Genomic DNA, 57,671 nt, shown 5'->3' with positions numbered 1-57,671 from the left:
GCCCGCTACGGCCTCGTTGAAGACGCGGGCCATATAGTGAAGCGCCTTGTATCTTCCGTAATAATCCATGCTGGACCAGGAAGCCACAGGCCAGTTGTCGTTGAACTGCCAGTAAATGCTTCCCATACATCTGCCGCGGTTTCTTCTCCAGTGCTCGGTAGCGACCTTCATCGCGTAACCCTGAAGGATCTGACTTAAGAAAGTCAGGCCGGAGAGGTCTCTCGGGTAACGGAAGGTCTCGGAGAGATAATAGAGAATCTTTCCGTTGGCTGCCGGGTTCTTCTGATGGCTCTCCATGACTTTGGAGAAGAGGTTCCGGTCTTTTTCCTCGGTGAAGGTCTCAATCGTCTTGATGGAAGGCAGAGACTGGAAACCGAACTCAGAGCAGAAACGGAAATAGTGGTTCAGATACTCGCTGAAGGGCAGCTGGCCGTGCCATACGTCCCAGTAGTGAGCATCTCCGCGGTTGTCGTCGTTGGGCTTGTCAAAGCTTCCGCCTGAGGACGGGGAAGAGGGCCAGTAGAAGGCATCCGGCGCGGTCTCTTTCACCACGTTGGCGAGAAGGTACTCGAACTGAATGAGGTAATCTCTCTTGAGAGAAGGCGCATGGCATTTCATGGCTGTCCAGTCGGTCCAGGCGGATTCCAGCTCGTTGTTTCCGCAGATCAGGCCCAGGCTGGCATGGTTCCGGAAACGAAGGATGTTGTCCCTTGCCTCCTCCACGATATTCTCCTTGAAGGACTCGGTGAGGTCGTAAATGTTGCAGGCATACATGAGATCCTGCCAGAGCAGAATACCGTACTCATCGCAGAGATCGTAGAACTCATCGGCGGGATAATAGCCGCCACCCCAGATCCGGAGGCAGTTGAAATTGGCAAATACTGCTGCCTGCACATCTCGCAGAAACACCTCTCGGGTCAGTCTGGAATAATAACAGTCGTCGGGGATATAGTCAGCTCCTCTTGCGAAGATCTTCTTTCCGTTGACGGTGATGGCAAATTCCTGGCCCCACTCGTCATCCTCTCTGGAAACCGTCACCGTACGAAGACCGATGCGGTAAAGCTTCTCCTGGGCCTCCTCGCCCTCGCTCTCCATGAGTACGCGGACCGTATAAAGGGGCTGCTCTCCGCTTCCGTGAGGCCACCAGAGTCTCGGCTCCTCGATTTTCACGCTGGAATCCTCTCCCAGATAGAGAAGTTTTCCGTCAGGATCCATAACCTCATAGGTAAGCTTCACCTTTGCGTCCGCATCCTTTTCCACATCGGTGGTCATCGTCAGCGTTACCTGACCTTCCTCGTGTTTCTGGCGAATCAGGGTGTCCATCAGGCGGGCTTTCTCGTAGGTCACAAGCTCGATCTCACGGAAAATGCCGGCATCCGGAAGCTGGGGACCCCAGTCCCAGCCAAACATGCAGTGGGGTTTTCTGATATACTGGTTGCCCGGCATCGTGCCGGTGTTGCACATATGGATCTCGCGGCCTTTTGCGGGTTTGTAAGACTCGATAAAGTTCAGCGGGGAAGCAAGGTGGATTTCCAGGAGGTTGTCTCCCTCTTTCGCATATTTTTTGATGTCAAAAGTAAAGCGGCGGTGCATGTTTTCTGTGTGGCCCAGTTTGTGACCGTTGAGATAAAGGTCAGCCACGGTGTCGATGCCGTTGAAGACCAGAAGCATATGACCGGCTTTAAACTCCTCCGGGCTTACGGTAAAATGACCCCGGATGTCAAAATCGTTGCGGAAAAATTCCCGCACCTGATACTCGTTCTCTCCATAGTAGGGATCGGGCAGAACGCCTGCCTTCACAAGGGTGTCCATGGCGGAACCCGGAACGGTCATGGAATACCAGTCCTCGGTTCCGGCTACCCGTATTTCAAAAGACTCTTTCAGCTCTCTTTTCATCTTTTATGTCCTTTCAAAGTTGCAGTCTGTGGGCTTTTTTTCACAGCCCGGGAAACGGTTTCATTATAGCAGATACTTGCCTACTTTGCATCTCTTTCTTCATATTTAAACCAGGCCACATCCGCATAATTTTTCCGGTCTTTCATGTCCTGGACGGCCACGCCGACGAAGGCTCCGGTGAAACCATCCGCGAAATCGTCGGAGAGAATATAGGAATGAAGGGTCGGTCCCAGCTTCCGCTTTTCGCTCGTCTCATCCAGCCAGAAGAACTGGACAGCATCCTCCTCCACGGAGACGGAGAGCTCGTAGGCCGGGAGTTCTCCGCCCGCCAGGCCCTTCACCGGCTCGGAAGCCAGAAGCTCCGTCTTTCCGGCGATCACGCTCAGCAGGTTCAGTTCTACTCCTTTGTCTCCCAGGGTCACATAAGCGTAATACTGGTTTCGCTCGTCGTAGCGGTAACTTAAGCCCGCTCCGTGCTGGAAAGAGGTCGGTGCAAACTCAAAGCGGACGGCCGCCTCAAAGGAGAGCTCCATCTGGCGTCTCGCAAGGAGGGCCTGTTCATAGCGGGAGAAAATGGAGTCCCGGCCGTAGATCCTTAGATACCCTTCTCTCTCGTGGATCGTCATCCCGAGATCCCGGTAGAAAACCCGGAGCGTCTGGAAATCTTCCAGAAAGCTCTCATCCTGAAAATGATATCCTTTTTTCAGTGGCTCTCTCTTCTCTTCCGCATCCGAATCTCCGATGGCCCGGAAGGAGTCTTTTGGAGCACTGCCGCCGTCCTTCAGTTTCAGCCAGCCTTTTTCCCAGACCACTTCCTGGATCGCAGTCTCCCGTCCCAGGGGGCAGTAGAGCATTCCCGGAAGATTTCTGCCGCAGAGATGAGCCAGGAACCAGCGATTGTCAGGCCCTTCCACAAGGCTCGCGTGACCGGCTTTCTTGAGGAAACTGGTTCCTAAGTCTTTTTTCGCCAGCGCTTTTTCTATCTCTTTCGGATCACGGCTGCCCTCCCAGGAGGTCAGAACCGGATTGTGCGGGCAAATTTCATAGGGGCCGGTAAGTTCCCTGCTCCGGGCCAGCGTCACAGCATGGAACCAACCCGTTCCGCCTTCGGCGCACATGAGGTAGTAATAGCCGTTGTGGCGGTAGAGGTGTGGCCCCTCCGTGCCGCCGATGGGAGAACCGGTGAAGATCTTTTTCGCCTCGCCCACCAGCGCTTTTTTCTCAGGATCGTACTCCTGGAGAAGAATGCCCGTGAAGGGATTTTCCCCGGAAAGGATTTTCCGATAGTCCCACTCCATGTTGACCAGCCATTTTCTGCCGTCCTCGTCATGAAAGAGGGAGGGGTCGAAACCGCTGGAATTTAAGTAGACCGGATCGGACCAGGAACCGGTGAGCTTCTTCGCGCGAATCAGGTAGTTGGGCGTATCCATAACGGGAAATTCCCGGGCGTCGCGGACCACTGTATAAATAAGGTAGAAATACTCTCCGTCCCAGCTTAAGCAGGGAGCCCAGATGCCGTCGGAAGCCTTGAGGCCCCGAAGGTCCATCCTGGAGTAATCGTCCAGGGGAGAGGTGACATAGTCCCAGTGTTTCAGGTCCGTCGAGTGATAGATCCGGACGCCGGGGGCCCACTCAAAGGTGGATGTCGCCAGATAATAATCGTCGCCCACCCGGAGCAGGCTGGGATCCGGATGAAAACCGCGTAAAATCGGATTCTGTACCATAAGATACCTCCTTATAAAGCAAGGGAGCCATTGCTGGCCCCCTCAGGAAATGTGAGATTCCGTATAAGAAACTCCAATCGTTTTGTAATTATACAGGATTTTGTAACCGGAATCCAGGGAAATCTTCTCTCCGATTCCGGGATTTTTCAAGATTGTCTCTGCCGCCTGGCGGTAGTCCTCGATGATGGAGGCATCCATGGGACACTCGTGATGGCCCGGCCAGATCTCTTTATACTGATCTTTCAGCGCCAGAAGTTTTTCATCGGATTCCATGACGTCCTTCACGGTGCCGGAGTGATCAAAGTAAACCAGAATCTCACGGTTGCAGCCCGTATCTCCGGCAAAGAGATACTGATTCTCTCTGTCGAGGAAGCAGATGCAGCCTCTCGTATGGCCCGGAGTCTCAATAACCTCCAGCGTCCTTCCGCCCAGCTCCAGTCGGTCGCCCCCGGAAAGGAAGGAAAGCTTTTCCGGCTTTTTCACATCGATGAGATATCTCTCTTCTTCTTTGGAAAGCGGTACGTCAAAAAGCTCCGCAAACCGTTTTACCTGATGTTCCCTTGCTTTTCTGTCAAATCCTTCTTCCAGAACAGAAACATCCTCTCTGTGAATGGAACAACTTTCAAAAAGTCCGGCACAGCCGGTATGGTCGAAATGGCCATGAGTCAGAACCACGCTCACAGGCTTGTCAGTGAGGGAAGCGATCACTTCCTTCAAACCGCTGAAACCATTTCCCGCATCGATGAGGACAGCCCTCTCCGTACCTTCTATTAAATAGAGGTAGGTACGGAAAGGATCCTCCAGCTGCCAGGTATGGGCGTCGATTTTCCGAATCCTGTAGTTTTCCATCAGCCCTTCACGCTTCCTGCCACGATACCCTCAATGATGTAACGCTGACCGAAGAGATAAAGGATCATAACCGGCAGCATGGTCAGAACCAGACCAGCCATCATGGGAGCATAATCCGCGGACTTGGTAGTCAGGAATGCGTAAGTCATCAGCGGCAGGGTTTTTACCTCTTTCAGAGAAAGCAGGGTACTTGCCAGGATGTAGTCATTCCAGATGGAAAGAGCAACGAATACAATGTTTGTCATGGTAATCGGTTTCAGCAGCGGGAAAATGATGCTGAAGAAAGTTCTCTCAGGAGAAGCGCCATCGATCAGGGCAGCCTCATCCAGTTCTACCGGAACACCGGTGATAAAGCCGCTGTAAAGGAAGGTCGGGGACGGAATGTTCAGTCCGATATGGATGAACGTTACCAGCCAGATGTTGTTGGTCAGTCCCAGTCCTGAACCGTAGAGTTTTACCAGCGGGATCATGATTACCTGGAAAGGAACAACCATAGCCGCGATGAGGATCATGTAGAAGGCTTTGGTGATTTTCCATTTTTTACGGGTAAGGACGTAAGCGTTCATGGAGCTTAATACAACGCTGACGCCGGTTGCGATCACACAGATGATGATGGAATTCTTGAAGGAATTCAGGAAGTTCATCGTGTTGAAGGCGGTCTCATAGTTTTCCGTGTGAAGCTTTGTCGGAAGACTGAAGGGGTTTGCAACGAAATCCGGTGAAGTCTTAAAGCTGTTCAGGATAACCAGGAAAAACGGGATGATAAAGAATACAGCCAGTAACAGCACGACGATGAAAACGATGACAGTATTTGATTTCTTTTTTGCTTCCATTATGCCTGCACCTCCCCTTTCTTGGATACGGATACCTGAACCAGAGAAATAATAGCAACGATAACGAAGAGTACCAGTGCCTCTGCCTGGCCTTTACCATAATCGAAGTTACTGAATGCAGTCTGGTAAATTTTCAGTGCTAAGAGCTCGGTGGACTTGAAGGGGCCGCCGGCTGTCAGAGTCAGGTTCACGTCGAAGGACATGAATGCTCTGGAAATTGCCATGAATACACAGATTGTGATAGAAGAACGGATCATCGGAATCTTGATGAAACGGAGAAGCTGTCTGGAGTTTGCTCCGTCGATCTTTGCTGCTTCCAGCATATCTTTGGAAACGTTGGTCAGACCTGCTACATAGATAACCATCAGATATCCGCTCAGCTGCCATACGGCAACAACGATCAGGGCTACCAGTGCGGTTCCCGGGCTGGTCAGCCAGGATTTCTGTAAAAGTCCCCAGCCGGTAACAGCGCCGACCTTGGTCAGTGCGAAGGAGAAGATGTAGTTCCAGATGTAACCCATTACGACACCGCCGATCATATTTGCGGCGAAGAAGCAGGTACGGAAGAGTCCCTGCAGCTTGATACCGTAGGTCAGAAGCAGAGCCAAGGCCAGTCCGAGTACATTACTGAACACAACAACAAAAAATACATACACAAAGGTCTTCCACAGAGAAGACAGGAAGGTTTTATCTGTAAAGATTGCGGCGTAGTTGGAAAAACCTACCAGATCATAATTGGGTGACAGACCGTTCCAGTTGGTGAAGGTCAGATAAATACCGTAGATCAGCGGAATCACTACGATAGAAGCCCAAATCAGCATCGGCGGGATTACAAATTCGCAGAATAATTTAATCTCATTTTTCTTCTTTTTCATTGAACTTTTACCTCGAAGTTGTAATAGTTGACGGGAATCATCTGATACCGAAAACCTCCCCTGTGCAAGGGAACATCAGGCGAAAACGCGGGATTTACACAGGGCATGCCTTCGGTACCTTCTTATTTTTAGTTAAGAATGGAGATGACGAAGCGCCATCTCCATTCAGAATCATCAAAAGGACTTCGTTGTCTTTTTTATACGTTTATGCAACCGAAGTACCGCACTGCTTCGCAGCTCTGTACTTAGTTCTGTGCCTGCCAGTAAGCCTGGATAGCGTCAGCAGCTGTATCTCTGTCCATCTGGCCTACCAGATACTGCTGCATAACTGCACCATTCTCACTCCAGAAATCGGACGGAAGCAGTGCGCTGAATGCGTAGGTGCTCTGTACTTTACCGTCAGCAACATAAGCCTGAGTAGCGTTTGCCAGCGGGCTTGCTACGGTTACGTCTACGTTCTTGAACGGAAGAGCGATGCTCAGAGCGTCGGACATATCCTGTGCTCTCTCGATGGTCAGGTACTCAACCAGTTTCTTACCAGCTGCCTGCTGTGCTTCGTCGTTCTGGCTGCCGTCTACGCAATAACCTTTTGCCGGGAATACGCCGAGCTCCTGGTTGACTGCATCATCCTCAGAACCGGTCAGCGGGCAGGGCATGATGCCGTACTCGTCATCTGCATTTGCAACTGCCTCAAGGTAGGACCATCCCCAGTCACCCATGAACCACATAGCTACATCACCTTTTGCCATAGCCTGGCCGTCCAGCTCGGTGTTTCCTACCAGCGGATCGTTGGAGTTGTAGTTGTATTTAGCGATGATATCGAAGGTGTCCATAACACCGTTCCATGCATCGTTGGTCTTCAGATCGATGGAACCGTCTTTGATGCCCTCAACAAAAGCTTTCTGAGCTTCCTCATCACCCTGGATTCCGTTGAATACCTGGCTCAGGAAGTGAGATCCGAGAGACCAGTCAACGCCGGTGAACATGATCGGGGAAACGCCGCCGTCCTGAATCTTCTGGCACAGAGCATCCAGATCTGCATTGCTCTTGATGGTGGAAGGATCGAACTCTTCGCCGGTTGCTTTCTCAATGGTGGTCTTGTTGTAGATGATACCCATGGACTGTACGGAGTTCGGTACGCCGTAAACGCTGCCGTTGTCATCCTTGAAGATAGCCAGGTTGCTGTCGTCTACCTGATCTTTGATCCAGGAATCGTCGCCCTCCAGATCGTAAGCTGCCATGTTCTCGATGTTCTCACGGATATCAACAGCGTCCATCAGGGAAACGGTGGGAGCCTCACCACTTGCGTACAGAGTCATCCATTTCTGTTTCTCACTGCTGTCGTAAGCGATGTAGTTTACAGTGATGTCCGGATTTGCTTCCATGAAATCTGCACAGAATTTCTCGAAGTCTTCATCATGGCCTGGTACGGTGGTGTACAGAGAGATGGTAACCTGATCATCAGCTTTTGCGTTGATAGCGCTCATGCCCGGAACAGATGCAACCATGGCAACTGCCAGTGCGCCAGTTAAAATTTTAGAAGCTACTACATGTTTTTTCATTGCTTCATCCTCCTTAAAATTCTCCCGGTTCCCTATACCGGGGGTATGAATGATTCCTGCGAATTGCTACGCTGCAACGCAGCTCCCGCAATTCTGCAAATATTCGGAATTCGCTGATTTACTGCGTAAATCGCTGCTTCCTCATATTTGACGGGTTCCAAGTTCAAATGCCTTATCCTGCAAGCAGGAACGGCATTTTGACCTTTTCACCCTGGTATCATATATTTATGTCGCGTAATTGCAACATTAAATATCTTTGTAAAAGGTTAAAACTTTCAAGAAATCGTTTTCCTCATCAGGAAAACTTAATGGCAGTTCTCACTGCCAAAGTTTTCTGGTAGAATTTCTTCTCACCAGCTGATAAGGGAAGTGGATGATCTTTTTCTCATCCGCATGCTCTCCGAAAAGTGCTTCGTAGAACATCTCTCCCTGCTGAAACATCCTCACGGTGGAAAGAGGCGGGTCAAAAATATCGGACACCGAATCATCTACGCCGAACACGGAAATATCCTCGGGCACCCGGATATTCAAAGATTTGAGATACCGGATCACGCCGATGGCGATGATGTCGGAACCGGTGATGACGGCGGTCGGAAGATCTCTGCTGTTCTCGTAGATTTTCTTCATTCCCTCCACACCGGCCTCGGTGCTGAAATTTCCCTGATAGATATAGGAATCAGGAATCTCAAGTCCCGCTGCCTTCATGGCATCCCGGTATCCCTTCAGCCTCAACTGGCCGTTGGTGTAGTCCTCTGCATTTCCTCCCACATAAGCGATCCGTCTGTGGCCGTCACCCACGAGAAATTCTGTGATATCTCTGGCAACTCCATAACTGTCAACGGTCACTGTGGTGAACTCACAATCGTCTCCGGATAATCCCTGGTTTCCCAGGACCACCGGACAGGGGAATTCATGAAGCTTCTTCAGGATCTCATCGGTGAGATGAACTCCCTGGAAGATCAGTCCGTCGATGTTTCTCTCCAGCATCCGGTCCATGAGGACCAGCGCTTTCTTATTATCAAAATCATAATCGCAGGCAATGACAACTTTGTTATGTTTCATGCAGACATCGCTGATCTGTTTCAAATGGATCGCGGTGATCGGGTTTCTCAAGTCCGCCTCCAGAACCGCCACCAGATGTGTGTTCTTGGTGACAAGGCTTCTGGCCTCCGCATTGGGTATGTAGTGATACTTCTCAATGCTTCTCATAACCCGGTGTCTTAACTCATCACTAACAGCTTTCGACCCGTTCATAACCCTGGAGACCGTGGAAACGGAAACCTTCGCGTCAGCGGCAATATCTTTAATTGTTATCTCCAATGGTTCGGGCTCCTTTCTGTGGTAACGTTTTCCTGCGTTCAGAATAGTACCACATTCTCCACAATATTTCAATACATTTTTTGTGGTTTTCCGTTGTTTTGGAGCTTATTCACAAATCGGTCACAGTTGTTTTGTGTAAAAACACAATAAAAAGAAGAAGAAACCAGAGACAACGCCCAAAGCCTGTCGTTTTCCTGTATCTTTGAATAAAAAAAGAGACCTCCGAAAAGGTCTCAAAAAATCTGATTTTTTCATTTTTCAGGAAAATCAGGAAAATTTTCCCGTTTTCTGAACTTTATTTTCCCGAAAAGAGAACCAGCGCTGGGGAATTTCAAAGCCCAGAAGGATGCCGCCCACGATGGCAACAGCAAACTTGATGGAGGTCAGTCCCTTGGAGGCCGCCAGATCCCAGTCGCTTCCTACCAGGGCCTGGGCGGTCTGGTAGATGCCCATTCCTGGCACCAGCGGGAAAATTCCCGGGATCAGAAACATCGTCACGGGGCATTTTTTCCGGACGGCAAAAATCCTCGACAGAAAAACTACCGTGAAAGCTCCGGCAAAGACCGGACCCATGAGGGAATTCACGTTGAGCTCGAGAGCCCGGTAGACAAGCCAGCCGGCCGCTCCCGCCACACCCCCGCAGAGATAATACTGCTTCGGCACATGGAACATCAGCGCAAAAGCGATGGTTCCGATGCCTGCGGCGATTCCTTCTTCAATCAGACGCAAAATCATAAGCTGCCTCCTATTCCGCACCACATCATCATCAGGCCCACGCCCAGGGCGATGCTGAAAATCACAATCAGCGTGTCCAGTAACCGTACCGCCCCGGCGATATAGTCCTGATCGGCGAAATCCCGGATCGAGTTCGTAAAGGCCACTCCCGGAATCAGCGGAAGCAGGGCCCCCACAGACATGAGATCCAGATGGTGCCCGAAGCCCAGCCGGTAAAAAAGCAGGGTCAGCGCCATGACCAGAGCTCCACCGCTGGCGTTGGTGGCGATCTTGGAAAGCCGCCCCTTCACCACATCCAGCACATACAGATACAGGATAAAGCCTGCCAGGAAAGCCGCCAGCGAATCCAGCACATCCCCGCCGAAGAGGAAGCAGAAGGCTCCGCTTCCGATACCGGCTGCCAGAATCTGGTGCCAGCCCGGCTTCTGGGGCAGCTTCTCAATCTCTTTTAATTTCGCTTTGGCTTCCGTGGGTGTGAAAAAGCCCAGCTCGATCTCTCTCGACAGCTCGTTCACCGCATCGATCCGGTCCAGTCTGGCCCCGGCCAGCGGAATATGGCGCACCCGCACCTGATGGTTGCTGCCTTCCGTCTCGGAAGTCAGAAAAATACCGTTACTCAGTACAAAAGTGCTGACGTTTTCCAGCTCATAAGCGCAGGCGATCCGCCGCATGGTCTCATCCACCCGGGAGATCTCCGCCCCGCTTCGGAGCAGGATATCTCCGGCCATGCCGGCCACCTCAAATATCAGCTCTCGCTCTTTATCTTCCATGTTTCCCCCAATAGTTATCGAAAACAGCAGCCCCGCGCTTACTGCTCCGTCTTTTCTTCCTTCTCTTCTTCCGGAACCATTTCCACGAGAACGATCGCAGATGTAGTTGGAAGAGTCAGCGTCAGCTCTCCGCCCTCAGCCTGGTACTCCTGCGGTTCCGTTGTATAGCCCCAGTCTCCGGTGAGCATGACTCTCTTAAGAGAATGCCCGGAACAGACACCCACCTGCCATACCGGTAGCATGAAGGTCTTGTCGCCCTGCCCGTTATGGAAGGCCACGATGACCCGTTCTTTCATATCGAAACGGCCGTAGGCAATGACATTATGTTCCCCATAGAGGAATTTCAGCGAACCATGGCTCAGTACCGGATATTTCTTGTGGATCCGGATCATTTCCCGATGGAAATCGATGAGCTCCTTATTCTCCCTTCCCCAGGGGTAAGTTCTCCGGTTGTCCGGATCGGTGAAGCCACAGAGTCCTGCCTCGTCTCCATAATAAAGGGTCGGCGCGCCGGGCCAGGTCATCTGCACGGTCACAGCCTCCCGCATAACGGCGACATTGACCTGCTCCTCCGCCGCCCGATAGCCGAGCTGGGCCACTCTTCCCACCCGATGGTTGGTCCGGGTCAGGAAACGGGAGTGGTCATGGTTGGACAGTTCGTTCATGGACACCTGCAAAGACGGAGCCATAAAGCTGCTCATATGGTGGCTCATCGCTCCCATGAAGGACTCATGATTTCCCAGAAGGTTGCCACGGAACTCATCGCTGTGTTTCTCCATTCCGGTCAAAAACCAGGTCAGCGGTTCCATGAAAGCGTCATAGTTCATCACGGTATCCCACTCGTCTCCCTGGAGCCAGGAACGGGCCTCCCCGTAATGCTCCGCCAGAATGATGGCATCGGGATTGGCCTCTTTGACATTTTTCCGGAATTCCTTCCAGAATTTATGGTTGTACTCGTTGCTGAAGCCTAAGTCCGCAGCTACATCCAGACGCCAGCCGTCCACGTTGTAGGGCGGTGACACCCATTTTCTTCCGATGTTCATGATATATTCCACGAGCTTCGGCGAGTTTTCAAAGTTCAGCTTCGGCAGGGTCTCATGGCCCCACCAGCCGTCGTAATAAGGATTATAGGGCCAGCTGTGCTCATTGTTAAATTTGAAAAAGCTCCGGTAGGGGCTGTCTGCGGAGACATAGGCTCCCTTTTCATAGCCCGGCTGGTTCTCATAGATCCGCTCCCGGTCCAGCCATTTGTTAAAGGAGCCGCAGTGGTTGAAAACGCCGTCCAGAATGACTTTCATTCCACGTTTGTGGGCCTCCTCCACGAGATGGGCCAGAAGCTCGTTGCTGGCTTTCAGATTTTCCGGATCCGTCACACGCTTAATGTATTTGGTCGCATGGGTATTATCATTATCCCAGGGGGCCAGGCACTCCCCGCCGTCGTTAACGATCTTCCCGAGATGCGGGTCTACGGAATCATAGTCCTGAATATCATACTTATGGTTGGAGGGCGATACAAAGATGGGGTTAAAATAAATTACCTCCACGCCCAGATCCTCCAGGTAGTCCATCTTGTCCAGAACGCCCTGGAGATCGCCTCCGTAAAATTCCCGGATTCCCATAAATTCCGGATATTTGTACCAGTCCCGTACCCTGGAGGAACCGTCCCCGATGTAATAATATTCCCGGTCTTCCACATCGTTGGTCGGATCTCCATTGTAAAAACGATCCGTATAAATCTGATACATGACAGCGCCCTTTGCCCAGTCCGGCGTCCGAAATCCCGGGGCGATGGCAAAGCTGTAGTATTCCTGCAGGTCTCTCGATACACCTCTCTTATTATAGAAGCAACTGATCTTTCCTGCACAGACCTCAAAATAATAACGGAAGATCTCCTCCGTCATTTCCACCTTCACTGTATAATAATCAAAACGGCCTTCCGTTTTCTCATAATCCATCAACAGCTTCCGGGACCCGCTGATCAGGAAAACACTGTCCACGTTATTCAGACCAGCCCGGAACCGGATCGTCACGGTCTCTCCCGGCATGGGCTCCATAGGCTCCACATAATTGGCCGTCTCATCGCTGAATAATGCATGCGGCTGAAAAACAGGGCGCATGGTCATCATATATTTCTGCACCTTCTGTAAATAATCGATCTCTTCCAGATTCATCGCGGCATTCCCCTTTCTTTCCTTGTACTATTCTATACTATCCCACCTGTTTGCACAACCGGAAAATGTTTTCCTGCCCGGAAACTCTGCCGGAAACCGGTTTCCGGATGGATATTTCCAGATATGAGAAAAGCCAGCGGATCGATCCGCTGGCTTTTCTCTTGGAGAAGGTATTTCTCTTATGGGGTGTAGCAAAAACTATATAATGTATTGGGGGGGTTTACGATTAGTATTATAACAAAGGAACCCAAATAAGTGTGCACAAAGTTTAAAAAATCTCAGATTTTTTTTTATGCGTTCTCTACAAAAGGAACTGGGAGCAAAAGCGGCTTACGCAATTCCATCTGTGAAAAGGCTTTCGAACTCTTCTCGGCCAATCTTCTCTTTTTCGACAAGGAGCGCTGCGCAGGAATGCAAAACGTCCATATGCTCTTCGATGATCTTTTTCGCGTGAGCGTAGGATTCGTCGATGATACGCTTCACTTCCTCATCAATGAGGGAAGCGGTTTCCTCTCCGTAGGAACGGGTGTGGGCCAGGTCTCTGCCGATGAATACCTCATCGTCGTCGCCGCCGTAGCAGATCATACCCACCTTCTCGGACATGCCGTACTGCATGACCATGGCCCGGGCCAGGTTGGTGGCCTGCTTGATATCCTGGGAAGCTCCGGTGGTCACATCACCAAAGATCAGCTCCTCAGCGATTCTTCCGCCGAAGGAAACCTCGATGTTGTGGAGCATCTTGTTCTTGGTATTGAACATCTCGTCCTTTTCCGGCAGGGGCATCGTGTAGCCTGCTGCTCCCATTCCGGTCGGAATGATGGAGATCGTATGAACCGGTCCCACATCCGGAAGCACATGGAAGAGGATCGCATGGCCTGCCTCGTGGTAGGCTGTGATCTTTTTCTCATGCTCGGAGATCACCCGGCTCTTCTTCTCTGCGCCGATGCCGACCTTGACGAAGGAACGGTTGATATCTTCCTGCTGAATAAAGCTTCTTCCGGCTTTCGCTGCGTAGATGGCGGACTCGTTCATGAGATTCTCAAGATCCGCTCCGGTGAAGCCTGCAGTGGTCTGAGCCACCTGTTTGAGGTCCACATCGTCTCCCAAAGGTTTGCCTTTGCAATGAACTTTCAGGATCTCCTCACGGCCTCTGACATCCGGACGGCCAACGCCCACTTTCCGATCAAAACGGCCGGGACGGAGGATTGCCGGATCCAGAATATCCACACGGTTGGTTGCTGCCATGACGATGATGCCCTCGTTGTAACCGAAGCCGTCCATCTCGACGAGCATCTGGTTCAGAGTCTGTTCTCTCTCATCGTGGCCGCCTCCCATACCGGTTCCGCGGCGTCTGGCCACGGCATCGATCTCGTCGATGAAGACGATACAGGGAGCGTTCTTTTTCGCCTCGGCGAAAAGGTCACGGACACGGGAAGCGCCCACGCCGACGAACATTTCCACGAAATCAGAACCGGAAATGCTGAAGAAGGGAACGCCTGCCTCACCGGCCACGGCCTTGGCGAGAAGGGTTTTACCGGTTCCCGGAGGACCCACCAGAAGGACACCTTTGGGGATCCGGGCGCCTACCTGAAGATATTTCTTCGGATCTTTCAGGAAATCTACGATCTCCTTCAGATCCTCCTTCTCCTCCTGGAGGCCTGCCACATCTTTAAAAGTTACTTTTTTGGCATCCGGGCTGATCATCGTCGCCCGGCTCTTGCCGAAATTCATCATCTTGTTTCCGCCGCCTGACGCCGCCTGGCGGTTCATCATCATAAACATGACCATGACCACAACGACCATCAGCAGCATGGGGAGTACATTATTTAAGAAGATACTTTCCTGGGGCACATCATGGATATAACAGTTGATTCCCTGCTCATCCAGATATTTTACCGCTTCATTTACATCCGAAACGTTGACCCGGTCCACACTGCCGTCGGTCATGTGTACGTTCAGATAACCCGTGGGCACCTGGGCGTTCTGGTGAACTTCCACCTTGGCAACCTTTCCATCCTCCACGGCGGTCTGCATATACTGATAGGTATAGGTCTCCGTATGCAAAAAGCCGCTGCGTAATAGAAAATATGCCAGCACCAGGACGACTGCCACGGAAATATACAGTCCTATTCCTCTTGATTCTCTGTTCAACGCGAATCTCCTTTCAGTTACTGTTACTTGCCTAATTCTACGATTCCGATGTAGGGAAGATTCCGGTATTTCTGGTCGTAATCCAGACCGTAGCCCACAACGAACTCATCGGGAATATTGAAACCGGTATAGTCTACTTTCACATCGGTGACACGGCGCTCCGGCTTGTCAAGGAGCGTACAAAGATGCAGGCTCTTCGGATTTCTCTTCCTCAGGATCTCCATCAGATAACCTAAGGTTCTTCCTGAATCCACGATATCCTCAACGATCAGAACGTCCTTGCCATCCAGGGGCTGATCCAGATCCTTTACGATCTTTACCACACCGCTGGACTCTGTGCCTGCACCGTAGCTGCTGACAGACATGAAATCCATCGTAACGGGAACCGTAATTCTCTTTGCCAGCTCACACATAAAGAACACGCCGCCTTTGAGCACGCATACCAGATGCACCTGACGTCCGGCATAATCTTCACTGATTTTTTTGCCAAGTTCTGCGATTTTTGCATCCACATCTTTTTCTGGTACCAGAACACGAATCTTGTCTTCCATTCTCTTAATCCTCCATCACTTGTACTTTTAAAACCCTGCTGGTTTTCTCTGTTACCTTGTAAACCTCGCTGATCCGATGGCCCACCACCCAGAGGATCTGGGAGCCGTCTGCCAGAAGGCACAGCCGGTCTCTCTCCCCGGCCGGAATTTTCTCATCGATGAGGTATTTTTTCAGAGTCTTTCTTCCGCCCGAAGCTGTGACCGTAAGGAAGTCACCGCTCCTTCGGGGCCGTATTTGAACCGTATTTTTAATTGTATCATAATCGAACCATTTCGTATACATTTTTTCCGGAATAATTTCGTTTTTATAAGGAAAAATCGAGGCAGTCAGGCGATATTTCCCGTACCTGACCGTCCCCGGGACTATCAGTTCCGTCTCACTCTGCTGCTCTTCCTTCCCAATCCCCGGCCTGTCAAAAATCAGGTATGCGCCTTCCGTATGGACCGTGAGCCCTCCTGGAAGATTCAAGGACCGGCCGGACTGTCTGGATGCAAGCTCTGTGATAGCGGAGAGATGGGAGGAGGAGATATTATAAAGGGAAACGCCCGGCTCCTGCTGCCTGAAAGTCCCTTCCTGATCTTGAAGGCTTTCTCCTCTCAAAACAAACTTCTCAGAAACCTCCCTCAGACAATACCGCAGAATATACGCTTTCAGGGCCTCCGGCTCCTGCAAAAATCCTTCCCGGTCCAGAAAAAAGCCCGCACCGCCGTCCGTTTTCCGGCCCGCCAGCCTTTTCGCTGCTTCCCTGGCCTGCCCGGCCAGATAATCCTCGGCCAGAGCCAGCCTTTCCGCTGTTTCGGCCAGATGCTCGCAGGCTCTCGGATTTAATTCTTCCCTAAGGAGTGGTAGGATATTCAACCGGATCCGGTTTCGGGCGTAATCGGTCTCAAGATTGGTGGCATCGGTTCGGAAGGGAAGGTTTTCTTTCCGAAGAAGGTCTTCGATCTCCTCCCGGGTCAGACAGAGCAGCGGACGGATGATGTTTCCCCGTACAGGACGGATGCCGGAAAGCCCGGAAAGCCCGCTTCCCCGGACCAGATGAAAGAGAACCGTCTCGGCCTGATCGTTCCGGTTGTGGGCCACGGCGATCTTCGTACCGCCGTTCTTGCTGCGAACTTCCTCGAAAGCCTCGTACCTCGCCCGGCGGCCCGCCTCCTCCCCGGAGCACTTCCATTCCCGGGCTAACTTAGGGATGTCCCGGTGGTAAGTGTGACAGGGGATAGCAAGCTTCCGGCAGAAGTTTTCCACAAAAGCCGCATCCTCAAGGCTTTCTTTTCCACGAATGCCATGTTCCATGTGGACAACTTCCAGGCTTATCCCCAGAGTCTCCTTATATTTATCCAGCAGAAAAAGCAGGCATACCGAGTCGGGCCCCCCCGATACGCCTGCTATGATCCGGTCTCCTCTTTGGACCATTCCGTTTTTCCGGATATAATCCAGTACTTTCTCCATAAGTCTTCCTCCGTTGTCTCTGCGATCCCGAGAGGCCAGGTTTTTGTCATCAGAAGCCTGAACACCTCGCGAAAATCCATCTACACTTATTCAGTATATTCACATTCCCGCAAAACCGCAAGGCGCAAGCAGAAATTCACCGCCTCCACAGGCCTCCTACCAGCACCGTCATATCGTCCTCGGCCTTTCTCCGCCGGAATTTCAACACCTCTTCCAGGATATTTTTCGCCATCTCGGCGGCATTGTCCGTGGTCTCGTTCAAAATCAGCTCCTGGACCTTGTCCTCCCCGTGATTTCCCGGGAAAGCGTCCAGAATCCCGTCGGAGACCATGACAAGGAAATCTCCGGGCCGGAGCTGCTTTTTCGTACACTCGTAGTCCGCCTCCCCGATAATCCCCATGGGCATGCTCGTCGAGGAAACGGTCTCCACCCAGTCTCCCCGTTTCAAAAAAGTCGCCGCCGCTCCGACTTTCAGAAGCTCGCACTCCCCGGTGTAGAGGTTCACCGCCGCCAGATCCATCGTGGAAAAACAGCTGCTGTCCCGAAGAAGCATGACGGAATGGAGCATTTTGATCGAAGTTTCCCGGTCAAAGCCCGCATTCAGGAACTGTTCCATAAGCTCCACAGTCTGGCTGCTCTCCTGTCCCGCCTCCGGCCCGGAGCCCATGCCGTCGGAAATGCTCAAAATCATCTCGCCGCTGTCCCGGTGGTAAACCGCGAAGCTGTCCCCGGAGACCACTTCCCCGTCCCTCGTCACCCGGGCTGCCCCGCAGAGCATCATATATTCCGGAGCTGGCATAAACATCACCGTACTGTAGTCCTGGTTGATGACCATGCGGCTGTCCCGGGCCGGAATCATGCGCTCCCCGCAGGCCGAAGAAAGGCAGGCCGCCGCCTCCCGCATGCCCACACAACGCTTTTTCCCCAGAGCCCTCATCGTCACATAGAGCTCCCGGCAGCCGTCGGGCCGCTCTACCTTCCACATTTCCCGTACGCCGATACCGTGAAGTTTCATCTGGACCTCCAGAATCCGACGCACCTGAGTGTCCACCTCGTCCACCTCATAAATGGCCCCGGCAGCCCGCCGGATGATTCCGGCGATCTCCTGAAACTGATCCATCATAATTCGCCGGCTGGCGAAAAGCCGGTTCGTCCAGAGAAGATTCTGCCGGGCCAGCTGATATTTAAGCCGCAACTCTGCCAGAAACCGGTCCGAGCGGATGCAAAAGGAAAGCCGTGGAAGCTCCTCCTCCCCTTTTTCCATAGAAAAAAGCCGGTCGTACGCCTCCCGGAGCGTGTCCTCCCGGTGCTCGCTCCAGCACCACTCCATGGCCTCGCAGTCCCGGCAGACCTGATGGGAGGTCTCCTTTAAGATCTCTTCTCTGTCATCTTTCTCCAGATCTTCTTTGAGCTTCGGAAGCTTTAAAAAGGTCTCTGAGAGTCCCTCGAAGGCCTCCGCGTACTGAGTCAGCTTCTGCCTGCCGGGATCACGCACCGCCTCGTTCCCCGGCCCTTCCCGATGCTCCTGAAAAAAGACCTTCAGAAGATCCAGAATCATCCACAGAATACTCACCAGCAGAACCGTCATCAAAAGCTCCCCCATAACTTACGCGCCCTCCATTCACAAAAATGGCAGAACCGGACAGGCTTTTATGGCTTGTCCGGTTCTCTTTCGTACGCTGCTCTGTCAGAGAGCTTTTTCTTTATCAGTTCGAGGGTTTGAAGATGATCTCGTCTTTGTAGACCAGGCCAAGCTTGTCTTTCGCGATCTCTTCCACATACTCCGTTGTGTTCTTGTACTCTTCCAGCTTCTTTATCTCATCTGTACGGGCTGTCTCGCTGTCGATCTTCTGCTGCAATTCTTCCTGCTGGGCCGCATATACCTTGAGCTTTTCTTTCAGCCCCTGGCTCTGCACGCTCAGGATGACGAGCAGGATCAGGACGATAAAACAGATGCTGGTTACGCCTCTGTTGCTTCCCTTTCTTTTTTTCCTTCTTTTTTGTTTCATTCGGATCCCTGCTTCTTTCTTTTGACGCCAACGTTTTTACATGTAATTCTCATTGTAACCCAATTCCATGCTTTTTTCAACGCTTTTCGGCAAAGAAAAACTGTTTTTTTCGACGCCGTACGAAACACGAAGGTTTCACAGGTTATCACCCAGGGACTGACCGTCCGGTGATAAAACCACATGCCAAAGACAAGAGCCGCCAGGGAAAAGCCCCGGATGGAGCCGCTGTTCCCCCGAAAAGACACGCCGAAGCAGAAGATGCCCGCCGCCGTCCAGAAAAAGAAATCTTCCAGGGACTGGAAGAAGCCGTTATGGGGGATCACCCGGCGGAGCACGCGCAGCTGATCATATGCACAAAGAAGAATGACTCCCGAGAGAAGAGAAAAAAAGAAAAACCAGATCTCGTGACGGATGACCTCGCTCATCTACTGAAACATCCTTTTGAAGCGGGAACCGTTCCGATCCGCCTTTTTTCCCTGGCTTCCGGTGTAGGTGAGACTATCGATTTTTCCATCGAGGTCCACCTCGCCTTTTTCCAGGGTGAGCCGGCTCACATGGAGCTCCTCCCCCTTGATCATCAGAAGGCCGTCCTCGGTCTGGAGCACCACTTCTCCCACATCAAAAGAGAGCACATCCGATACCCCCGTGATGGCCGCGCATCTGCGCCCCTCCATGGTCAGCCTGTGTGCTCTCTTCATCTCAATCTGTTTTTCTTCCATAAAGCCCTCTCGGTATATGCTCTTGATAGAATATATGAGACGGGAGGGCGAAATATTCATCATGCAGGCATGACTCATACTTTTTATGGAAAAGCTGTATGACGCTGAAAAGTTACAGATATTTATACATTTCTTTGGCGTCGTCTTTTTTGACGGTCTCCTGGACGTTCAGGACCTCAACCTTTACGGCCTTGGTTCCGAAACCGATCTCCAGAATGTCACCCTCTTTGACGGCCGCGGAAGCCTTGGCGGGCTTGCCGTTGATCGTGACTCTTCCGGCGTCGCAGGCCTCATTGGCCACAGTGCGGCGCTTGATGAGGCGCGATACCTTTAAAAATTTATCTAAGCGCATAATTCAATTTCTCCTTTTACGAAAAATCGGAGGACTCCAACGCAGAAGTCCTCCGATCTGAAAGCATTTGCAACTATTCCGACCTCATCTCGATTCCGCTTCGCTTCATCTTGATGTGGCTTCTCGCCAAATAGATTTCCAGTCAAAAGTGTTCGTTCATGCAAGCATGAATCACACTTTCGACTGAAAATCTGCTTGGCTCTGAATAGTTGCAACTTATTTCTCGTTGATCATATCTTTCAGTGCTTTGCCGGCTTTGAATCTGGGAGCTTTGGAAGCCTCGATCTTCATCGGCTCGCCGCTCTGAGGATTTCTTCCCTCTCTTGCTGCTCTCTCAGATACTTCAAAAGTACCAAAACCAACCAGCTGGATCTTCTCACCTTTTTTCAGCTCTTCGGTCACAACGTCGGTGAAAGCTTTCAGTGCTTTCTCTGCGTCTTTTTTGGATAATTCGGTCTTGCTGGCGATGGCAGCAATCAGTTCTGTTTTATTCATGGAAATATTCCTCCTCTGGATTTCTCTTCGTAACTGATCTGTTCTTTACAGCTACTTCTCTTTGTAATCATGACCCTGCCTTCTCCCCGGCAAAGTTCTACGTTTACTTATAAACTGTTTTGGGCCTTTTGTCAAGACTAATACGGCTCTTTTTGCTATGATTCCGCTTGCAGAAGACGGATGACTTCGCGGGAAGCATTCCGCTCCGCTTCCTTCTTCCGCTTTTCGTATTCTGCTGACTTTCCCTGCTTTTCCGCCTGCTTGATGGCCTCCCAGCGGCCCGGTACTTCTTCCTTTTCCGGGGCGGCCTCAGAGGAAAAGACGTGGGGATGGCGGCGGATCATTTTCTCCCCCGCCTTCTGGATCACATCATCCAGGGAAAAAAGCCCCTCCTCCTCGGCGATCTGGCTCTGGAGTACCACCTGGAGAAGCACATCCCCCAGTTCCTCCGAGAGGTTGTCCGCATCGCCGGTGTCACTAAGAAGATTCACGGCAGCCACAGCCTCCGTCATCTCATGGATCATGCAGGGTTTTAAACTTTCGTGAGTCTGAGCCTTATCCCAGGGGCAGCCTTTTTCCGGATCCCTGAGGGCCCGGATGATTCCGCGGTAGTCGTCAAAGGTGATCTTCCTGTCCATAAGCATTCCCCTTTATCCTGCGATTATGCCTCAAAGCATCTGATGGATCATTTCCAGCACTTTTTCACCCAGAGCTTTGGATTTCTCGTCGGCGTCGGCAAGGGAAGTTCCCTTCACGCCGTAGTAGAATTTCACCTTCGGCTCGGTTCCGGAAGGTCTCACGCAGAGCCATGCATCGTCGGTGAGATCGTAGTAGAGCACGTTGGACTTCGGAAGGCCGGTCTCGGTGATTTCGCCAGTAGCCATGTTCCGGATCGTATCCAGCTTGTAGTCTCTTGCGGAAGTCACCTGATAGCCACCGATCTCTTTCGGCGGATTTTTCCGGAGGGTCTCCAGGATGGACTGAATCTTCTCCAGACCCTCGATGCCTTTGAGGGTGATGGACTGGATATCATCTTTATAATAACCATATTTCTCATACATATCGATCATGGCATCCCAGAGAGTCTTACCCTGTGTCTTATAGTAAGCCGCAGCCTCGCAGAGGGCCATCGTGGCAACGATTGCATCCTTATCCCGGGCATGGGTGCCGATGAGGCAGCCGTAGCTCTCCTCGAAACCGAAGAGGTAAGTGCCTTTTCCGCTCTGCTCAAAGCCCAGGATCTGCTGGCCGATGTACTTGAAGCCGGTCAGAACCTCGATGAAACGAAGGCCGTAGGCTTTCGCGATGGTTCCTGCCATGTTTGTGGTAACGATCGTGCTGACCACAGCGCCGTCCTCCGGAAGGCTTCCTGCTGCCGCTTTTCTCTGGCTGAGCTCGTACTCCTCGAGAAGGCAGCCGGACATATTTCCGGTGAGAGTATGGTAAACGCCGTCCTTATCTTTCACGCGGACGCCGAGACGGTCTGCATCCGGATCGGTGGCCAGAACCAGATCTGCGTCGATCTCTTTGGCCAGTTTAAGCCCCAGAGTGAAGGCCTCATCTGCTTCCGGGTTCGGGTAGCTCACGGTCGGGAAATCACCGTCCGGCAGCTCCTGCTCTTTTACCACATAGACATTGGTAAAACCAAGCTCTTTCAGCACTCTTCTAGCCGGGATGTTTCCGGTGCCGTGAAGCGGGGTGTAAACAATCTTCAGCTGATCCTTCTCCGCGTCGATGGCATCCTGATGGATAACCTGGCTCTTCAGTGCTTCGATATAGGGATCATCAATATCTTTCCCGATCACCTGATAGAGACCTTTTTCCTCCGCCTCTTTTTTGTCCATCGTGTAAACCTTGGCATAATCGGTCACAGCCTTTACCTCAGCCATGATGCCGGTGTCGTGAGGCGGTGTGATCTGCGCGCCGTCCTCCCAGTAAACCTTGTAGCCGTTGTACTCCGGCGGGTTGTGGCTGGCGGTGATGTTGATACCGGCGATGCAGTGAAGCTGGCGGACTGCGAAGGAAAGCTCCGGCGTGGGCCTTAAAGACTCAAACACATAGGCTTTGATGCCGTTGGCTGCCAGGCAGAGCGCTGCCACATCCGCAAACTCCGGGGACATATGACGGGAATCGTAGGCGATGGCCACGCCTCTTGACTGTCCGTTCACTTTGGCAATGTAGTTTGCCAGTCCCTGGGTTGCTTTTCTTACGGTATATACGTTCATCCGGTTGGTTCCTGCGCCGATGATGCCGCGAAGACCCGCGGTACCAAACTCCAGCTCGGCGTAGAAACGCTCCCTGATCTCATTCTCATCCCTGGCGATACCGCGAAGTTCCGCCTTGGTCTCCTCATCAAAGTAAGGGCTGTTCAGCCACTCTTCGTACACTTTCTTGTAATCCATATCGTACCTCCCAATTATCACACTATTCAGATCAGGTTTTCATGGCTCTGAATAGTTTCATCATATCATAAATCTGCCCGAAAAGAAACCTTATTCCAGGATTTTGAGAAAAGATGAGCGCTGCTCTCTCTGGCGGATGAGGCTTCTCAGTTTTTCGACATTTTTCTCGGGAATCCAGCTTTTCCGGCTGCCGTAATAGTGATCGGCCAGCTTCCAGAATTTCTCCGGATAGGAAAGCCGTACCCGAAGATCCTCCTGCTCCTCCCCTGAAAGCGGGCGCACCCGTCCGTACTCCCGGAGCATCGCGTTTCCGTAGACCTTATCCCAGTTCTGCTTCTCCAGAATCTTCCGGAAAAAGTGAGCCAGATCTCCAGTCTGGACGCCGAAATGACAGCGGCCGAAATCCGTGATGGCCGTTCCCTCCCGGGATAAAAGGACGTGATGCTGATTGTAGTCGCCATGGCAGAGCCACCCCTCGGCCAAGCTTTTTTCATAGAGTACACGCAGCCCCCGCGACCTGGCGGCCTCAAGGGCGGCCTCCGCCTCCCCATAGAAGCCCTCGAAATGATTCAGAAATTCCTGCTCGAACTCCGTCTTTCGCCTGCGGGAGCGCATAAATTTCCGCACTCTCTTAAGCTCCGCATTTTTCCGGGTAAGCTCCTCTTCCAGGGATTCCTCCCGGAAATTTTCCCGCCCTTCTTTTGGGGCTGTCCGGAAATTCCGGTGCAGGTAGGCCAGCGTCCGTACCGCCTCCTCCACCTCGGAAAGGTTCCGCACCTCGCACTCGCGGCCCTCGTGCCATTCCCGGAGAAGGTAGGTGATCTCCTCCCGGTCCTTCACCAAAAAGCCGCCCTCCTTATTCCGCACTGGAAAATCCAACCGCTCCAGGCCTTTTTCCCGCAGCTCCCCCATAACCTCAGCCTGAAATTCCAGCCTTCCCTCCGTTCCGGAATACTCCGTCAGCAGTTTCAGACCTCTGTCCGTATCCACCAGGAAGGATCCCCTTCCTCTTCTGGCATTTCTCACATCCAGCTCATACTGTTCCAGTACGACAAGTCCTTTTTCATTCATCGGATTCCCCCCACTGATCTGTTCCCTCTATTCCTATGTGATCCGGGAAGGAATTATGCGGCAGAAAAAAGAAAGCCGGAGCATCAGCTCCGGCGAAGAGTCCTGGAATACTCCAGAAGATATTCTTTTGTGTTGTGGCTTGGGTCGCGTAAGACCTCTCCCAGGAGTTCGCTCAAGACCGCGCCGAGATCTTTTCCCGGCTTCATGCCATCGGCGATGAGGTCCCGGCCGGTGACAGCCATATCTTTCAGGCAGAAGCACTGCTTCTCCGCGAAGATCTTTTCCACGAGAGCTTCCACTTCCCGGATCCGCTCCTCTTTCTCAGAGCGCTGATAGTCGCTCTGGGCTGCGACATCCGCCCGCTGCACCTTCATAACCAGCGGGAAAAGATCCTTTCCCACCTTATTTAAGAACCTTCTCACGGATCTCTCGTTCGGATGCGGCCGGAAATCGTGGTAGGTGATGAGTTTTTCCACGGTGTTCAAGGTCTCATTGTCAAATTTGAGCCTCTTTAAAATATCGCAGGCCATCTGAGCACTGACGTCCGCGTGACCGAAGAAATGATCCACACCGTCCTCGCCGGTGGACCGCACCACAGGCTTTCCGATATCATGAAAAAGCATGGTAAGACGGAGTACTTTATCCGGCTCGATCTGACGCATCGACTCGATCATATGCCGGCCCACGGTATAACAGTGATGAGGATTATTCTGGGGCGTTTCCATAGCCTCGTCAAACTCCGGGAGAATTACCCGGGTAATGCCGGTCTCACAGGCCGTATAGAACTCCTCGGGATGGGGAGAAACAGCCAGTTTTACCAGCTCCGCCTGAATCCGCTCGGCGCTGATGTGCTCCAGATTGCCCGCCAGAATGCCGATGGCTTCCCGGGTTCTCTCCTCGATGGAAAAGCCCAGCTGGGCTGCGAAACGCACGGCCCGAAGGATACGCAGAGCGTCCTCGGTGAAGCGCTCCAGGGGATCGCCAACGCAGCGGATAACCTTTTCCTCCATATCCTTCTGGCCCCCGAAAAGGTCCACCAGGCCGTCTTTTTCGTTGTAAGCCATGGCGTTCACCGTGAAATCCCGGCGTTTCAGATCCTCGGAGAGAAGGGAGGTGAAGGTCACTTCCTTCGGGTGGCGGCTGTCCTCATATTCCCCGTCCAGCCGGTAGGTCGTCACCTCGTAGCCCTCCCCGTCCAGAAGGATCGTCACGGTCCCGTGCTGGATTCCCGTATCGACGGTTTTTTTGAAAAGAGCTTTCACCTGCTCCGGAAGGGCCGAGGTCGTGATGTCCCAGTCGTGGGGCGTCCGTCCCAGGAGACTGTCCCGGATGCAACCGCCCACCGCATAGGCCTGAAACCCATGCTCCTCCAGAACATGGATGATCTTATTTACATTTTTCGGAAGTATAATCTGCATTCACACACTCCTTTATTAAAATACTGATAACTATTCAGACCCCATCTCGATTTCACTTCGCTGCATCTCGATGTGGCTTCTCGCCAAATAGATTTCCAGTCAAAAGTGTTCATTCATGCAAGCATGATTCACACTTTTAACAGAAAATCTGCCTGGCTCTGAATAGTTACAAGCTGAAGAACAGAATCACCAGTACACCAAGGACAATCCTGTACCAGCCAAAAGCCTTAAAATCGTTCCGGCGGATGTAGTTCAGCAGGAATTTGATGACGATGATGGAAACCACGAAAGCCACCACCATGCCTACGATCAGGATCACAGCCTCGGAGGCGCTGAAGGCCAGGCCAAATTTTACCAGCTTCAAGAGACTGGCTCCTGCCATCACGGGAACGGCCAGGAAGAAGGTGAATTCTGCTGCCGTCGTACGGGACATGCCGAGAAGGATGCCACCGAGAATCGTAGCTCCGGAACGGGAGGTTCCCGGAAACACAGCTGCGATCAGCTGGAAAAGACCGACGCCGATGGCTGCCTTCCAGGTAATCTCAGCGATGGAGTTCATCACCGGTTTCCGGCCCTTGTTGTAGTTTTCGATGACGATGAAAAGCACACCGAAAATGATCAGCATGGCCGCTACAGTCTGGTAGTTATAAAACAGCTCGTTGATCTTGTCGTCAAAGAAGACGCCCACGATGGCTGCCGGGATGCAGGCTGCCAGGATTTTGAACCACATACCAAAGGTGTCCTTCTTAATAAAGAACTTTTCCTTCGTGGAAAAAGGCCACAGTTTTCTGAAATACAGGACCACGACGGCCAGGATGGCTCCCAGCTGGATCACCACCAGAAACATCTCGCGGAAAGCGTCGGAAACGTTCAGTTTTACCAGCTCATCCAGGATGATCATATGGCCCGTACTGCTGATGGGAAGCCACTCGGTAATGCCCTCCACAATGCCGAAGAGAATCGCTTTGAGAATCTCGATAAAGTCCATTTTTTTACTCCTTTTCTTTGTGTTTTTGCTATTCCTATGATACCTCGCCTTCCCGTATGATACAAGAAAAATTTCCTTGACTTTTGATTTTCCAGCGATTATACTGGAAAAGTATCGAGGATTTCTTGGATGTAAGATAATTCACTAGTCATTAGAGATTATATCGCACTCATGTAATCTGTAATGGCTGGTGGATTTTTTTATCCGAAAATCTACATCATTATTAATTCATTATTTTATGGAGGTACCACAATGAACAAAGGTACAGTTAAATGGTTCAATGCAGAAAAAGGCTATGGCTTCATCACCGGCGAGGACGGAAACGATGTATTCGTTCACTTCTCCGCTATCCAGGGTGAGGGCTTCAAATCTCTCGATGAGGGTCAGGCAGTAAGCTATGACTTAACTGAGGGTGCTCGTGGAATGCAGGCTGCTAACGTAGTTAAACTTTGATTGTTTACTCATAAGCGCAGAAAATAGAGAAAAGAACCAATGAAAGGGGCCATTCTGAAAAGAATGGTCCTTTTCTTGTCTTGCAAAAAAAAGAGAATCAACCGCCGGCAGACTTGCCGCAAGCGATTGATTCTCTTTTTATTTAGGATAGGACAGCTTCTTTCACTGTATCCACATATTTCTTGATGTTGGAGGCGTTGACGTATTTCTTCGTCCGTGCGCCGTCTACGATTACCAGGGTCGGCGCCTGCATGATGCCGTACTTTTTCACGAGCTCCGGATTTTCCTCGGCGTCGATGATCTGGACGGCCTCGCCTTTCAGCATCTCCTTGGCCATGCGGCAGTTCGGACAGGTCTTGGTGGTGAAGAGATATTTCACACCCTCCATGGGTTTGATCTCCACATCATCTCTGGAAACCGTGACAATGCTGCTGTGTACTTTCTTCAGGCAGGAATTGTCGATATCGTAGAGCTTCCGGTTCTTGTACTCCTGGGTCTTTCCGTCATTCCAGTTCTGTACCGGACGGTAGTAACCGGTGATCCGGCTATAAACCTCGGCCTTCTTGCCGCATTTCGGGCAGGTGAAGTGCTCTCCGGCGATATAGCCGTGTTCTTTACAGACGGAATAAGTCGGTGACAGCGTGTAGTAAGGCAGGCGGTAGTTCTCCGCGATCTTACGCACCAGGTTGGCCGCTGACTTCCAGTCGGGAAGCTTCTCACCGAGGAACGCATGGAAGACGGTTCCGGAGGTGTAGAGGGTCTGCAGCTCATCCTGAATATCGAGGGCATCGAAAATGTCCGCGGTGTAATCCACCGGAAGGTGGGAGCTGTTCGTGTAGTACGGGGTATCGCCTTCTTTTCCTGCGGTCTTGATATCCGGCCAACGCTCCCGGTCGTGTTTGGCCAGACGGTAGGTCGTGGACTCTGCCGGGGTAGCCTCCAGATTGTAAAGGTCGCCGTACTGCTCCTGGTATTCCACGAGACGCTCTCTCATGTGATTGAGCACCTCTTTGGTGAACTCCTGGGTCTTCTCATGGCTCAGATCCTCGCCCAGCCATACGGCGTTCAGACCCACCTCGTTCATGCCGATGAGGCCGATGGTAGAAAAGTGGTTGTTAAAAGTTCCGAGATACCGTTTCGTGTAGGGATACAGGCCCTCGTCCAGAAGTTTGGAGATCACGTCACGCTTGATCTTCAGGGAACGGGCTGCAATATCCATCATATGGTCCAGGCGGCGGTAGAAATCCGCCTTGTTTCTGGAAAGGTAAGCGATACGCGGCATGTTGATCGTGACAACCCCTACGCTTCCGGTGCTCTCGCCGGAACCGAAGAAGCCGCCGGTCTTTTTCCGGAGTTCCCGAAGGTCGAGTCTCAGGCGGCAGCACATGCTGCGGACGTCACTGGGTTCCATATCGCTGTTGATGTAGTTGGAAAAATACGGCGTTCCGTATTTGGAAGTCATCTCAAAGAGCAGGCGGTTGTTCTCTGTGTCGGACCAGTCGAAATCTCTCGTGATGGAGTAGGTCGGGATCGGATACTGGAAACCACGGCCGTTGGCATCGCCCTCGATCATGGTCTCGATGAAGGCCTTGTTTACCATATCCATCTCTTTCTTGCAGTCCTTATAGCAGAAATCCATATCCTTGCCGCCGACAATGGCCGGAAGCTCTGCCAGGTCATTGGGAACGGTCCAGTCCAGCGTGATGTTGGAGAAGGGAGCCTGGGTTCCCCAGCGGCTCGGTGTGTTCACGCCGTAGACGAAGGACTCGATGCATTTTTTCACCTCCGGATAAGAGAGGTGATCCACCTTCACGAAGGGAGCCAAATAGGTGTCAAAGGAGGAAAATGCCTGGGCTCCTGCCCATTCATTCTGCATGATTCCAAGGAAATTCACCATCTGGTTGCAGAGTACGGACAGATGCTTGGCCGGAGCGGAGGTGATTTTTCCCTCGATGCCGCCTAAGCCCTCCCGGATCAGCTGCTTTAAGGACCAGCCGGCACAGTAACCGGTCAGCATGGAGAGGTCGTGGATATGAATGTCCGCATTTCTGTGGGCATCAGCGATCTCCTGGTCGTAAATCTCAGAGAGCCAGTAGTTTGCAGTCACGGCTCCGGAGTTGCTTAAGATCAGTCCACCGACAGAATAGGTCACAGTGGAGTTCTCTTTCACACGCCAGTCTTCCACTTTCACATAGCTATTGACGATATCTTTGTAATCCAGGATCGTGGACTTCATGTTCCGGATCTTCTCGCGATGCTTGCGGTAGAGGATGTAGGCCTTCGCCACATCGGAATAGCCACTCTGTTCCAGCACGGTCTCCACGCTGTCCTGAATGCTCTCCACGTCGATGAGGCTGTCTTTGATCTTATTCTGAAAATCTGCAGTGACGCGCAGTCCCAAAAGCTCAATAATATCCGTATTGAACTGCTTATCTGTCGCCTTAAACGCTTTCTCGATGGCATTTGTGATCTTTCCGATATCGAAAGAGGCCACTTCGCCATCCCGTTTCACTACTTTAAACATAAACCTTCTCCTTCCATCTATCCGATGCGCTGTCTTTTTACTTTTCCGCGATCTTATCTGTTTTTTTCCGTACGCTGGGCCCGGCCATCTGTTTTTTCATGAGATTTTCGTGCCCGCCATACGGAGACTGGATTTATTGTATCAGAGATATCTTTTCGAGTCAACAGTAAAAATACCATATGTGGGACGCATTTTGCGTATATACCACTACATATAGTATATTTTGCAAATGCAGCAAAAATGCCGGAAAGCCCCGGAGAATAGGCTTTTCCGCGAAAAAACGGAGGCCGCAGGGCCCCCGTATCATTCACTAGAACTTGTGTCTTTAGTAAAATTGACGAATTTCAGCTGCTGTGCGAAAGCCCTTGAAGGCTTTGCAGGTCTTTTTCAGACCTTCTCGTAGATCTTCCGGGGCACATAAGCCCTGACTTCGATGCCCTCCGCCGTGTATTCCTCGGATACCAGCTCCCCTTCTTTGCGGATCAGCTGGATGATACCTGCCTGGTCGAAGGGGTAAAGGCGCTCCACATAGATCTTGTCTCTTCGGAGCACTTCCTCAAGCGCGTCAGTCAGTTCAGAAAGCCCTGCTCCGGTCTTCGCGGAGATTTTGAGGGTCTGATCAGCCTTGAGATCCCGGAGGTCCGTGCGGATGCCCTCCCGGTCGGTCTTGTTGAAAAGGGTCAGAATGGGTTTGTCGCCCACCTCCAGCCGTCTTAGGGTGTCGTAGACCACATACATCTGAGTCTCCATCTGCTCGTTTGAGGCGTCCACCACATGAAGGATCACATCAGCGTACTTTGCCTCCTCCAGGGTACTCTTAAAGGCCTCCACCAGATGATGGGGAAGCTTCCGTATAAAGCCGACAGTGTCGGTAAGGAGGATTTTCGTTCCGTTATCTAATGTCAGGGTACGGGTCGTGGGGTCCAGGGTCGCAAAGAGCTTATTCTCCTCCAGAACGCCAGCCCCGGTGAGGCGGTTCAAAAGGGTAGACTTTCCCGCATTGGTGTAGCCCACGATGGCCGCCACAGGCATATGGCTGCGGCTTCGCTGGGCCCGGGTGATCTCCCGGTGGCGTTTCACCTCCGCCAGCTCCCGGTTCAGCTGGGCGATGCGGCTCTTGATGAGACGGCGGTCCATCTCCAGCTTTTTCTCACCCGGTCCTCTGGTTCCGATACCGCCTCCCAGACGGGAGAGGGAATTGCGGAGGCCGACAAGTCTCGCCTGCCGGTATTTGAGCTGGGCCAGCTCTACCTGAATCTTACCTTCGCTGGTCCGGGCGTGGGCCGCGAAAATATCCAAGATAATCAGAGTCCGATCCATGACTTTGAGATCCAGCTCCTGCTCCAGGTTGTTGAGCTGGGCCGGGCTTAATTCGTCATCGCAGATTACGCCGGTGGCGTTAAGGCCAAAGGCCATGGCCCGGACTTCCTCGATTTTTCCTTTTCCAATGTAGGTGCCCGGATGGACGGCCTCCCGGTTCTGGATCACGGTGCCGACGGTCTCGGCTCCGGCCGTGTCCGCCAGCTCTTTTAATTCTTTCAGGGATTCTTCGGTGTCATCCCCGTCGCTTGTGCTGACACCGATGAGGATGACCCGTTCTTTTAATTCTTCAATCGTATTCATTCCCATAAGCTTACCTCGTCTGCAGGAAGGTGTATTCCCTGGTGCCGCGCTCGTCCGCGGGGTATTTTTCCACATATTCCTGGGCTTTTGTCCGGGCGGTGTCGAAATCGCCCTGACGTTCGCAGGCAACGATCGCGTTGTACATGAGTTCCTGCCGTGCTTCTTCCCCGGATAAAGCCAGGCCTTTGTCCACATTTTCCAGGGCGGAAGCATAATCGCCGTCCTGGATGTCGCAGAGCACGAGGCCGTTATAGGCGGTCTGGCTCTCCCCGGCGCTGCTGATGAGCTCCTGCCAGAGATTTCGGGCGTGGGTGGTGTCGCCTTCTTCCAGGTAAATTTTGGCCATCAGAGCCATGGCCTCCCCGTTTTTCTTTTCCACGAGGGGATTTAAGAGGCTCTGAGCATTGTCATAGTCTTCCAGATAAAAATAGATGCGGGCTTTCTGGTAGCTTCCTTCATCACTGGAGTCCTCGATATTCAGGGCATTTTCGAGATAGGGCGCTCCGTCCGCGGAGCGTTTCTGCTCCTGATAGCAGCCGTAGATATCGAGCACCAGGTCATAATCTTTCGGGGAAAGGGCCACCGCCGCGTCAAAGTCGGTCTTCGCCTTGTCGTAATCTCCCTGGGCCATGTAGCAGGCTCCGCGGAGATAACAGGCGTCGCCTTCCTGATTAAGGGTAAGGATCTCGTCGCAGGTGCTGATCGTGTTCTCATAATCTCTGTTTTTATAGAGGGCTGTGGCTTTGTAGTAGAGGATGTCTCTTTTCGTGTTTGGCATTTTTTCATCCGTAGCCCTCAGCGCCGTATCAAAGGCCTGGGCTGCCTCGGCGTACTGTCCGAGCCCCATGAGAGCAAGGCCTTCGCCGCGGTAGGCCGCCGCATCGTTTTCTCCCAGGGCCGCCGCTGTCTTGAAGTCTTCCAGCGCCGCCTGGTATTCTTTATTTTCCATGGCTGTCATGCCCTCGGCGATGCTGTCCGCGCCGTCGTTGCCGCTGCATCCGGTCAGGAGCACAGCCGCCAGAGGAATCCAGATCCATAAACTTTTTTTCATGTATAAACCTCCGTAAAATTTGCTGGTACTACCGAAGTATAGCAGAAAAAAGAGTGGTTGTACAGACTTGTATCTTGGTGAGGTTGCGGGTATGATAGAGTTATCGTAATGTAGTGGCTCTGAGGACGCCCTGCCTCCACAGGAATCCTGACGGAAATCGAAGTGCCGGGCTGGGTGTAGTGGGCGGTAATCGTGAAGTGACAAGTGAAAGTTGTTGGTTGGATGGGTGAAGGTGGGAAAGATAAACTTTGGTAAAGAAGGGAGGGAATGGGATATGGCTTCCAGGATTATTTTCCATATTGATGTAAATTCGGCGTATTTAAGCTGGACTTCGGTTGAGAATCTGAGGACGGGGGCGGGGCCGGATCTGCGGGAGGTGCCGGCTATTATTGGAGGGGATCAGAAGAGTCGCCACGGCATCGTCCTTGCCAAGTCTATTTCTGCGAAGAAGATGGGCATTTATACCAGTGAGCCCGTGGCCTCCGCCCTGAAAAAGTGTCCGAATCTCCTGATTTTTCCGCCGGACCACGAGATGTACCGGCAGTACAGCCATCTTTTTATTGATTATCTGAAGACGCTGACTCCGGATATCGAGCAGGTCAGTGTGGATGAGTGTTATCTGGATTTCACGGGTATCGCGCACCGTTACGGGAATCCTTTGGAGGCCGCAGACGAGATCAAGAACACGATTTATGAGCGTTTTGGGTTTACGGTCAATGTGGGGATCTCCTGCAACAAGCTTCTGGCGAAGATGGCCTCAGATTTTGAGAAGCCGAACCGGGTTCACACACTTTTTCCCGAGGAGATCCCGAGGAAAATGTGGCCTCTTCCGGTGCGGGAGTTACACATGGCCGGGCGTTCCTCCTCCCAGGTCTTAAATAAGCTGGGCATCCACACCATAGGAGAACTGGCAAACACGGACGTGAACCTTCTCGTCTCCCATCTCAAGAGCCACGGAAGGCTTCTCTGGGAGTACGCCAACGGTATCGACGACCGGCCGGTGGAGTCTCTTCCGGCCCGGGCCAAGGGTGTGGGAAATTCCACTACTCTCTCCGAAGATGCCCTGACGGAACGGGATGCCGCCCAGGTGCTCCGCCGTCTTTCGGAGAGTGTGGCAAAAAGGCTTCGCGCCGGAAAGCAGCTGGCCGGAAGTATTTCCGTGGAAATCAAGTACGCTGATTTTTCCGCCGCCTCCCATCAGATGCCTCTGAATCCGCCTTCCAACGCCGCCGGAACCCTTTATTCGGCTTCTCTTCGGCTTTTCCGCAGGCTCTGGAACGGGGAGCCGATCCGGCTTCTGGGTGTCCGGACCACCCGGCTGACCGATGAAAACGCTCCGGTTCAGCTTTCCATCTTCGATATCGACTGGGAGAAAAATGAAAAGCAGCAAAAACTGGATGCCGCCCTCGACAAGATCCGGAAAAAATACGGGGAGCAGGCGATTCGAAGAGGAAGCGACGTGACGGCTAAGAAGCTATGAAGCCAAATCACACGGCTGCCTAGTACAGTGAAAATAACTGGACCATTCACGCAAGATGCAGGTTCGAGTGTGCTGTTGAAAAAACGCAGGAACGGTTTTTGACACCTTCCTGCGTTTTTTGTGTTTATCTGCGATGTTTTCCTTTTTTCTTCGCCGGTTTCCGGACGGAATAGCCGAAGGTGCCAAGTTTTTTTCCCAGGCTGAAATATTCGCCGTGGGAATAGGCCACCAGGCCGGTCTGATTCAGACAGAAGCGGCCGTTTCCTTCCATATAGTCCTCGGAGACATGGACGGCCACTACCTCGGCCAGGAACATATCGTGAGAGCCAAGGGCTTTCACTTCTTTTACTTTGCACTCCAGGTTTACGGGGCTTTCTGCCACCATGGGGCAGCCCGTCACCGGTCCCGGAATCGCTGTGAGGCCGGTCTCCTTGAATTTATCCACGTCTCTTCCGGAGCGCACGCCGCAGTAATCGGTGGCCTTTAGAAGTTTTTCTGTGGTCAGGTTGATGACGAAGGTCTTCGTCTCTTTTAAAATGCTGTAGGAATAGCGCTCCGGCCGCACGGAGATGTAAACCATGGGCGGATTCGTGCAGACGGTTCCCGTCCAGGCCACGGTGATCAGATTCGGTTTTTCGCCCTCCCGGCCCAGGCTTACCAGGACTGCCGGAAGGGGATATAGCATATTTCCAGGTTTCCACTGCTGTTTTTTCACGGAAACCTTCTGTTTTTCTGTCGTTTTTTTCTCCATTGTTCTTTTTTCTCCTCTTTTCATAATACCCTTTTACTGCTGCAGGGCGCTCATAAAGGCCGGAATCAGCTGTTTCTTTCGTGACACCACGCCGGGCAGGATGATGGAATGGTCCAACGGCGTCTGATGGAAAGCCTCCTCGACCAGGCGGGCATTTTCCCCTCCATAGCAGAGAAGTTCTGTGGACTGATGAATGATATCCGTCAGCATAAAAAAGAGCATAGTCTCGCCGTGGGCTCCCAGAGCTTTTTCCATGTAGGGAAGGAGGCGGCTCTTGAGCTCCTTGAGCTCGTCGGGGTTCATCGAGTTGATCTGACCCACACCGAAGTTTGCCTTGTTGAGCTCGAATTTCTTGAAATCCTGATAGAAAATTTCCTCCGGAGAACGGCCTTTCAGGTTGCTGCCGGCCGCAAACATCTCCGTGGCAAATTCTTCGCATTTGATACCAGCGATCTCAGCCAAGCGCTCCGCTGCTGCCCGGTCCAGAGCCGTACAGGTGGGTGAGCGGAACATCAACGTATCGGAAATGATGGCCGCGCAGAGAAGGCCTGCGATATTTTTCGGGACCTCCAGCTTCCGCTCCTGGTAAATCTGATAGAGGATCGTGGCCGTGCAGCCCACAGGCTGGTTCCGGAAATAGACCGGAGCCATGGTCTCCAGGGAGCCCAGGCGGTGATGGTCGATAATCTCCAGAATATCGGCACTCTCGATGTTGTCCACGGCCTGGGATTTCTCGTTGTGGTCCACGAGAATCAGCTGGCGTCTCTTGATACCCAACAAATTCCGGCGGGAAACCATGCCCACATAGCGGTCGTTTTTGTCCAGGATCGGGAAGTCCCGGTGCCGCTTTTTCGCCATGACATCTTTGATGGAATCCGTGTAATCGTCGAGATGGAAAGTGATGAGGTTACTGGATTTCATGAAAAATTTCACCGGCATGCTCTGGTTGATGAGGCGGGCCACGGTGTAGGTGTCATGGGGCGTGCTGATGACGGCGCAGACCCGGTCCGCTGCCAGTCGCTGGATGGTCTTGGAGACCGGAGCTCCCTCGCAGACGATGATGCAGCCGGCCTTCATCTCGATGGCGCAGAGCTGGGACTCGTAACGGTTTCCGAGGATGACCAGATCGTCCTCCTCGATGTAGTTTTCCATCAGATCGGGGTTGGCGGCCGCAATGACAACTTTTCCTTTGACAAAATAGGCGTGCTCATTTCCCACCACCATCGTGCCGTCCAGAGTTTCCAGAATGTTCTTGTACTGGGTCCGGGCTGTGGAAAGGATGGCGTTGTCGTAGACATCCATGTAGGACTTGGCAATATCGCTGATCGTGATCAGACCTTCCAGGGTATTGCCCTCCTGGACGATGGGCAGGGTGTTCACGTTCTGGGTACGCATGAGATTCCAGGCCTTTTTCAGGGAAATGTGGTCGCTGACGCCTGGAATCCGGCGGACCTCCATATCTTTCACCCTGGGAGCCACATTGGGCACATAGCCCGGCGGATCCACCTGGAAGCGGTCCAGTACATACTGGGTTTCCTGGCTGATCTGTCCGGCCCGCTTGGCCTCAAAAATTCCCTCCTCGGTCCGCCGCTTGATATCCGCATAGGCGATGGCCGAGCAGATGGAATCCGTGTCCGGGTTCTTATGGCCGATAACGTAGACCTTGCGCGGTGCCGAAGCAGAAACGCAGGACGGTGTTACTTTCTGCTGTATGGTTTCATTCATAGATAAATCTCCTCTGAAATATGGTTGTATCTTACATTCGCTGTCTCTCTTATTTTACACGATTCTTTACTTTCTGCACTAAAAATGTTAAAATTTTTCCAAACAGTTCAGAGCATAAGCGAAATGAAAAAACAGACTATGCAAACTTGTTTGCAATAGGCTGAGTTTTCATTTCGTTATGGGCGGATCGCCCATAAGCCTCAGACAGAAGCTGCGTCAGCAGCGATAGCACGGAGCGCGTGTCTGTGGCCTGATGCTCTGAACGTCAATTTTTCAGAAAAGGAGACTACAGATTATGACTGAAGAAATGAAGAACGTAACCCCGGAGACCGCAGAGGCTCCCGAACATGTGGAGACCATGGAGGATTACAAGGAGGAGCTGGAAGCTTCCTTTAAGCAGATTCACGAGGGCGATATCCTGACCGGAACCGTCATCGGTGTTTCTGAAAGCGCCATCACCCTGGATCTCAAATATTACACCGACGGCATCATCCGCCTGGAGGATTTCACCAACGATCCGAACTTCAACCTGGCTGAGGATATCCATGTAGGCGACGAGATCTCCGCCACTGTGATCCGCAGAGACGACGGCGAGGGCCACATCCTTCTCTCCGCAAAAGAAGCCAACGAAGTTCTGGCCTGGGACAAGCTCCGCAAATACAAAGAAGAAGGCACAAATCTCAAAGTTAAGATCGCCGGCATCGTAAAATCCGGCGTTGTGGCTTATCTGGAAGGCATCCGTGGCTTCATCCCCGCTTCCAAACTCGACCTAAACTATGTGGAAGAGGACGCTCTCAACGACTGGCTCGGCAAAGAGATCGAGGTCCGCGTCATCACAGCCGATGAGGACGACGATCATCTGGTACTCTCCGCCCGCGAGATTCTCCGCGAGAAAGCTGCCGAGGAGCGCAAAGCCAAAATCTCCAACGTGGAGATCGGCCTTGTAACCGAGGGTACCGTAGAGTCCATCCAGCCCTACGGCGCATTCATCGACCTTGGCAACGGTCTTTCCGGTCTGGTTCATGTTTCCCAGATCTGCGAGAAACGGATCAAAACTCCGGCTGCTGTCCTGAAAGTCGGCGACAAGGTAAAAGTCAAAGTCATCAACGTGAAAGACGGCAAGCTCAGCCTCAGCATGAAGGCCCTCAACGATGTGGCCGCTGAGGAAATTCAGGAAGAAACCATCGAATTGCCGGAAAGCGACGCCGTAACCACCTCTCTTGGCTCACTTTTTGCCAATATCAAGCTCTGATCTATTATTGTTTTTTACTAAAAAACAGTTTGAAAAAAGCTTGTTTTTGGTTATTTTCACATATTTTTTACTGCTTGTTCATATTTTATTCATAACTGATTGCTATACTGTAACTGTCTTCGAAAGGAGATAATAAAATCTTGGTCATGGCGTAATGTTTTCATTACACATAGATAAATTTTTTCATAATAGCCCGGGTGTACCAGACGCCCGGGCACTCCTCATGTTATGGAGAGTTTTTTTGTGTATAAAAAATCCACCCTCTGCTGCTTTGGTGGCAGTCGGGTGGATTTTTCTATAACATCAGTTCGGAGTATAAGCCTCAGTCTTTCTTCACTTTCGTAAACCGGAGCTGACAGACCGGAAGTCCGTCTGCGATCGTGCCTTTCAGCTCGAATTTCAGGCAGGGGAACTGTTTTGCGAACTCTCTGTCGCCTTCCATCGTGAGGTCACAGAGATGAGCGATCTCCTCCGGTGTGTGGCCCTGTTTTACCCACTCAGTTACATAAGGGCAGTAATGGAAGTCGATGGACAATCTGTCCTCTGTCTTCTCTACTACTTCCATCTCGTAGATCTCGCGGTTGTGGTCAGTACCGAATTCGTTGGCAAACTCTGCGAAATCATCCGGGTTCTTCATGCCCTCGCGCATAGCCTTTGCGTTGTCTGCGCCGTAACGGCCGATGGCAGTCCGTGCAAAAGAATCGTCAATGCCCTGTTTTGCTGCCTCTTCGATCATGTTGGAAATGGTTGCTGCGCGGCGGGCGCTGATGTCACGCATACCGTCCACGCCAAAGTTGTTTTTGATCTTCGGAATGTTGTTTTCAAATGCCATTTTTATTACCTCTTTCTTCTTAATTATATTACTACGCCGATACCTGCGAATTGCTCCGCTGCAGGCAGCTCCCGCAATTCTGCAAACATTCGAAATCCGCTGATTTACTTCGTAAATCGCTGGTGTCTCATATGCTGTAGTCCATAGGTTCGTTGAGAAGTGACCGCAGGAATCTCAGCGTCCTCTCATCCTTCGGATTCTCGATGACTTCCTTCGGTTTGCCCTGCTCGACGATGACGCCGCCTTCCATGTAGATCACGCGGTCTGCCACGTCTCTGGCGAAGCTGATCTCGTGGGTGACAACGATCATTGTGATACCTGTCTTTGCCACGGCACGCATGGCTCCCAGCACCTCTCCTACCAGCTCCGGGTCGAGGGCGGAGGTGGGCTCGTCAAAAAGGATCACCTTCGGATTTAAGGCCAGCGCTCTGCAGATGCCCACACGCTGCTGCTGGCCGCCGGAAAGCTGCGCCGGATAAGCGGAGGCTCTGTTTTCCAGGTTCATTTTTTTCAGAAGGGCCATGGCCGTCTCCACAGCCTGCTCGTGAGGAATCTTTCTCACCGTGATCAGGCCCTCTGTGATGTTCTGAAGTACCGTTTTGTTGCGGAACAGGTTGTAGTTCTGAAACACCATTCCGGTCTTCCGACGAAGCGCCAAGGTCTCCTTATGGTGATGCTTCTGGCTGTCCACGGTCAGTCCGTCAACCGTTATGGTTCCCGCATCGGCAGGGCCAAGGAAATTGATGGTCCGCAAAAGGGTGGTTTTTCCGGAACCGGAGGGTCCGAGGATAACCACTACCTCTCCTTCCTCAACGGAAAGGTCCACGCCGTTTAAGATATCGACGCCGCCCAGTTTTTTTCTGATATTTTTCAATTCTACCATTGCCATATCTTCTGTCTCCTGTCTTTTATATCGCAGAAACGGTCTTCTGATAACGATTCATTTTCTTATTGATCCGCTTCAGGATCTGCTCCGCGATGATACATACTGCCCAGTAAATGCCTGCTGCCACCAGATAGCCTTCGAGGATCGCATAGTTGACAGCGGTTGAGGCCCGGGCCGTCGCCAGAAGCTCAAACACATTTACCACGGAAGCCAGGCTGGTCGCTTTGAGAAGCCACATGAAGTAGTTGGACAGGTTCGGAAGGGAAATCACCACTGCCTGGGGAATCACGATCTTCCACATGGCCTGAAACGTGCTCATTCCAACGGAGTAAGCAGCCTCCAGCTGTCCTTTATCCACGGCCTTGTAGGAGGAAACCACCACATCCGTCATATAAGCTCCGTAGTTGAAGGCGAAAGCCACAACGGCAAACCCGAAATAGGAAGGATGCTTCGGATCGTAATGGTAGCCCAGCACACCGTCAAAAGCACGGAGGACATAAGGCAGAGCATAATAACAGAACAGAAGCTGGACGATCAGCGGAACACCTTTGATAAAGGTATTGAGTCCGATCACCAGCTGTTTCAGCACCGGGATCTTTTTCAGAATACAGATTCCAAAAAGCACGGCAATCAGGATCGCGAAGAAAAGCGATGCAAATGTCAGTTCCAGCGTCACCGGCAGAGCGCCAAGCACCGTCGGAATGTCCGATATCATAAATTTTACATTCAGATTCATGCGATACCCCTTTCATGCCGACTGTAATGACGGGTCAGACTGTTGAAGACCAGCTCGATGACCACATTGATCAGGAAATAAATAATCGCTGCCGCCAGAAGAATCCAGATCTGACCGTAACCTCTGTGCTGGGCAATGATCTTGTCCGCCCGGCCCATGACATCCACAACGCCGATGACGTAAGCGGTGGCGGTTCCTTTCAGAAGGTCGATCTCCAGGTTTTTCAGGTTCGGAAGAGCGATCTGCATGGTCAGAGGCGCGATCACATGGCGGAAGCACTGCCAGCGGCTGTAACCGATGGAATATCCCGCTTCGATCTGATCCTTGTCGATGGCCTCATAAGCGCCCCGGAAAGCCTCGGAAACGAAACTGGAAAAGTTACAGCAGGTTGCGATTACATAGAAAATTCCGGCATCCCAGCGGTTGATATTGATTCCGAAGGGTTCAAAAAGCTTCGGCAGTCCGAAAAATACGATATAGATCTGAACCAGTCCCGGCGTTCCTCTGAAAAAAGAAACAAACAGAGAAACCAGCCAGTAAAGCAGGTTCTTTTTTCCCACCCGCACCCGGCAGATCAGGGCTCCTAAGACCAGTGAGATCACCGTCGGCGTCAGAAAATAAAACAGCGTTGCCGGGATATACTCCACGAGCAACGGTAGGCTGGAAGCAAATAATTCATGTCCTCTCCACATGCAAATACTCCTGTTACAACAGTACAGTCCATGACACCCGGCCATGAACTGTAACTGTGATTTTTTCTTTCTTTATCAGTCGCGAAGACCCAGCTCTTTTGCTACTTCGAAGTTGTCCTCCCCGAAGAACTCCTCGGTCAGTTTGCTTAAAGTGCCGTCCTCGGTCAGAGTGTCGATGGCTTTGTTGACTGCCTCCTGAAGCTCTGTCTGATCCTTGTTGATCAGAAAGGCGGTATCTCTTCCGTCTACACGATCAGTAATGGTCAGATCGTCATAGCCGGTTTCTTCCAGGATTGCATTGGCCTGCTCTGCGGAAATATAAGCTGCATCGTAAACGCCATCCTCCACGCTGGTGATCTCATCTGCCATTGCTCCGGATGCTGCCAGCGTTTCGAAATCAAGCTTGATATCCGGATGTTTTTCCATCCAGTCTGCCAGAGCGACTGCACGGCCGTCTGTTGCAACGATGGGGGCAATGCTCTTTCCGTCCATATCCTCCAGGCTCTTGATACCGCTGTCATTCTTCACAACCAGATTCATGAAGAAATAGTTGTAAGGATTGGATACCAGGAAGGCTTCCTCTCTTGCCGGTGTACGGAATTTGCAGCCGGAATCCAGATCGTATTTTCCGCTGGTGGTTCCTGCCAGAGCGGTCTCATAATCCAGTACGGTATAATTGAAGGTCCAGTCATCCAGATAATCGTCGATGAGTTTCAGTACCTCATATTCATATCCTGCCGGTTCCCCGTTGTCATCCTCATAGGTATAAGGAGCGTTCTCTGCTTCCAGAACGATTTCTGCTGTTTTTACGTCATCGGCGCTTGCTGTCATTCCGAATACTGCTGTTGCTGCTGCGATAATTGCCAAAGTACTTACCAGATTTTTTTTCATAAGTTTTCTCCTCTCTTAAATCCTACTGTTTCGATAGACTTAGTGTTATTATACTTTTTTTCCGTCTGTTGTCAATAAATTCCAGGCATATAGGGGTATGCGAAAATCTGATACCCTGATATAGGAAAAAACTATATATATGAAAAAAGCCACCGCTTTCGCGATGACTTTGCTCATTTCTGACGATGCATCACCCATAATCCCGCCGTCTCGCTGCTGTCTATGAAGATTCCCATAAGCGGTCTCGCGAAACCAAAGACCAGGGCGGAAATCACGAGGCTGAAGACCGTGCTGATGAGAAAGGCTTCTTTGGTTCCCCTGCGGATGCGCTCCTTTCTCTACAGCTATTTATCCTGATTCCGCATAATAGCAGTTTCCGCTGCAGCCCCGCGGAAAAAGCTGTCGTTTCATCTCTTTCCGGAAGTCCGCTTCCGAAGAGGAGCCCTCCATGATATCCAGGGCTTTCCGCAAATTCCGGATATCTTTTTCCATAAAATCTGCATGATTTCCGCGGCCCACCAGCTTTAAGTGGGTAATTCCAGCCCTTTGGAGGGCATACAGAGCGCAGAGGCCGCAGCCGGTGGCTCCGCAGAGATAACCTTCCTCATCCAAGGTTAAAGCTTCGTCATCAAAATTCACGTTGTTCCCCGACAACAGCTTCCCCCTCACTCTCCCCAACTCATAGGGCACCCGGCAGAGATGGCCCAGCTCATCACAGTGAAGGGAATTGCAGAAGGCCCCGGTAAACTGGCAGAGCTCGTTCAGCACGAAGGCCTCAAACTCCAGGCCCGCTCCCGCCCGGATCACGGAAGCCATATCCTCCAGCGTATTTTTCCGGTGAAAAATCAGCCGCTGAAGACCGAACCGTCGGAAAAATGCCAGCATTTCCCGGTTGACCTCCCCGGTTTCCCCGCTTAAATGAATTTTGCAGTCTATTTTTTCCCGACGAAGATAGAGAAACAGGGCCGGATCAGCGACGATAAAGGTCTCAAAGCCAAGACTTTGACATTTTTTCACGATGAAAGCGATCTTGGGGTATTGCTCGGGAATGTAATAGAGGGAATTGAAGGCGAGATGCACCGGCCGGCCATAGGCCCGCACCAGCTTCGCCAGAATCTCCAGCTCACTGAAAGAGCCCAACTGCACCTGATAATTCAACACCTCCCGCCGGTTGAGGGCCAGCGCCGTCCCGTACTCCCGGCTCCACTCATAGGGCACATAACCGCAGAAAAATTCATCCGCCCCGGCCTCGGCAAACCGGATATATTCGTCCACCGCCCCAAGGCCTGCCACAATCTTCATACCTTCACCTTCTTTATAAGAGATTGATCACCAGCCGGTCCACGCCCTGCTGCCGATAAGCCTCCAAATGCTCCGGTTTTTTCAGGATCTCCCGGTCCAGCGCAAAGAGAGAATTGTACCGCCCCGCCATGGCGAGATGCTCCGGATAGAGGTAGGTGTAGCTCTCGCAGAAATGGGGACAGTTTTCCGGTAATTTCTGTTTTCCCCTGTCTTTCCGGAGGACTCCCGCCGCGAGAGGACAAAACTGGGAGGTATTGGTCTGGTAAAAGGGCAGATGGAGGCTATGGTTTCCCGGGGGCAGTTTCATCGGGTAGCCGCAGGCCTCCCACTCATACCGCCGGATTCCCAGCTCTTCCGCCAGAAACTCCCGGTAAAAGTCCGCATTGAGGCTGTTTTCCGCCAGACTTTCCAGGCTTCCTGTCTTCCAGGCCAGCCTCGGATCTTTTTTTCTCTTATTTAAAAGAGGGCCGAGAACCGGCTCCAGATAGGGGCTCCTCTTTTTTCGGAGAAGTTCTGCCAGACCCCAGTCGTTGACCAGAAGTTCGAGCCACCTTTCTTTCTGGCCGCACCAGGCGGACAGTTCATCGAGAAGCTCCTCTGTGGATTCCAGCAGAAAATCCCGGATATAGGAAAAGGAAAGGGTCACACTTAAACCCTCCCGCGAGGCTTTTTCAAGCAGCGCAAAGAGCTGGCTTTTTTCCGGAAAGAGCAGATGACAGAAGGAATTTCCGATGTAGAGGCGGTCAGGGGTTCTTCTGGCCAGCGGATATTCTCCCAGGCCATTGCAAGGCCAGTACCAGGCTGAAAATTCCCCGATCTCCATGGAGAGATACTTCCTGTAGAGTTCCGGCCGGTCCAGCTCCAGGGCCAGCGATGGAAACTCCGGAAATACCCCATCCACGGGCAGTTCCGAAAACCACCGCCGCTTCTGCTCCTCCAGAGAACAGGCCTCCACCAAATCTTTTTCCGCCGGATAACCGGTCAGCGCCTTCGCAAGCTCCCCGTCATCTTCCATAAGCTTCAGACGGATGTAACGGCTGTACTGCCCGATGAGGCGGCGCACCTCTTTTCGATAAGTTTCTGACTCTGTATAAACCACATATATATAGAAGAAACTTGTATGTTCTTCCTCTTCCATCTCAAAATCGGTAAGCTCCATCTCCCGGTAGCCGCCCGCCAAACTGTTATAAAAACAGAGCCGGAATTTGCCCGGCTCCTCTGTTTTTTCTGCCGTCCGGAAGCGAAAGCCCTCCTCCGCCAGGTCCGTGAGCCGAATCTCCCGCTCTTCCGCAAAACCAGCCAAAATCCCGAAGGGCAGCATAGGAACCCCGTGAAATTTTTCTCTCATCTTTTCTCCCCGCTCCTGTCGCACGATAGTTCCAGTATAGGCCGAATCACAAAAAATGTCCACTGGAATCTCATCGGCTGGCAGATGAATAAATCTCCAAATCCGGGCCATACTTTTTCTGTAATCATTTAGGAAAGGATGTAAGAAATCATGATGAGCATTGTTTTAAATGAAAAAGAGCGGGCAGTCATTCAGGATCTCCAGACCCAGGAGAAAAGCTGTGTGGAAAAGTATGGAAAATATGCAGAGGCTGCCCGTGATCCCGAACTCAAGAGCCTGTTTCAGTCCATTCAGAAGCAGGAAGAAGAACATTATCAGTCTTTAAGTCAGGTGCTCTCCGGCAATCTTCCGGACTGTGACTGCAATGACACCCAGGGACGGGACTATGCTCCCAAAGCTTCCTACAGCACCATGGCAAATCCCGAGGCCAAGCAGCACGACGCTTTTCTGGCCACAGACTGCATTGGAACGGAAAAGCTGGTCTCCGGCGAGTACAATACCAACGTCTTTAACTTCGGCGAGACCGGTCTTCGAAAACTCCTGGCTGACATCCAGATTGAAGAGCAGAACCACGCGGAAATGCTTTATAAGTATAAGATGGTAAATCAGATGGCATAAAAACACAAAAATTTCCGGGACGCGGGTGGTAAATACCATCCGGCCCCGGAAATCATAAAGGTCAGGCCAGCACCGTACCCTCCGGAAACAGCTTCCGGAAAAGTCCTCGGATAAAGGGGCCTGCGATAAGCAGCTGCAGGGGCAGCGCCATGATAAAGTTTCTGGGAATGTTCGTGATCCAGATCAGAAGCAGCTGATTCCAGCCGGCTCCTCCGCTGACGATTGCTTCCATCGCTCCGTAGAAAGACATGATGATGACCATCGGAACCACCATACAGCAGGAAACAGCGATCGCTTTTTTAAAGGGCTCGCTCTCCGGTTTCACGAGAAAACGGAAGGCAAAGCCTTTTGCCAGGCCGGATACCAGAAACCAGTCACAGCACATGGCAAAGCAGTAGGCAATCGGGAAGCCGATCCAGGCATCCTTGACAATCTCCAGATTCAAAGCGCCATGGTGACAGGCAACGTTATAGATGCTCATGAAAAACACCATGAAAAAACACATCATTACGGTAAAAATCAGACTTTCTCTCTTATTCTGCGGCATATTTTTCCTCCTGTTCCGGCAGCAAAAAAACGGGCCCTGTCCGTAACTTTCGCTACAGACAACACCCGTTGTCAATTCACTACCATTTGCATTTAAAAGCTGTTATAAAATTTTGCAGGGATTATAATAACACAAAGTTCTTTTTTTTGTCAACGTTTTTCTTTTGAAATTTTTCCCATGATTCGTTTGAAAAGCACCATCGCCAGCAGCGCAGCCACAATCTCAGTCACCCAGAAGGCCTGCCAGACACCGGAAGCGCCCTGGAAGCGGCTGAAAAGGAAAGCCAGCGGAAGGATCACCACGAGATAACGCACCAGGGAGATGGCCAGGGACTCTACGCCTTTTCCGAGGCCTTCCAGCACGCCGGAGATCGTGACGGAAACGCCGGAGATCACGAAGCCGCGGCAGATGATGAGCAGGGCTTCTTTTCCAAGGGCGATAGTCTCCTCATTGGAGGTGAAAATGCCGATGAGCTGATCCGGAATCAGGAAGCAGAGCACAGTTCCCGCCAGCATGACCACGCTGATAAGTTCGAGACCGGCCTTAAAGATATCTTTCACGCGCTTGTACTCTCCCGCTCCGTAGTTGTAGCCGCAGATGGGACGCATTCCCTGTACGATGCCATTTCCGGTCAGGTAGATGAAGGTCTGAAGCTTATAATACGCACCCAGCACCAGCACATAGGAGGCGGAATAAGCCGCCAGAATGCCATTCAGTACGGTGATCATGAGGGAGGGCAGCGCGAGATTCAGGGTCGCCGGAATACCGATGCCGTACATTTTCTTCAGGGTTCTGCCGCTCTCGGTCAGGTTTTTCAGCGAAATCCGCACCGGAATGTTGTCAAGATCCTTAAAATAAACCGCCAGATAGATCACCAGGGACACCACCTGACCGATGCCGGTAGCCCAAGCTGCGCCCTTAATGCCCATGGCCGAAATCGGTCCGAAGCCGAAGATCATCAGCGGGTCCAGAATGATATTTACCACACAGCCCACAAGCATGCTCACCATGGACACCTTCATGCGGCCGATGGCCTGGAAGGTTTTTTCATAGGAAATGCCCGCTCCGATCGGAATGCCGAAGAGGAAGACGATGTTCGCGTACTGGGTTCCCAGATGGATGATCTCACTGTCACTCGAAAACCGCCCCAGGAAAGCCGGCATACCGACGATGCAGATGGTCCCGATCAGGAAACCGTGAAGGATGTTGAAAATCAAGCCCAGGGTTGCCGCCGTGTCGGCCAGCTTTTTTAAGCCTGCCCCCAGATAATAGGCGATCACCGCGTTCACACCGATGGCAAAACCGACGGTGACGGCCGTCAGCAGATTCTGCGCCGGGTAAACCAGGGAGAGGGCCGTCATGGCCTGCTCGCTGATCTTCGCCACATAAAAACTATCAATAATGTTGTAAAGAGAGTTGACCAGCATGGAGATCGTCATGGGAATCGCCATGGAGATCACCAGAGGCATGACCGCCTTCTCTTTCATAAAACTCTGATCCATTTTTACCTCCCAAATTGAATTTTGCACAAAAAAATACCACACAGTCAGGTCATCCGGGGCTGTGTGGCGAAAAATAAAGCGTCTGCTTTAGAAAAATCCACTCCATATAGCATGGTTTTGGACTTACATTCTAACATTGAGTTTTTCGTTCTGTCAAGAGGTTTTTACACTCTGGTGTTCCTTCCGATACTGCTTCGGGGTACAGCCGTACTGCTCCCGAAACTTCTTATAGAAATAGGTCGTATTCTCGTACCCAGCCCAGAGAATGATCTGATCCACAGGCTGAGCCGTATTTTTCAACATTGTCGTCACATAAATGAAGCGGTAGTGCTGAATCATCTCCTTAAAAGAATACCCCGTGTTTTTCTTCAGCATGCCGGAAAGATAATTGGGATTCATATTGAACATCTCCGCCACAGACTCCAGCGTGCAGTTCCTGTAGTTGGCCTCGATATATTTCATGACCGCCATACATTTTCCTTTTCCCAGATTCAGCTGGGAAGTCACCAGATCCGAGTGATAGACCTTCACCAGCTCCAGAAAAATCAGATTCACCAGATTGTCGATTACATCCACCGAACTCTCCGCCGGAGAGCCCAGAAATTCAATGATCAGTTCCTGCATGAAAAGTTGAATCCGGGTGCTTCTCTCCGAATGAAACAGGATAAAGTTATCATGGATTTTCTTCTCGGAAATCGCATTCAGCAGAAACTGTAAAAGAATATTTTCTTTGGAAAAATGGCTGAAAAACCGTTCATTGAAATATTCTTTTTCAAACAGAAAATTGATCATGATATCATCTTCCCCGGTATTTCCAATGGAATGCATGCAGTCCGTATCCAGAAAAATCACCTGCCCTTTTTCCAGTTTCACCTGCTTCTCCCCATTGATCAGCTGTATGCAGGAACCCGAATACATATAACCCAATTCAATCCATTCATGCACATGGGGTTTCACGGGAATAAATCTCTTGTGAGGCATAAACGAGATATAAGGGTGATAGATATTTTCGCCCTTCGTCATCAGGAAATAATTTTTTCCACTGTCCTCAATGAACTGAAAGCCGCTGTAATCCGTCTCTTTTCCGTCTCTTGCCTCTATCTCTTCATCCGTCAGCTTCCGAAGCTGACTGTCCAGTAATTTTGCATTCATACTCTTTTTCTCTTTTCGTTTCTTTTCATTTAACTATAGCTCTTTTTTTAGAAAAACACCACACTTTTCTCGCTTCCTGTGTATATTTTTTTGTAAGTTTTTATGATATAATCAAAAAAATGCTACTATTTTACGAAAGGAGTATCGTGATGTTATACAAGAAAAACCAGACTTCTTCCCTTGATCCCAAACTCTTTCAGAACCCGACCAGCGAATACCGCGGAACGCCTTTCTGGGCATGGAACTGCAAGGTGTCAAAAGAAGATGTGGACCGTACCTTAAACGCTTTAAAAAAGATGGGCATGGGCGGCGCCCATATTCACAGCCGTACCGGCATGGACCTTCCCTATCTCGGTAAAGAATTTATGGAGATGGTTCATTATTCCCATGAAAAAAGCAATGAGCTTGGCATGATTACCTGGCTTTATGACGAGGACCGCTGGCCCTCCGGCTACGCAGGCGGTCTTGTGACAAAAGACCCTGCATTCCGTCAGCGCTTTCTGGTCTTTTCCCCGGAAGAACTTCCTCTCCATGAAGAGGTAAAAGCCGAGGAGGGCGGCTCCTCCGCAAGAGCCATCAGCAGCGGAAACCGGGAGTTCCTTGGCAAATACGCCATCCGCCTGGAAAACGGCTATCTGACCAAGTACCACCGCCTCTCCGCGGAAGCTCCGGTGCCCGAAGGCTTTGAGACCTGGTATCTCTATCGGGAAATCTCCGGCGATAACGCCTGGTTCAACGATGAGGCTTATGTCGATACCCTCAATCCCAGGGCAATGGACAAATTCATCGAGATCACCCATGAGGCGTACTACCGGGAGCTCGGCGATTCCTTCGGCGACACGATTCCTTCGATCTTTACGGACGAACCGCAGTTCTGCCACAAGTCCACCCTGGGCTTTGCCGAGGAAAAAAAGAAGGTTGTCCTGCCCTACACGGACGATTTCAACGAGACCTACAAGGCCGCTTACGGTTCCGATTTCTTTGATACCTTCCCGGAATGTATCTGGGAGCTTCCCGACGGCCGGGTATCTGCAAACCGCTATCACTATCATGACCATATCTGTGAGCGCTTCGCCAACGCCTTTGCCGACAACATCGGCGGCTGGTGCCATGAGCACGGAATCGCCCTTACCGGTCATATGATGGAGGAGCCCACCCTGGCTTCCCAGACTGCCGCTCTCGGCGAGGCTATGCGTTCCTACCGCTCCTTCGATCTTCCCGGCATCGATATGCTCTGCGATTCCAGAGAGCTGACCACTGCCAAGCAGGCTGAAAGCGCTGTCCATCAGTTTGGCTACGAGGGTATGCTCAGCGAACTCTACGGCGTTACCAACTGGGATTTTGATTTCCGCGGCCATAAGCTGGCAGGTGACTGGCAGGCTGCCCTCGGTGTCACGATCCGCGTCCACCATCTGGCTTGGACCTCCATGGCAGGAGAAGCCAAACGAGATTACCCGGCTTCCATCAGCTACCAGTCCCCCTGGTACAGGGAATATCACCTGATCGAGGACTATTTCGGCCGCCTGAATACCGCTCTCACCCGCGGTTCTGCCGAGGTGGAGGTCGGCGTGGTTCATCCCGTGGAATCCTACTGGCTCTACTGGGGCGCCCGGGAGCAAACCGCCGGCATCCGCCAGGAGATGGATTACAATTTCCAGAAGCTTACCGAATGGCTGCTCTACGGCCTGATCGATTTTGACTTCATCTCCGAATCCCTCTGGAAGGATCAGACTCCCGAGGAAATGCTGACCTCCGAAGGTGATTTCCTCATTGGAAAAATGAAATACGACGTGATCGTTGTTCCCAACTGTGTCACCTTACGGAAAACCACACTGGATCGCCTGAAAGCTTTCCAGGCCAAAGGCGGCCATGTCATTTTCACCGGAACCATCCCCAGCCATGTGGATGCCCTGCCCTCTAAAGAAGTTTCCGCTTTCGCGGACACCTGTGAGAAGATTGTGTTTGCAGAAAATACCCTGCTGACGGCTCTGGCGCCTTACCGCAGCATCGATGTCCATAATGATTCCGGCCTTCGGGTCAGAAATATGCTCTCCCAGCTCCGGAACGACGGAGACAACAAGTGGCTCTTCCTCTCTCACTGCAACAAGATGCCCAATCCGGATCTTCCGAGGAAAGAAGAACTCCTTATCAAAATAAAAGGCAATTACCGTCCGACCCTCTACGATGCCATGACCGGAGAGATCCGCGAGGTTCCCTTTGAGCAGAACGGCGGAAATACTTTGATCCATGAGACCGTGTACGACCACGACTCTCTCCTTTACCTTCTGACTCCCGCCTGCGATGCCGGCGTTTCCGCAGAAACCGTTCAGGAAACCGCTGCCCCGGAGACAACCCTTACGCTTCCGGAGCTTATGGACGTCACCCTCGAAGAGCCCAACGTACTGATTCTCGATCTGGCGGAAGCACAGTTTGACGACGGTCCCTGGCAGAAAAAGGATGAAATCCTCCGGATCGACAACAAATTCCGTGCGCTGGTCGGTTATCCCCTCCGTACAGAAGCCTTCCCGCAACCCTGGGTACATCCGGAAACAGAAGAGATCCGTCATCATCTCGCGCTCCGTTTCCATATCCAGTCGGAAATCACTGTGAAAGCGCCCTCGCTGGCCCTGGAAAATGCCGACGAAACCACGCTGATCTTAAATGGAGAACCGGTTCCCTCCAAAATAACCGGCTATTATGTCGATCCCGCGATTAAAACTGTCGCTCTTCCCGACTTAAAACCCGGGGAGAATGTCCTGGAACTTAAGATGCCTTACTACAATAAATTTAATGTGGAAGCACTTTATCTTCTGGGCAATTTCGGTGTCCGCACAGCCGGTCAGACCGCAGTGATCACCGAGCCTGTAACCCGGCTGACCTTCGGAGATATCTGCTCCCAGGGCCTTCCGTTCTATGGCGGAAACCTCACCTATCAGGTTCCCATTACCGTAGACAAACCCTGCAGCCTTAAGATCGAAGCTACCCAGTTCCGCTGCCCGGTTATCAAGGTTGCTCTGGATGGCGAGGACAAAGGACGGATCGCTTTCTCGCCCTACAGCCTTACCATCGATGAGGTGAAGCCGGGAGAGCACCTTCTCTCCATCACCTCCTTCGGAAACCGCGCCAACACCTTCGGCGGCCTCCACAACTGCGACCACACCGCTACCTGGGGCGGACCGAACTACTGGCGCACCACCGGCGCTGCCTGGGCTTATGAATATCAGCTGAAACCCAGCGGCATTCTCATAAGCCCCGTGGTAACAGAGAAATAAAAAAGATCTAAAAAAGAGGATGAGACCTTTTCTTTCGTCTCATCCTTTTTTATTTTACTATGAAAGTCCCGGACGGCAGCCATGAATAAGCCATGCTTGCATGAGCGAATTCATGGATATCGGACGGGCTAGACCGTATGAGTAAGTAGGGCGATAGCCCGGATTACGAATGCGGTCGGCAGCTGTGGGAGCGCCACAGGCGCGAAACAGCTGTTTTTTATATATGGTAATGTCGCCGGTAGGCGACATGTCCGTTTTACTATTTCCACAGAATCTCTATCGGTCCCAAAAGTCCCGTGGGCTCCTGTACCCAGTAGCGGTCGAAGGGATTCTCGTGATGGGCCTTTTCCAGGGTGTTGATGACCTCCACCACGATCTCGTTTTCTCCTGGAAGAAGACTTCCTTCCGGCAGATAAAAACGATAGGGCGGGCAGATCGCCTCTCCGACTTTCTGACCATTCAGCCATACGATCGCCGTCTCATAGACTTCTCCCAGCGAGAGCACTGCCTCCCGGGCCTCTGCGCCATCAAAATGCAGGCGATAACGGATCGTTCCGGAAAAGTCCGGCATTTTATCCGGAGCTGAGAGATCGCAGAGCGTATGCTCCTCCACTGCTTTAAAGGCCGGATAAGTATCATAGCTGCTGCTTTCCATGGACCAGCCGCTCTCCGGAAGCCCGAGAATATTCCACCCGATTGTCTCTTTCATCTTCCTGTTTTCCACACAAGCCTCTGTGTTTTCCCCAAACACAACGAAAATCGACTCATAGGGGCGGAGGAGCAGCTTCACTTCTCTTCCTTCTTCCTCACCGCTTAAGAAAACTCTCTGCTCTGCTTTCAGAAGCTCGCCTGACATCGGATCATAGAAGCAGGCTTCCCGGTTATCATGGAAGCGGATCTGAACGGAGATTGTGTCCGTCAGACCTTCGTTGACAAAGAAGTACCGGTCAATGCTTCCCTTCCGATAATGATAATAAGCCAGATGTTCTTTCTTTTCCAGCGGGATGATATCCTTGATATTCAGGCTCTCGAGCAACGGAATCAGCGTTTCCTCATCGCATCTCAGCATGCCGTCCCGGGGAATAAATTCACTGCCAAAATAGCTTCTTTTCGGATAATCTTTCAGGAAAATCACAGGCAGGCCTTCCTCTGCCAGCTCCCGCAGCCGCTCGGTCAGCCCGTGGGGAAGATATTCTGCGTAGGGCACAACCAGTACCCGGAAGGACTCGCTGTTGATCTGAAGCATTCCGTCTTTCATACTGCTTTTTTCCCGGTCTGTCAGAATATCACTCCAGACCACCTCACAGTCGATCTGATTCTGCATGAGGAGCTTGACGACTTCCTCGAAGGGCTGATATTTTCCTCCCCACTCGGCCTCCGCATGGTAGAGAACCGCCGCCGGAGCGATATGCTTTCCTCCGGAGATCCGGTCGCAGACGCGGTTTGTATAGGCCGACCACTGATGAAACGCCCGGAACTGGGGATTCAGGCCTCTCGCATAGAAGTGCGGCGGGCAGTCTGGAGCCGGGAATTTGGCCGGTGAAAAAGCATGGGGGACGATATGGTTAATTCCGCGGACGCACATGGCATCTGTGATCCACTTCATCGCTTTGAGTCCCTCGGACCAGCCATAAGCGCCGAAGGCCTCACAGATGGAATTTCCCTGTTTCTTCGCATCCAGGTTCGCACTGGAGCTCGCCATCTTGGAAAGTCCCCAGTGGTTAAAGGTCGTATCGTAATTATTAAAGGCGGTCCAGAAATTTCCTTCCGTTCTTCCCGGATAAATGTTATTGACCACGTCGATTCCTGCTGTGTCCATTCCATCCATGGAACGGAAATAGTGGCCAGAACCATAGCCAAGCCTTGCGTGGGCGCCGTTTTCTTCCACCACATGGCCGATCAGCCGGACCTGATGGGCTCTGCACCAGTCTCCGAGCTGTCCGACAAAATACTTCTGAAATCTTCTGGAAACCGTATCCATGTATGCATAGCGTACATCCGGTGTTTTCTCGCCGCAGTCAAACCAGAGCGCCGGAAGATAACGCTTCATGTCTCCCATGCCATAGTCGGAAAGCTCTGCAAGCAGCGTCTTTGACCAGGGGAGCACCATGTCGCTTCCGATGTTCTTATCATATCCCTGGCAGTTTCCAAATCTTGGCTCATCGGTGAAAAAGCCCTTTATCGTCTTTCCGAACTCATCCTTGAAATGACGGTAATGTTCCTCATAGATCAGATCCAGGTAGGCCCTGGTGCCCTCGGGATCGCAGGGGTTCAGATAATCTTTCGTCCATTCCTCGCCTCCGTTTTTCGTAATCTTGATAACGAAAATCCGCCACTCTCCCTCCGGGATATCCCAGTACAGGATTCCGTTTTTCACATAGTCTGAAAGGTCGATAAGCGTATCTCCATCGAAGCGGTCTTTATGGTCGATACGTTTTCCTGCCAGCACACAGAGAAGTTCTTCCTCTGGACGCAGCCACGCATCAATGAGGACGGAGCGGCTTTTCGCCGGACCCAGGGCGTCGATGCTCTGAACGGCCATATACCGCTTGGTAAGCTCCGGATATTTTTTCACCAGGAGACCGTTTGCTTTTCCGCTGGGATAATCGCCGTCGTCAAAAATCCACATCTCCATGTCCAGCTTTTTCGCCTCGTCCAGAAGAATCGTCAGATCCTTCCACCAGTTTTCCTCCAGATAATCCGGATGGGGTCTGGCCTCCACAATAAAGCCGCCGATTCCGTTTTCCTTCATCCGCTGAAGTTCTTCTCTCAGTACCGCTTCCTCCTCATGATGCTGCCAGAAAAGCGGACAAAGGTAGCTTTTTTCTGTATTCATATGTCAGGATACCTTCTCTTTCTGAAATTATAGGACTTCAATTTCTTCCGGTGCGTCCACTGTCGTCTCGATGCTGCCGTCCGCCTGTTTTACATGAGAAACTGTGATTTCTCCGTAGGGAGTGGGATAAGTTCCTTTTGCCCATTCAAGATCGCCCAGATGCGGCTCCACTTTGATTTTTTTACAGCCCGGCTCCAGAATCTTAACGCCCAAGACATTCTCTGACAGCCAGGGAGTTACGCCGCTGGCCCAGCCATGGCAGAGGCTGTGGCGGTAGCCCTTGTAGCAGAAGCGGCCGTAAGCGCCGTGGACGTCGATCTGGCCTTCCTTCGGCAGTTCATCAATACGCGCTGCGTCTTTCATCCAATCCACATCAAAATCTTCCCAGAAGGTCGTTGCTCCCAGACTCAGCATACCGCCCCAGTATTCCCGGATCGCCTCCAGACAGCCCTCATAGTCGCCGGCCATCGCCCGGGCAGTCAGAATATAATATCCCATAAAGGTAGACATGCCCTTGGCTCCGCCTGTTTTCAGCAGCTTTTCGTTGGTTTCCTTCGCATCCTTCGCTCCGACCATAACGAGAAGCGCTGCCGCCTGTTTGTAATCCTCCGGATCGGTCTCATAGGAACGGAGACGTTTCAGGTCTTCCTCACACTGAGCTGCCCGGTCTTTTTCCCCGAGAATCTCAAAAATTTCTTTCAGACTTTCCGCCGCCCAGATATGAATCGCCTGTACGCCGGCATCCACAATCTTCTTTTTCCCCTCGGAAGGCCAGTCCAGAAATCTTCCTTCCTTCACCGTGTCCTGCCCCTTCTTATCGATATGGGCAGAGAGCAGATCAGCGACTCCTTTTAAGTAATCCTTCTGTTTTTCCAGAAATTCTTTCTTTCCCGTATAGAAAAACCAGTCATGCACAATAATGACATACCACATGGAATAGCTGGCCATATTGTTCATCCAGCCCGGAAGCGGCGTTTCCTTCCGGATAAAATCCAGACTTTTCTCCACCGCATCGTCCTCTCCGAATACCGCCTTGATCGTCGTAACCTCCGGATGCATGTCGCCTACCCAGACAAGGCGGTCCCTCTTGATTCCGTCCCAGATATATTCCTGCATATTCAAATGAACCGTATAAGCGCCCACATCCCAGATCCGGTTCAGCAGTGGATCGCTGCAGGAAAAGCTTCCCCGGTAAGGAACATCCTTATAGAGCATGACCGCACAGATGCTCTTGATCACCAGTACAGCCTCCGGCTCCAGAAGATCAATCCGCACAAAACGGAAACCCGTTTCTCCAATGGGATTCATGCTCATCATTCCGACTTCCACCACCAGATCTCTTCTGGCGTGGTCGTTCGTGGCATTGGTCTTACCCCCCAGCTCACTCATAGCCTCCGCTGCGGATTCCCCGAAACGGACCCGGACCTTTGCCCCTCTTTTGGTGCTGTCCAGCCAGGCCAGAAGAGAGATTCCGCCATGGATCTCAATTCCGTAATCCAGAAGGATGGAGGCCTTCTCTCCTTTTTCATTTTTCAGAATACAGGGCTCGTGAGCCGCCAGAGAAATCTGCATTTCCTCTTTTTCCAGAAGCCTCCGGCTGTTTTCTACCTGTCCTGCAGTCCAGAGAATCCGCTTCGGAAAAAGAAAGCTTCTGGATCGGACATCTTTCTTGCTGTTTTTCAGGGTCTCTTCATCCAGAACCCGGAAAATATCGTTTCTTTCCCTTTTATCCATTTATTTCTCCTTTATTTTTAAAAAAAGGAGGAAAGCTTCCACCACTTTCCTCCTCTACAGTTATCCGATTAGTTGTACTATTCGATTGTCTCTGTTTACTCGATTCCGTCCGGAAGCTCGCAGCCAAGCTGCTCTGCAACGGCTTTGATATTCTCTCTTCCGCCCTGATCCAGCCACTCGTTTACATAGGTATCCCACTCGTCGAAGCTTCTCTCACCGGTTGCGAATTTGTATTCCTGAGCGGATACAAACTCGTTGAGGTTCGGCTGAATCTCTGCCGGAAGGGTGTAAAGCAGGCCGGTATTCTCCCAACGATCCATCTCTGCAAGTGCTGCATTGCTGTTGTTGATCGCATCTGCTCTCGGCTGTGCTTCTTCGCTCTCGGCATACTCATCCTGCCATTTCAGGGTGTAACCGAAGTTCTGCCATGGAGCCAGTGCCAGGTTATCAGTACCATAGGTTCCGTTGAATCCCGGATGATCCTGAGATACATAGCAGAAAGATCTTCCGTCTTCTTTGTACTCTCTTACGTCGCCGTCATAATCCGGATATACATCCAGTCCACCGCCCTGTACAGTCTGGAAATAAGCTTCTCCGCCGTAAACCATTGCGTCGAGGATATGGCAGATTCTCATAAGCTTGCCGTCGTCGCCTTCTACGTTAGATTTCGGGATTGCCAGCAGTACGCCCGGGTTTCCGCCTGCTCCGCCTTTACCATTTTCAAAAGGCATGGAGGGAAGGAAGGCCCAGTTTGCAGCTTTGGATGCATCGTTGCCCTGGAAGGTTACATACTCCTGATACAGGTTGCTGGCCGGGTAACGAACCATACCAATCTTATCATTCAGAGTGTAGGATTTTGCCTGCTCCCACTCGATGGAGTACCAGTCAACAGGCAGAACGCCCTCGCTACACAGTTTGTTGATAAATTCCAGAGTCTGCTTGCGGGTGCCGTTCAGCATCGGAACAGATAATTTGCCATCTTCGCCAACGGTGTAGTTGGGGTTGCCGTATGCGGTGCCAAAGCCGTCCAGCATACCAAGTCCGGAACCGCCGCCTGCTCCCAGCATGAAGTAGGTGTCATCCTGTCCGTTTCCATCCGGATCATTGAAGGTACAAGCTTTCGCATACTCAAGAAGTTCTTCTTCTGTAGTCGGCATCTCCATGCCAAGGTTGTCCAGCCAGTCCTGACGAATTGCCAGATTCCAGATATCGCCGTCCTGGATCGCATATTTGGTCACGAAGGGGATGGTTCCATCTTCCATGGTGGAATACTGAAGCAGTGTCTTCGTCACGAATTTCTGGGTCTGAGGCATATAGGGGTACATATCCTTAGCGTCCACCAGCAGTCCCTGTCCGCCAAGAGTAAAGCCCATCTCTTTGGAGCTGAGGGTAATCAGATCCGGCACATCTCCGCCTGCAAAAGCGGTGGAAAGGAAGGTTTCCTGGTCGGCGCTTGCTACGGTCTCAAAGCTCAGGGTCACGTTATATTTCTCTTCCAGCCATGCCTTAATGGGATCGTCATCAGGTACGGTAGCACCATAGTTATAGGTTTCAAATGACAGATCATAATGTACGCTCATATCATCATAATCATAATAGCCATCCTCTGCCTGTGTGGGGCTTGCCGGCATAGCATCCGGGAACTCAATGTCCTCAAATGCCGGTACCGATGTTCCCTCGGAAGCTGCCACCGTCATTCCTCCTGCCAGGGTTGTCGTCGTCAGGGCCATTGCCGTTGCCGTCGATAAGATTCTTTTCACCTTGTTCCTCTTCATAGTTTCCACTCCTTTTTTATATTTTTTTACATAAGGCGGGCTTATACCAGTCCACCATTAAGTTCTCTTTTCCTGGGAAAACTCATCCCTTTACAGAGCCCGTATACATGCCCTTTACGAAATATTTCTGAAGGAAGGGGTATACGCACAGAATCGGTAATACCGCAAGGATAACGCTGGCCATCTTCATACTCTCGGAGGTCATCTTTGCATAGGTATTGATGTTTTTCATGATATCCGCGTTGTTGCTCTTCTGAAGCAGATTTCGGATTACGAACTGAGCTGGCCATACGGCGGAGTTTCTGGAATTGTAGATCATTGCATCCATCCAGGAGTTCCAGTGGG

At 51.7% G+C, this 57,671-nt stretch carries 48 protein-coding genes (2 of these 48 running past the window's edge); 5 read left to right on the top strand and 43 right to left on the bottom strand.

The window, feature by feature from the left end; translation table 11 throughout:
• The 24 genes from LKD71_RS01000 to LKD71_RS00885 all read right to left on the bottom strand — a co-directional run.
• Positions 1–1,896, bottom strand: the 5' portion of a protein-coding gene (locus LKD71_RS01000) for a beta-mannosidase (RefSeq protein WP_227614002.1). Its footprint begins 540 nt before the window's first position; only the first 1,896 of its 2,436 coding nucleotides appear in the window; its start codon is at positions 1,894–1,896; the stop codon falls past the left edge of the window.
• Positions 1,897–1,976: 80 nt separating this feature from the next.
• Positions 1,977–3,620 carry a glycoside hydrolase family 43 protein gene (locus LKD71_RS00995; RefSeq protein ID WP_227614001.1) on the bottom strand — a complete coding sequence of 548 codons (1,644 nt, stop codon included), beginning with the start codon at positions 3,618–3,620 and terminating at the stop codon, positions 1,977–1,979.
• 42 nt (positions 3,621–3,662) lie between these two features.
• Complete coding sequence (locus LKD71_RS00990; protein WP_227614000.1) at positions 3,663–4,469, bottom strand: MBL fold metallo-hydrolase; 807 nt, start codon at positions 4,467–4,469, stop codon at positions 3,663–3,665.
• Positions 4,469–5,302: a carbohydrate ABC transporter permease gene (locus LKD71_RS00985; protein ID WP_227613999.1), complete on the bottom strand. Its 834-nt coding sequence runs from the start codon at positions 5,300–5,302 to the stop codon at positions 4,469–4,471. Before LKD71_RS00985 ends, LKD71_RS00990 begins: the two co-directional genes overlap by 1 nt.
• The gene (locus LKD71_RS00980) at positions 5,302–6,177 is read right to left on the bottom strand and encodes a carbohydrate ABC transporter permease (protein WP_178046883.1); all 876 of its coding nucleotides are present in this window, start codon (positions 6,175–6,177) and stop codon (positions 5,302–5,304) included. Before LKD71_RS00980 ends, LKD71_RS00985 begins: the two co-directional genes overlap by 1 nt.
• A gap of 245 nt (positions 6,178–6,422) precedes the next feature.
• Positions 6,423–7,739 carry an ABC transporter substrate-binding protein gene (locus tag LKD71_RS00975; protein ID WP_227613998.1) on the bottom strand — a complete coding sequence of 439 codons (1,317 nt, stop codon included), beginning with the start codon at positions 7,737–7,739 and terminating at the stop codon, positions 6,423–6,425.
• Positions 7,740–8,057: 318 nt separating this feature from the next.
• Positions 8,058–9,059 carry a LacI family DNA-binding transcriptional regulator gene (locus LKD71_RS00970; RefSeq protein ID WP_178046188.1) on the bottom strand — a complete coding sequence of 334 codons (1,002 nt, stop codon included), beginning with the start codon at positions 9,057–9,059 and terminating at the stop codon, positions 8,058–8,060.
• Between the two features lie 267 nt (positions 9,060–9,326).
• Positions 9,327–9,794 (bottom strand): threonine/serine exporter family protein, encoded by a 468-nt coding sequence (locus LKD71_RS00965; protein ID WP_178046189.1) that lies wholly within the window; start codon positions 9,792–9,794, stop codon positions 9,327–9,329.
• Positions 9,791–10,564, bottom strand: coding sequence for a threonine/serine exporter family protein (locus LKD71_RS00960; RefSeq protein WP_178046190.1), 774 nt, complete (start codon positions 10,562–10,564; stop codon positions 9,791–9,793). Before LKD71_RS00960 ends, LKD71_RS00965 begins: the two co-directional genes overlap by 4 nt.
• Positions 10,565–10,602: 38 nt before the next feature.
• On the bottom strand, positions 10,603–12,735 hold the full coding sequence (locus LKD71_RS00955; RefSeq protein WP_227613997.1) for an alpha-glycosidase: 2,133 nt from the start codon (positions 12,733–12,735) through the stop codon (positions 10,603–10,605).
• Positions 12,736–13,065: 330 nt separating this feature from the next.
• Positions 13,066–14,886, bottom strand: a complete 1,821-nt coding sequence (ftsH, locus tag LKD71_RS00950) for an ATP-dependent zinc metalloprotease FtsH (RefSeq protein ID WP_227613996.1) — start codon at positions 14,884–14,886, stop codon at positions 13,066–13,068.
• Between the two features lie 23 nt (positions 14,887–14,909).
• Complete coding sequence (gene hpt / locus LKD71_RS00945) at positions 14,910–15,437, bottom strand: hypoxanthine phosphoribosyltransferase (RefSeq protein WP_178046191.1); 528 nt, start codon at positions 15,435–15,437, stop codon at positions 14,910–14,912.
• A 4-nt stretch (positions 15,438–15,441) separates the two neighbouring features.
• Complete coding sequence (gene tilS / locus LKD71_RS00940; RefSeq protein ID WP_178046192.1) at positions 15,442–16,890, bottom strand: tRNA lysidine(34) synthetase TilS; 1,449 nt, start codon at positions 16,888–16,890, stop codon at positions 15,442–15,444.
• 136 nt (positions 16,891–17,026) lie between these two features.
• Positions 17,027–18,493, bottom strand: coding sequence for a SpoIIE family protein phosphatase (locus LKD71_RS00935; protein ID WP_227613995.1), 1,467 nt, complete (start codon positions 18,491–18,493; stop codon positions 17,027–17,029).
• 103 nt (positions 18,494–18,596) lie between these two features.
• On the bottom strand, positions 18,597–18,899 hold the full coding sequence (locus LKD71_RS00930) for an FtsB family cell division protein (protein ID WP_178046194.1): 303 nt from the start codon (positions 18,897–18,899) through the stop codon (positions 18,597–18,599).
• Positions 18,896–19,324: a spore cortex biosynthesis protein YabQ gene (gene yabQ / locus LKD71_RS00925; protein ID WP_178046195.1), complete on the bottom strand. Its 429-nt coding sequence runs from the start codon at positions 19,322–19,324 to the stop codon at positions 18,896–18,898. Before yabQ ends, LKD71_RS00930 begins: the two co-directional genes overlap by 4 nt.
• On the bottom strand, positions 19,325–19,618 hold the full coding sequence (yabP, locus tag LKD71_RS00920) for a sporulation protein YabP (RefSeq protein ID WP_178046196.1): 294 nt from the start codon (positions 19,616–19,618) through the stop codon (positions 19,325–19,327).
• 112 nt (positions 19,619–19,730) lie between these two features.
• The gene (locus LKD71_RS00915) at positions 19,731–19,970 is read right to left on the bottom strand and encodes an RNA-binding S4 domain-containing protein (protein WP_227613994.1); all 240 of its coding nucleotides are present in this window, start codon (positions 19,968–19,970) and stop codon (positions 19,731–19,733) included.
• Between the two features lie 216 nt (positions 19,971–20,186).
• Positions 20,187–20,465, bottom strand: a complete 279-nt coding sequence (locus tag LKD71_RS00910; protein WP_117768119.1) for an HU family DNA-binding protein — start codon at positions 20,463–20,465, stop codon at positions 20,187–20,189.
• Between the two features lie 155 nt (positions 20,466–20,620).
• Complete coding sequence (locus LKD71_RS00905; RefSeq protein WP_227613993.1) at positions 20,621–21,103, bottom strand: MazG family protein; 483 nt, start codon at positions 21,101–21,103, stop codon at positions 20,621–20,623.
• 30 nt (positions 21,104–21,133) lie between these two features.
• Entirely contained in the window at positions 21,134–22,867 is a 1,734-nt protein-coding gene (locus LKD71_RS00900; protein WP_227613992.1) for a phospho-sugar mutase, read from the bottom strand.
• A gap of 90 nt (positions 22,868–22,957) precedes the next feature.
• Complete coding sequence (locus LKD71_RS00895; RefSeq protein WP_178046199.1) at positions 22,958–23,938, bottom strand: CotS family spore coat protein; 981 nt, start codon at positions 23,936–23,938, stop codon at positions 22,958–22,960.
• Positions 23,939–24,021: 83 nt separating this feature from the next.
• The gene (locus LKD71_RS00890) at positions 24,022–25,356 is read right to left on the bottom strand and encodes a CCA tRNA nucleotidyltransferase (RefSeq protein WP_227613991.1); all 1,335 of its coding nucleotides are present in this window, start codon (positions 25,354–25,356) and stop codon (positions 24,022–24,024) included.
• 166 nt (positions 25,357–25,522) lie between these two features.
• The gene (locus LKD71_RS00885; RefSeq protein ID WP_178046201.1) at positions 25,523–26,344 is read right to left on the bottom strand and encodes an undecaprenyl-diphosphate phosphatase; all 822 of its coding nucleotides are present in this window, start codon (positions 26,342–26,344) and stop codon (positions 25,523–25,525) included.
• A 252-nt stretch (positions 26,345–26,596) separates the two neighbouring features.
• Here LKD71_RS00885 and LKD71_RS00880 point away from each other — a divergent pair, with 252 nt between their 5' ends.
• Entirely contained in the window at positions 26,597–26,797 is a 201-nt protein-coding gene (locus LKD71_RS00880) for a cold-shock protein (RefSeq protein ID WP_117768125.1), read from the top strand.
• A 142-nt stretch (positions 26,798–26,939) separates the two neighbouring features.
• Here the strand turns inward: LKD71_RS00880 and LKD71_RS00875 are convergent, their stop codons facing one another.
• The 3 genes from LKD71_RS00875 to LKD71_RS00865 form a co-directional block, all read right to left on the bottom strand.
• Entirely contained in the window at positions 26,940–29,321 is a 2,382-nt protein-coding gene (locus tag LKD71_RS00875; RefSeq protein ID WP_227613990.1) for a ribonucleoside triphosphate reductase, read from the bottom strand.
• A gap of 387 nt (positions 29,322–29,708) precedes the next feature.
• On the bottom strand, positions 29,709–30,950 hold the full coding sequence (hflX, locus tag LKD71_RS00870) for a GTPase HflX (protein ID WP_178046603.1): 1,242 nt from the start codon (positions 30,948–30,950) through the stop codon (positions 29,709–29,711).
• Between the two features lie 4 nt (positions 30,951–30,954).
• Positions 30,955–31,995 carry a tetratricopeptide repeat protein gene (locus tag LKD71_RS00865; RefSeq protein WP_227613989.1) on the bottom strand — a complete coding sequence of 347 codons (1,041 nt, stop codon included), beginning with the start codon at positions 31,993–31,995 and terminating at the stop codon, positions 30,955–30,957.
• A 274-nt stretch (positions 31,996–32,269) separates the two neighbouring features.
• On the opposite strand from LKD71_RS00865, the gene LKD71_RS00860 reads away from it, so the two are divergent.
• Positions 32,270–33,475, top strand: coding sequence for a DNA polymerase Y family protein (locus LKD71_RS00860; protein ID WP_227613988.1), 1,206 nt, complete (start codon positions 32,270–32,272; stop codon positions 33,473–33,475).
• Between the two features lie 124 nt (positions 33,476–33,599).
• Here LKD71_RS00860 and LKD71_RS00855 read toward each other — a convergent pair whose 3' ends face one another.
• Positions 33,600–34,190, bottom strand: a complete 591-nt coding sequence (locus LKD71_RS00855) for a flavin reductase family protein (protein WP_178046408.1) — start codon at positions 34,188–34,190, stop codon at positions 33,600–33,602.
• Between the two features lie 69 nt (positions 34,191–34,259).
• Positions 34,260–35,951 carry a putative manganese-dependent inorganic diphosphatase gene (locus LKD71_RS00850; protein WP_227613987.1) on the bottom strand — a complete coding sequence of 564 codons (1,692 nt, stop codon included), beginning with the start codon at positions 35,949–35,951 and terminating at the stop codon, positions 34,260–34,262.
• Positions 35,952–36,246: 295 nt separating this feature from the next.
• Between LKD71_RS00850 and LKD71_RS00845 the strand changes: the two genes are divergently transcribed.
• On the top strand, positions 36,247–37,203 hold the full coding sequence (locus LKD71_RS00845) for a S1 RNA-binding domain-containing protein (RefSeq protein ID WP_227613986.1): 957 nt from the start codon (positions 36,247–36,249) through the stop codon (positions 37,201–37,203).
• A gap of 322 nt (positions 37,204–37,525) precedes the next feature.
• On the opposite strand, the gene LKD71_RS00840 is transcribed toward LKD71_RS00845, so the two are convergent.
• The 7 genes from LKD71_RS00840 to LKD71_RS00810 all read right to left on the bottom strand — a co-directional run bounded on the left by LKD71_RS00840 (position 37,526) and on the right by LKD71_RS00810 (position 43,890).
• Positions 37,526–38,035, bottom strand: coding sequence for an L-2-amino-thiazoline-4-carboxylic acid hydrolase (locus LKD71_RS00840; RefSeq protein WP_227613985.1), 510 nt, complete (start codon positions 38,033–38,035; stop codon positions 37,526–37,528).
• Positions 38,036–38,162: 127 nt separating this feature from the next.
• Positions 38,163–38,924: an amino acid ABC transporter ATP-binding protein gene (locus LKD71_RS00835; protein WP_331466344.1), complete on the bottom strand. Its 762-nt coding sequence runs from the start codon at positions 38,922–38,924 to the stop codon at positions 38,163–38,165.
• A gap of 19 nt (positions 38,925–38,943) precedes the next feature.
• Complete coding sequence (locus tag LKD71_RS00830; protein WP_227613984.1) at positions 38,944–39,657, bottom strand: amino acid ABC transporter permease; 714 nt, start codon at positions 39,655–39,657, stop codon at positions 38,944–38,946.
• On the bottom strand, positions 39,654–40,349 hold the full coding sequence (locus tag LKD71_RS00825; protein ID WP_227613983.1) for an amino acid ABC transporter permease: 696 nt from the start codon (positions 40,347–40,349) through the stop codon (positions 39,654–39,656). The genes LKD71_RS00830 and LKD71_RS00825 overlap by 4 nt, the downstream gene beginning before the upstream one ends.
• Before the next feature lie 75 nt (positions 40,350–40,424).
• A complete protein-coding gene (locus tag LKD71_RS00820) occupies positions 40,425–41,240 on the bottom strand; it encodes a transporter substrate-binding domain-containing protein (RefSeq protein WP_227613982.1) in 816 nt (271 codons plus the stop codon).
• A 348-nt stretch (positions 41,241–41,588) separates the two neighbouring features.
• The gene (locus LKD71_RS00815) at positions 41,589–42,542 is read right to left on the bottom strand and encodes a U32 family peptidase (protein WP_227613981.1); all 954 of its coding nucleotides are present in this window, start codon (positions 42,540–42,542) and stop codon (positions 41,589–41,591) included.
• A gap of 13 nt (positions 42,543–42,555) precedes the next feature.
• Positions 42,556–43,890 carry a hypothetical protein gene (locus tag LKD71_RS00810; RefSeq protein WP_227613980.1) on the bottom strand — a complete coding sequence of 445 codons (1,335 nt, stop codon included), beginning with the start codon at positions 43,888–43,890 and terminating at the stop codon, positions 42,556–42,558.
• 159 nt (positions 43,891–44,049) lie between these two features.
• Between LKD71_RS00810 and LKD71_RS00805 the strand changes: the two genes are divergently transcribed.
• A complete protein-coding gene (locus tag LKD71_RS00805; protein WP_178046600.1) occupies positions 44,050–44,508 on the top strand; it encodes a ferritin-like domain-containing protein in 459 nt (152 codons plus the stop codon).
• A 61-nt stretch (positions 44,509–44,569) separates the two neighbouring features.
• On the opposite strand, the gene LKD71_RS00800 is transcribed toward LKD71_RS00805, so the two are convergent.
• The 3 genes from LKD71_RS00800 to LKD71_RS00790 form a co-directional block, all read right to left on the bottom strand.
• A complete protein-coding gene (locus LKD71_RS00800) occupies positions 44,570–45,055 on the bottom strand; it encodes a DUF2798 domain-containing protein (protein ID WP_178046597.1) in 486 nt (161 codons plus the stop codon).
• A 149-nt stretch (positions 45,056–45,204) separates the two neighbouring features.
• Positions 45,205–46,557, bottom strand: a complete 1,353-nt coding sequence (locus LKD71_RS00795) for an MATE family efflux transporter (RefSeq protein WP_227613979.1) — start codon at positions 46,555–46,557, stop codon at positions 45,205–45,207.
• A 153-nt stretch (positions 46,558–46,710) separates the two neighbouring features.
• On the bottom strand, positions 46,711–47,709 hold the full coding sequence (locus LKD71_RS00790; RefSeq protein ID WP_178046595.1) for an AraC family transcriptional regulator: 999 nt from the start codon (positions 47,707–47,709) through the stop codon (positions 46,711–46,713).
• Positions 47,710–47,858: 149 nt separating this feature from the next.
• On the opposite strand from LKD71_RS00790, the gene LKD71_RS00785 reads away from it, so the two are divergent.
• On the top strand, positions 47,859–50,981 hold the full coding sequence (locus LKD71_RS00785; RefSeq protein WP_227613978.1) for a type 1 glutamine amidotransferase family protein: 3,123 nt from the start codon (positions 47,859–47,861) through the stop codon (positions 50,979–50,981).
• Positions 50,982–51,240: 259 nt separating this feature from the next.
• Here LKD71_RS00785 and LKD71_RS00780 read toward each other — a convergent pair whose 3' ends face one another.
• The 4 genes from LKD71_RS00780 to LKD71_RS00765 all read right to left on the bottom strand — a co-directional run.
• Entirely contained in the window at positions 51,241–53,817 is a 2,577-nt protein-coding gene (locus LKD71_RS00780) for a glycosyl hydrolase (RefSeq protein WP_227613977.1), read from the bottom strand.
• A 27-nt stretch (positions 53,818–53,844) separates the two neighbouring features.
• Positions 53,845–55,551, bottom strand: a complete 1,707-nt coding sequence (locus tag LKD71_RS00775; RefSeq protein WP_227613976.1) for an alpha-L-rhamnosidase-related protein — start codon at positions 55,549–55,551, stop codon at positions 53,845–53,847.
• Positions 55,552–55,646: 95 nt separating this feature from the next.
• Positions 55,647–57,326: an extracellular solute-binding protein gene (locus tag LKD71_RS00770; RefSeq protein ID WP_227613975.1), complete on the bottom strand. Its 1,680-nt coding sequence runs from the start codon at positions 57,324–57,326 to the stop codon at positions 55,647–55,649.
• A gap of 82 nt (positions 57,327–57,408) precedes the next feature.
• Positions 57,409–57,671, bottom strand: partial view of a carbohydrate ABC transporter permease gene (locus LKD71_RS00765; protein WP_227613974.1) — the 3' end only. Its footprint extends 646 nt past the window's final position; only the last 263 of its 909 coding nucleotides appear in the window; its start codon lies off the right edge, out of view — the gene reads right to left on this strand; it ends in the stop codon at positions 57,409–57,411.

Origin of the sequence: Fusicatenibacter faecihominis (genome assembly GCF_020686945.1) — a bacterium.
Lineage (GTDB): Bacteria > Bacillota > Clostridia > Lachnospirales > Lachnospiraceae > Limivivens > Limivivens faecihominis.
This window is presented reverse-complemented; position numbering and strand designations above follow the sequence as displayed.

Coding starts and splice junctions, on each gene's coding strand:
- LKD71_RS00995 (WP_227614001.1), bottom strand. CDS start 3,620: ATGGTACAGAATCCGATTTTACGCGGTTTTCATCCGGATCCCAGCCTG.
- LKD71_RS00990 (WP_227614000.1), bottom strand. CDS start 4,469: ATGGAAAACTACAGGATTCGGAAAATCGACGCCCATACCTGGCAGCTG.
- LKD71_RS00985 (WP_227613999.1), bottom strand. CDS start 5,302: ATGGAAGCAAAAAAGAAATCAAATACTGTCATCGTTTTCATCGTCGTG.
- LKD71_RS00980 (WP_178046883.1), bottom strand. CDS start 6,177: ATGAAAAAGAAGAAAAATGAGATTAAATTATTCTGCGAATTTGTAATC.
- LKD71_RS00975 (WP_227613998.1), bottom strand. CDS start 7,739: ATGAAAAAACATGTAGTAGCTTCTAAAATTTTAACTGGCGCACTGGCA.
- LKD71_RS00965 (WP_178046189.1), bottom strand. CDS start 9,794: ATGATTTTGCGTCTGATTGAAGAAGGAATCGCCGCAGGCATCGGAACC.
- LKD71_RS00960 (WP_178046190.1), bottom strand. CDS start 10,564: ATGGAAGATAAAGAGCGAGAGCTGATATTTGAGGTGGCCGGCATGGCC.
- LKD71_RS00955 (WP_227613997.1), bottom strand. CDS start 12,735: ATGAATCTGGAAGAGATCGATTATTTACAGAAGGTGCAGAAATATATG.
- hpt (WP_178046191.1), bottom strand. CDS start 15,437: ATGGAAGACAAGATTCGTGTTCTGGTACCAGAAAAAGATGTGGATGCA.
- tilS (WP_178046192.1), bottom strand. CDS start 16,890: ATGGAGAAAGTACTGGATTATATCCGGAAAAACGGAATGGTCCAAAGA.
- LKD71_RS00935 (WP_227613995.1), bottom strand. CDS start 18,493: ATGGGGGAGCTTTTGATGACGGTTCTGCTGGTGAGTATTCTGTGGATG.
- LKD71_RS00930 (WP_178046194.1), bottom strand. CDS start 18,899: ATGAAACAAAAAAGAAGGAAAAAAAGAAAGGGAAGCAACAGAGGCGTA.
- yabQ (WP_178046195.1), bottom strand. CDS start 19,324: ATGAGCGAGGTCATCCGTCACGAGATCTGGTTTTTCTTTTTTTCTCTT.
- yabP (WP_178046196.1), bottom strand. CDS start 19,618: ATGGAAGAAAAACAGATTGAGATGAAGAGAGCACACAGGCTGACCATG.
- LKD71_RS00915 (WP_227613994.1), bottom strand. CDS start 19,970: ATGCGCTTAGATAAATTTTTAAAGGTATCGCGCCTCATCAAGCGCCGC.
- LKD71_RS00910 (WP_117768119.1), bottom strand. CDS start 20,465: ATGAATAAAACAGAACTGATTGCTGCCATCGCCAGCAAGACCGAATTA.
- LKD71_RS00905 (WP_227613993.1), bottom strand. CDS start 21,103: ATGGACAGGAAGATCACCTTTGACGACTACCGCGGAATCATCCGGGCC.
- LKD71_RS00900 (WP_227613992.1), bottom strand. CDS start 22,867: ATGGATTACAAGAAAGTGTACGAAGAGTGGCTGAACAGCCCTTACTTT.
- LKD71_RS00895 (WP_178046199.1), bottom strand. CDS start 23,938: ATGAATGAAAAAGGACTTGTCGTACTGGAACAGTATGAGCTGGATGTG.
- LKD71_RS00890 (WP_227613991.1), bottom strand. CDS start 25,356: ATGCAGATTATACTTCCGAAAAATGTAAATAAGATCATCCATGTTCTG.
- LKD71_RS00885 (WP_178046201.1), bottom strand. CDS start 26,344: ATGGACTTTATCGAGATTCTCAAAGCGATTCTCTTCGGCATTGTGGAG.
- LKD71_RS00880 (WP_117768125.1), top strand. CDS start 26,597: ATGAACAAAGGTACAGTTAAATGGTTCAATGCAGAAAAAGGCTATGGC.
- LKD71_RS00875 (WP_227613990.1), bottom strand. CDS start 29,321: ATGTTTAAAGTAGTGAAACGGGATGGCGAAGTGGCCTCTTTCGATATC.
- hflX (WP_178046603.1), bottom strand. CDS start 30,950: ATGGGAATGAATACGATTGAAGAATTAAAAGAACGGGTCATCCTCATC.
- LKD71_RS00865 (WP_227613989.1), bottom strand. CDS start 31,995: ATGAAAAAAAGTTTATGGATCTGGATTCCTCTGGCGGCTGTGCTCCTG.
- LKD71_RS00860 (WP_227613988.1), top strand. CDS start 32,270: ATGGCTTCCAGGATTATTTTCCATATTGATGTAAATTCGGCGTATTTA.
- LKD71_RS00850 (WP_227613987.1), bottom strand. CDS start 35,951: ATGAATGAAACCATACAGCAGAAAGTAACACCGTCCTGCGTTTCTGCT.
- LKD71_RS00845 (WP_227613986.1), top strand. CDS start 36,247: ATGACTGAAGAAATGAAGAACGTAACCCCGGAGACCGCAGAGGCTCCC.
- LKD71_RS00840 (WP_227613985.1), bottom strand. CDS start 38,035: ATGGCATTTGAAAACAACATTCCGAAGATCAAAAACAACTTTGGCGTG.
- LKD71_RS00835 (WP_331466344.1), bottom strand. CDS start 38,924: ATGGCAATGGTAGAATTGAAAAATATCAGAAAAAAACTGGGCGGCGTC.
- LKD71_RS00830 (WP_227613984.1), bottom strand. CDS start 39,657: ATGAATCTGAATGTAAAATTTATGATATCGGACATTCCGACGGTGCTT.
- LKD71_RS00825 (WP_227613983.1), bottom strand. CDS start 40,349: ATGTGGAGAGGACATGAATTATTTGCTTCCAGCCTACCGTTGCTCGTG.
- LKD71_RS00820 (WP_227613982.1), bottom strand. CDS start 41,240: ATGAAAAAAAATCTGGTAAGTACTTTGGCAATTATCGCAGCAGCAACA.
- LKD71_RS00815 (WP_227613981.1), bottom strand. CDS start 42,542: ATGAAGATTGTGGCAGGCCTTGGGGCGGTGGACGAATATATCCGGTTT.
- LKD71_RS00810 (WP_227613980.1), bottom strand. CDS start 43,890: ATGAGAGAAAAATTTCACGGGGTTCCTATGCTGCCCTTCGGGATTTTG.
- LKD71_RS00800 (WP_178046597.1), bottom strand. CDS start 45,055: ATGCCGCAGAATAAGAGAGAAAGTCTGATTTTTACCGTAATGATGTGT.
- LKD71_RS00795 (WP_227613979.1), bottom strand. CDS start 46,557: ATGGATCAGAGTTTTATGAAAGAGAAGGCGGTCATGCCTCTGGTGATC.
- LKD71_RS00790 (WP_178046595.1), bottom strand. CDS start 47,709: ATGAATGCAAAATTACTGGACAGTCAGCTTCGGAAGCTGACGGATGAA.
- LKD71_RS00785 (WP_227613978.1), top strand. CDS start 47,859: ATGTTATACAAGAAAAACCAGACTTCTTCCCTTGATCCCAAACTCTTT.
- LKD71_RS00780 (WP_227613977.1), bottom strand. CDS start 53,817: ATGAATACAGAAAAAAGCTACCTTTGTCCGCTTTTCTGGCAGCATCAT.
- LKD71_RS00775 (WP_227613976.1), bottom strand. CDS start 55,551: ATGGATAAAAGGGAAAGAAACGATATTTTCCGGGTTCTGGATGAAGAG.
- LKD71_RS00770 (WP_227613975.1), bottom strand. CDS start 57,326: ATGAAGAGGAACAAGGTGAAAAGAATCTTATCGACGGCAACGGCAATG.